This is a genomic window from Companilactobacillus farciminis KCTC 3681 = DSM 20184 (assembly GCF_002706745.1).
Taxonomy (GTDB): domain Bacteria; phylum Bacillota; class Bacilli; order Lactobacillales; family Lactobacillaceae; genus Companilactobacillus; species Companilactobacillus farciminis.
This window is the reverse complement of record NZ_CP017702.1, coordinates 115,343-173,013: the sequence shown is the minus strand read 5'-3', so window position 1 is coordinate 173,013 and position 57,671 is coordinate 115,343. Positions and strand designations below refer to the sequence as shown.

General features: G+C 35.1%; 59 protein-coding genes (2 of these 59 running past the window's edge). 24 read left to right on the top strand and 35 right to left on the bottom strand.

The window, feature by feature from the left end:
- From LF20184_RS00820 to LF20184_RS00785, 8 genes are all read right to left on the bottom strand, one after another.
- Positions 1–457 carry the 5' portion of an efflux RND transporter periplasmic adaptor subunit gene (locus LF20184_RS00820; protein ID WP_010018976.1) on the bottom strand. Its footprint begins 458 nt before the window's first position, so 457 of the gene's 915 nt are visible here — the first part of the coding sequence; it begins with the start codon at positions 455–457; the stop codon falls past the left edge of the window.
- Positions 458–649: 192 nt separating this feature from the next.
- Positions 650–2,065 carry a Na+/H+ antiporter NhaC gene (nhaC, locus tag LF20184_RS00815; RefSeq protein ID WP_010018977.1) on the bottom strand — a complete coding sequence of 472 codons (1,416 nt, stop codon included), beginning with the start codon at positions 2,063–2,065 and terminating at the stop codon, positions 650–652.
- Positions 2,066–2,450: 385 nt separating this feature from the next.
- The gene (locus LF20184_RS00810) at positions 2,451–3,104 is read right to left on the bottom strand and encodes an amino acid ABC transporter permease (RefSeq protein WP_010018978.1); all 654 of its coding nucleotides are present in this window, start codon (positions 3,102–3,104) and stop codon (positions 2,451–2,453) included.
- 12 nt (positions 3,105–3,116) lie between these two features.
- A complete protein-coding gene (locus LF20184_RS00805) occupies positions 3,117–3,755 on the bottom strand; it encodes an amino acid ABC transporter permease (protein WP_010018979.1) in 639 nt (212 codons plus the stop codon).
- Positions 3,752–4,579, bottom strand: coding sequence for a glutamate ABC transporter substrate-binding protein (locus tag LF20184_RS00800; RefSeq protein ID WP_010018981.1), 828 nt, complete (start codon positions 4,577–4,579; stop codon positions 3,752–3,754). Before LF20184_RS00800 ends, LF20184_RS00805 begins: the two co-directional genes overlap by 4 nt.
- Before the next feature lie 11 nt (positions 4,580–4,590).
- Positions 4,591–5,328 carry an amino acid ABC transporter ATP-binding protein gene (locus LF20184_RS00795; protein ID WP_029606465.1) on the bottom strand — a complete coding sequence of 246 codons (738 nt, stop codon included), beginning with the start codon at positions 5,326–5,328 and terminating at the stop codon, positions 4,591–4,593.
- Between the two features lie 378 nt (positions 5,329–5,706).
- Positions 5,707–7,497: an FtsX-like permease family protein gene (locus LF20184_RS00790; RefSeq protein ID WP_010018983.1), complete on the bottom strand. Its 1,791-nt coding sequence runs from the start codon at positions 7,495–7,497 to the stop codon at positions 5,707–5,709.
- An 11-nt stretch (positions 7,498–7,508) separates the two neighbouring features.
- Positions 7,509–8,261, bottom strand: coding sequence for an ABC transporter ATP-binding protein (locus LF20184_RS00785; RefSeq protein ID WP_010018984.1), 753 nt, complete (start codon positions 8,259–8,261; stop codon positions 7,509–7,511).
- A 606-nt stretch (positions 8,262–8,867) separates the two neighbouring features.
- Between LF20184_RS00785 and LF20184_RS00775 the strand changes: the two genes are divergently transcribed.
- From LF20184_RS00775 to LF20184_RS00765, 3 genes are all read left to right on the top strand, one after another.
- Positions 8,868–10,319: an APC family permease gene (locus LF20184_RS00775; RefSeq protein WP_010018985.1), complete on the top strand. Its 1,452-nt coding sequence runs from the start codon at positions 8,868–8,870 to the stop codon at positions 10,317–10,319.
- A gap of 80 nt (positions 10,320–10,399) precedes the next feature.
- Positions 10,400–11,332, top strand: a complete 933-nt coding sequence (locus LF20184_RS00770) for a DHH family phosphoesterase (RefSeq protein ID WP_010018988.1) — start codon at positions 10,400–10,402, stop codon at positions 11,330–11,332.
- A gap of 178 nt (positions 11,333–11,510) precedes the next feature.
- Entirely contained in the window at positions 11,511–12,257 is a 747-nt protein-coding gene (locus tag LF20184_RS00765; protein ID WP_010018989.1) for an HAD-IIB family hydrolase, read from the top strand.
- Positions 12,258–12,553: 296 nt separating this feature from the next.
- Here LF20184_RS00765 and LF20184_RS00755 read toward each other — a convergent pair whose 3' ends face one another.
- On the bottom strand, positions 12,554–13,423 hold the full coding sequence (locus LF20184_RS00755; RefSeq protein WP_010018990.1) for an aldo/keto reductase: 870 nt from the start codon (positions 13,421–13,423) through the stop codon (positions 12,554–12,556).
- A gap of 116 nt (positions 13,424–13,539) precedes the next feature.
- Entirely contained in the window at positions 13,540–14,196 is a 657-nt protein-coding gene (locus LF20184_RS00750; protein ID WP_010018991.1) for a histidine phosphatase family protein, read from the bottom strand.
- A 156-nt stretch (positions 14,197–14,352) separates the two neighbouring features.
- Between LF20184_RS00750 and LF20184_RS00745 the strand changes: the two genes are divergently transcribed.
- Positions 14,353–15,375 (top strand): lipoate--protein ligase, encoded by a 1,023-nt coding sequence (locus LF20184_RS00745; RefSeq protein WP_010018992.1) that lies wholly within the window; start codon positions 14,353–14,355, stop codon positions 15,373–15,375.
- Positions 15,376–15,414: 39 nt separating this feature from the next.
- Here the strand turns inward: LF20184_RS00745 and LF20184_RS00740 are convergent, their stop codons facing one another.
- From LF20184_RS00740 to LF20184_RS00705, 8 genes are all read right to left on the bottom strand, one after another.
- Positions 15,415–15,984: a hypothetical protein gene (locus tag LF20184_RS00740; protein WP_010018993.1), complete on the bottom strand. Its 570-nt coding sequence runs from the start codon at positions 15,982–15,984 to the stop codon at positions 15,415–15,417.
- Between the two features lie 56 nt (positions 15,985–16,040).
- Positions 16,041–16,226 (bottom strand): hypothetical protein, encoded by a 186-nt coding sequence (locus LF20184_RS00735; RefSeq protein WP_010018995.1) that lies wholly within the window; start codon positions 16,224–16,226, stop codon positions 16,041–16,043.
- 343 nt (positions 16,227–16,569) lie between these two features.
- Positions 16,570–17,313 carry a hypothetical protein gene (locus LF20184_RS00730; RefSeq protein WP_010018997.1) on the bottom strand — a complete coding sequence of 248 codons (744 nt, stop codon included), beginning with the start codon at positions 17,311–17,313 and terminating at the stop codon, positions 16,570–16,572.
- A 29-nt stretch (positions 17,314–17,342) separates the two neighbouring features.
- Positions 17,343–18,116: a hypothetical protein gene (locus LF20184_RS00725; RefSeq protein ID WP_010018999.1), complete on the bottom strand. Its 774-nt coding sequence runs from the start codon at positions 18,114–18,116 to the stop codon at positions 17,343–17,345.
- Positions 18,109–18,822 (bottom strand): ATP-binding cassette domain-containing protein, encoded by a 714-nt coding sequence (locus LF20184_RS00720; RefSeq protein WP_010019000.1) that lies wholly within the window; start codon positions 18,820–18,822, stop codon positions 18,109–18,111. Before LF20184_RS00720 ends, LF20184_RS00725 begins: the two co-directional genes overlap by 8 nt.
- Before the next feature lie 15 nt (positions 18,823–18,837).
- Positions 18,838–19,587, bottom strand: coding sequence for a hypothetical protein (locus LF20184_RS00715; protein ID WP_010019001.1), 750 nt, complete (start codon positions 19,585–19,587; stop codon positions 18,838–18,840).
- Entirely contained in the window at positions 19,574–20,320 is a 747-nt protein-coding gene (locus LF20184_RS00710; protein WP_010019003.1) for an ATP-binding cassette domain-containing protein, read from the bottom strand. The genes LF20184_RS00715 and LF20184_RS00710 overlap by 14 nt, the downstream gene beginning before the upstream one ends.
- Positions 20,313–20,687 carry a GntR family transcriptional regulator gene (locus LF20184_RS00705; protein ID WP_010019005.1) on the bottom strand — a complete coding sequence of 125 codons (375 nt, stop codon included), beginning with the start codon at positions 20,685–20,687 and terminating at the stop codon, positions 20,313–20,315. The genes LF20184_RS00710 and LF20184_RS00705 overlap by 8 nt, the downstream gene beginning before the upstream one ends.
- A 193-nt stretch (positions 20,688–20,880) precedes the next feature.
- Between LF20184_RS00705 and LF20184_RS00700 the strand changes: the two genes are divergently transcribed.
- The 3 genes from LF20184_RS00700 to LF20184_RS00690 all read left to right on the top strand — a co-directional run bounded on the left by LF20184_RS00700 (position 20,881) and on the right by LF20184_RS00690 (position 23,141).
- Positions 20,881–21,468, top strand: coding sequence for a hypothetical protein (locus LF20184_RS00700; protein ID WP_010019006.1), 588 nt, complete (start codon positions 20,881–20,883; stop codon positions 21,466–21,468).
- 108 nt (positions 21,469–21,576) lie between these two features.
- Positions 21,577–22,251, top strand: coding sequence for a helix-turn-helix domain-containing protein (locus tag LF20184_RS00695; RefSeq protein WP_082607452.1), 675 nt, complete (start codon positions 21,577–21,579; stop codon positions 22,249–22,251).
- The gene (locus LF20184_RS00690) at positions 22,248–23,141 is read left to right on the top strand and encodes an IS3 family transposase (protein ID WP_099240376.1); all 894 of its coding nucleotides are present in this window, start codon (positions 22,248–22,250) and stop codon (positions 23,139–23,141) included. Before LF20184_RS00695 ends, LF20184_RS00690 begins: the two co-directional genes overlap by 4 nt.
- A gap of 78 nt (positions 23,142–23,219) precedes the next feature.
- Here LF20184_RS00690 and LF20184_RS00685 read toward each other — a convergent pair whose 3' ends face one another.
- Positions 23,220–23,513 (bottom strand): bacteriocin immunity family protein, encoded by a 294-nt coding sequence (locus LF20184_RS00685; protein ID WP_010019007.1) that lies wholly within the window; start codon positions 23,511–23,513, stop codon positions 23,220–23,222.
- Between the two features lie 695 nt (positions 23,514–24,208).
- Between LF20184_RS00685 and LF20184_RS12810 the strand changes: the two genes are divergently transcribed.
- Genes LF20184_RS12810 through LF20184_RS00670 form a run of 3 tightly spaced genes read left to right on the top strand, consistent with a single transcriptional unit; the run spans position 24,209 to position 27,027 of the window.
- Positions 24,209–25,000, top strand: a complete 792-nt coding sequence (locus LF20184_RS12810) for a sensor histidine kinase (RefSeq protein ID WP_198403323.1) — start codon at positions 24,209–24,211, stop codon at positions 24,998–25,000.
- A gap of 10 nt (positions 25,001–25,010) precedes the next feature.
- A complete protein-coding gene (locus LF20184_RS00675) occupies positions 25,011–26,279 on the top strand; it encodes a GHKL domain-containing protein (protein ID WP_010019011.1) in 1,269 nt (422 codons plus the stop codon).
- A 1-nt stretch (position 26,280) separates the two neighbouring features.
- The gene (locus LF20184_RS00670; RefSeq protein ID WP_010019012.1) at positions 26,281–27,027 is read left to right on the top strand and encodes a LytR/AlgR family response regulator transcription factor; all 747 of its coding nucleotides are present in this window, start codon (positions 26,281–26,283) and stop codon (positions 27,025–27,027) included.
- Positions 27,028–27,047: 20 nt separating this feature from the next.
- On the opposite strand, the gene LF20184_RS00665 is transcribed toward LF20184_RS00670, so the two are convergent.
- Positions 27,048–27,398: a hypothetical protein gene (locus tag LF20184_RS00665; protein ID WP_010019013.1), complete on the bottom strand. Its 351-nt coding sequence runs from the start codon at positions 27,396–27,398 to the stop codon at positions 27,048–27,050.
- 116 nt (positions 27,399–27,514) lie between these two features.
- On the opposite strand from LF20184_RS00665, the gene LF20184_RS00660 reads away from it, so the two are divergent.
- The 11 genes from LF20184_RS00660 (at position 27,515) to LF20184_RS00610 (ending at position 39,733) form a co-directional block, all read left to right on the top strand.
- Positions 27,515–27,721 carry a hypothetical protein gene (locus tag LF20184_RS00660; protein WP_010019015.1) on the top strand — a complete coding sequence of 69 codons (207 nt, stop codon included), beginning with the start codon at positions 27,515–27,517 and terminating at the stop codon, positions 27,719–27,721.
- A 171-nt stretch (positions 27,722–27,892) separates the two neighbouring features.
- Positions 27,893–29,185: a GTPase HflX gene (gene hflX / locus LF20184_RS00655; protein ID WP_010019017.1), complete on the top strand. Its 1,293-nt coding sequence runs from the start codon at positions 27,893–27,895 to the stop codon at positions 29,183–29,185.
- 140 nt (positions 29,186–29,325) lie between these two features.
- A complete protein-coding gene (locus LF20184_RS00650) occupies positions 29,326–30,963 on the top strand; it encodes a peptide ABC transporter substrate-binding protein (protein WP_010019018.1) in 1,638 nt (545 codons plus the stop codon).
- 23 nt (positions 30,964–30,986) lie between these two features.
- Positions 30,987–31,919 (top strand): oligopeptide ABC transporter permease, encoded by a 933-nt coding sequence (gene opp3b, locus LF20184_RS00645; protein ID WP_010019019.1) that lies wholly within the window; start codon positions 30,987–30,989, stop codon positions 31,917–31,919.
- Positions 31,919–32,944 carry an ABC transporter permease gene (locus LF20184_RS00640; protein WP_010019020.1) on the top strand — a complete coding sequence of 342 codons (1,026 nt, stop codon included), beginning with the start codon at positions 31,919–31,921 and terminating at the stop codon, positions 32,942–32,944. The genes opp3b and LF20184_RS00640 overlap by 1 nt, the downstream gene beginning before the upstream one ends.
- Before the next feature lie 16 nt (positions 32,945–32,960).
- Positions 32,961–34,007, top strand: a complete 1,047-nt coding sequence (locus tag LF20184_RS00635) for an ABC transporter ATP-binding protein (RefSeq protein ID WP_010019021.1) — start codon at positions 32,961–32,963, stop codon at positions 34,005–34,007.
- Positions 34,007–34,933 carry an ABC transporter ATP-binding protein gene (locus LF20184_RS00630; RefSeq protein WP_010019023.1) on the top strand — a complete coding sequence of 309 codons (927 nt, stop codon included), beginning with the start codon at positions 34,007–34,009 and terminating at the stop codon, positions 34,931–34,933. The genes LF20184_RS00635 and LF20184_RS00630 overlap by 1 nt, the downstream gene beginning before the upstream one ends.
- Before the next feature lie 892 nt (positions 34,934–35,825).
- Positions 35,826–36,332, top strand: a complete 507-nt coding sequence (locus LF20184_RS00625) for a DUF1440 domain-containing protein (RefSeq protein WP_010019025.1) — start codon at positions 35,826–35,828, stop codon at positions 36,330–36,332.
- 7 nt (positions 36,333–36,339) lie between these two features.
- Positions 36,340–37,653, top strand: coding sequence for a glycoside-pentoside-hexuronide (GPH):cation symporter (locus tag LF20184_RS00620; protein WP_010019026.1), 1,314 nt, complete (start codon positions 36,340–36,342; stop codon positions 37,651–37,653).
- Between the two features lie 11 nt (positions 37,654–37,664).
- Entirely contained in the window at positions 37,665–38,993 is a 1,329-nt protein-coding gene (locus LF20184_RS00615) for a replication-associated recombination protein A (protein WP_010019027.1), read from the top strand.
- A 149-nt stretch (positions 38,994–39,142) separates the two neighbouring features.
- Positions 39,143–39,733, top strand: coding sequence for a hypothetical protein (locus LF20184_RS00610; RefSeq protein WP_010019028.1), 591 nt, complete (start codon positions 39,143–39,145; stop codon positions 39,731–39,733).
- 41 nt (positions 39,734–39,774) lie between these two features.
- Here LF20184_RS00610 and LF20184_RS00605 read toward each other — a convergent pair whose 3' ends face one another.
- The 15 genes from LF20184_RS00605 to LF20184_RS00535 all read right to left on the bottom strand — a co-directional run bounded on the left by LF20184_RS00605 (position 39,775) and on the right by LF20184_RS00535 (position 56,021).
- Complete coding sequence (locus LF20184_RS00605; protein ID WP_010019031.1) at positions 39,775–40,605, bottom strand: PTS system mannose/fructose/sorbose family transporter subunit IID; 831 nt, start codon at positions 40,603–40,605, stop codon at positions 39,775–39,777.
- Complete coding sequence (locus LF20184_RS00600; RefSeq protein ID WP_010019032.1) at positions 40,602–41,438, bottom strand: PTS mannose/fructose/sorbose/N-acetylgalactosamine transporter subunit IIC; 837 nt, start codon at positions 41,436–41,438, stop codon at positions 40,602–40,604. Before LF20184_RS00600 ends, LF20184_RS00605 begins: the two co-directional genes overlap by 4 nt.
- A gap of 24 nt (positions 41,439–41,462) precedes the next feature.
- Positions 41,463–41,957, bottom strand: a complete 495-nt coding sequence (locus tag LF20184_RS00595) for a PTS sugar transporter subunit IIB (RefSeq protein WP_010019033.1) — start codon at positions 41,955–41,957, stop codon at positions 41,463–41,465.
- 10 nt (positions 41,958–41,967) lie between these two features.
- Positions 41,968–42,381 carry a PTS sugar transporter subunit IIA gene (locus tag LF20184_RS00590; protein WP_010019034.1) on the bottom strand — a complete coding sequence of 138 codons (414 nt, stop codon included), beginning with the start codon at positions 42,379–42,381 and terminating at the stop codon, positions 41,968–41,970.
- A 109-nt stretch (positions 42,382–42,490) separates the two neighbouring features.
- Entirely contained in the window at positions 42,491–45,049 is a 2,559-nt protein-coding gene (locus LF20184_RS00585) for a sigma 54-interacting transcriptional regulator (RefSeq protein ID WP_056945217.1), read from the bottom strand.
- Positions 45,050–45,196: 147 nt separating this feature from the next.
- Positions 45,197–46,018 (bottom strand): sugar phosphate isomerase family, encoded by an 822-nt coding sequence (locus tag LF20184_RS00580; protein ID WP_010019037.1) that lies wholly within the window; start codon positions 46,016–46,018, stop codon positions 45,197–45,199.
- Positions 46,019–46,037: 19 nt separating this feature from the next.
- On the bottom strand, positions 46,038–46,751 hold the full coding sequence (locus LF20184_RS00575; RefSeq protein WP_268869548.1) for a sulfite exporter TauE/SafE family protein: 714 nt from the start codon (positions 46,749–46,751) through the stop codon (positions 46,038–46,040).
- Between the two features lie 37 nt (positions 46,752–46,788).
- Positions 46,789–47,961 carry a diphosphate--fructose-6-phosphate 1-phosphotransferase gene (locus tag LF20184_RS00570; protein WP_010019039.1) on the bottom strand — a complete coding sequence of 391 codons (1,173 nt, stop codon included), beginning with the start codon at positions 47,959–47,961 and terminating at the stop codon, positions 46,789–46,791.
- Between the two features lie 92 nt (positions 47,962–48,053).
- Positions 48,054–48,926 carry an aldose 1-epimerase family protein gene (locus tag LF20184_RS00565; RefSeq protein WP_029606467.1) on the bottom strand — a complete coding sequence of 291 codons (873 nt, stop codon included), beginning with the start codon at positions 48,924–48,926 and terminating at the stop codon, positions 48,054–48,056.
- Positions 48,927–48,968: 42 nt separating this feature from the next.
- Positions 48,969–50,405, bottom strand: a complete 1,437-nt coding sequence (locus LF20184_RS00560; RefSeq protein ID WP_010019041.1) for a glycoside-pentoside-hexuronide (GPH):cation symporter — start codon at positions 50,403–50,405, stop codon at positions 48,969–48,971.
- A 233-nt stretch (positions 50,406–50,638) separates the two neighbouring features.
- A complete protein-coding gene (locus tag LF20184_RS00555) occupies positions 50,639–51,433 on the bottom strand; it encodes a sulfite exporter TauE/SafE family protein (RefSeq protein ID WP_010019042.1) in 795 nt (264 codons plus the stop codon).
- Between the two features lie 100 nt (positions 51,434–51,533).
- The gene (locus tag LF20184_RS00550) at positions 51,534–52,994 is read right to left on the bottom strand and encodes a lactate racemase domain-containing protein (protein WP_010019043.1); all 1,461 of its coding nucleotides are present in this window, start codon (positions 52,992–52,994) and stop codon (positions 51,534–51,536) included.
- On the bottom strand, positions 52,994–53,863 hold the full coding sequence (locus LF20184_RS00545) for a triose-phosphate isomerase family protein (protein WP_010019044.1): 870 nt from the start codon (positions 53,861–53,863) through the stop codon (positions 52,994–52,996). The genes LF20184_RS00550 and LF20184_RS00545 overlap by 1 nt, the downstream gene beginning before the upstream one ends.
- Positions 53,863–54,978, bottom strand: a complete 1,116-nt coding sequence (locus LF20184_RS00540; RefSeq protein ID WP_010019045.1) for a class II fructose-bisphosphate aldolase — start codon at positions 54,976–54,978, stop codon at positions 53,863–53,865. Before LF20184_RS00540 ends, LF20184_RS00545 begins: the two co-directional genes overlap by 1 nt.
- A 17-nt stretch (positions 54,979–54,995) precedes the next feature.
- Positions 54,996–56,021, bottom strand: a complete 1,026-nt coding sequence (locus tag LF20184_RS00535; protein ID WP_010019046.1) for a LacI family DNA-binding transcriptional regulator — start codon at positions 56,019–56,021, stop codon at positions 54,996–54,998.
- A gap of 350 nt (positions 56,022–56,371) precedes the next feature.
- Between LF20184_RS00535 and LF20184_RS00530 the strand changes: the two genes are divergently transcribed.
- The 3 genes in view from LF20184_RS00530 to larC are tightly spaced (each overlapping or abutting the next) and all read left to right on the top strand, a layout consistent with a single transcriptional unit that may run on beyond the window.
- Positions 56,372–56,911 carry an ECF transporter S component gene (locus tag LF20184_RS00530; RefSeq protein WP_010019047.1) on the top strand — a complete coding sequence of 180 codons (540 nt, stop codon included), beginning with the start codon at positions 56,372–56,374 and terminating at the stop codon, positions 56,909–56,911.
- Positions 56,901–57,374, top strand: a complete 474-nt coding sequence (locus LF20184_RS00525) for a DUF1893 domain-containing protein (protein ID WP_056945216.1) — start codon at positions 56,901–56,903, stop codon at positions 57,372–57,374. Before LF20184_RS00530 ends, LF20184_RS00525 begins: the two co-directional genes overlap by 11 nt.
- On the top strand, positions 57,367–57,671 hold the beginning of the coding sequence (gene larC, locus LF20184_RS00520; RefSeq protein ID WP_133278246.1) for a nickel pincer cofactor biosynthesis protein LarC. The gene runs 472 nt beyond the window's last position; 305 of the gene's 777 nt are visible here — the first part of the coding sequence; it begins with the start codon at positions 57,367–57,369; its stop codon lies off the right edge, out of view. The genes LF20184_RS00525 and larC overlap by 8 nt, the downstream gene beginning before the upstream one ends.

Genomic DNA, 57,671 nt, shown 5'->3' with positions numbered 1-57,671 from the left:
GAGCCTTGCTGATTTTGTTCAACTTAGCTTGAGCTAATGCCAAAGCTTCTTGATTCTTGCTCAATTCAATTTTGTCAGCAGTAGCTTTATCTGATGAATTGTAATCTTGGATAGCTAATTGTGCTTGTTGAATTTCACTATTAGCACTAGCCAAGTCACTGCTCATATCACGATAAAATGTAAACAAGACTTGTCCCTTAGTAACTTTTTGACCGTTGATCACTCTTGTAGAAGCCAATGTTTCATCTTCTGACTTAGGTTGGTCGCTAACAGCTTGTTTATCAGTTTCTTGAACAATTCCGTTAAAATAATTGCTATTGTCAGTACGAACGGTATAAGTTTTTTCAGCCGTATCTGTACTATTACTATTATTCATTCCCTTTCCCATAACTAAAAAGAGGATAATAGCCACTAAAACAACATTAATACCCCAAATGGCGATTTTGATTTTCTTCATAATGATCTCCCTAATTTGCTTTTAAAAACAGCATAACAATCATTAAACTAGCCAAGTTTTACTATGATGTCAACGTCTGTCGCAAAAAAAATAGAGCATTTCTGCTCTATAATTTAATGAATTATTATTAGAATTTAACTGCGGCAACGTGGTTAGCGTTTACAGTTTCTTTCATTTTTTATAAAAATAATTTTATGCCAATTCGGCAACTTTTTTATCGGTAGCCTTACTCTTGTCTAACTTTTTTAAGCCAATACCAGTGAATCCACTAAGGATAGAAAGGATTGGTGACAAAAGACTGAAGAAACAGAATGGCAAGAATGACAATGTTGGTACGCCTAAAGTATTAGCAACGAAGGCTCCGGCAACACCCCAAGGAATCAAGTAGTTGATTACAGTACCACCATCTTCAAGCACACGACTCAAAGCTAAGTTATCAAGACCACGTTTGTTGAAAGTTTCTTTGAAAGCTTTACCAGGAAGAATAACTGATAAGTATTGTTCACCGACGAAGATATTAACTCCAATACCGGAAAGAATTGTAGCAGTAACGACAGCACCATTTGATTGAAGCTTTTCAGCTAGAGGCTTCATAGCAGTTTGAATAACGTCAAACTTCATTAATAAGCCACCTAAGGAAAGAGTTAAGAAAATCAATGAAACTGTACCCATCATGGAACTAATACCACCACGGGTCAATAAAGCATCAACACTAGCATTACCAGTTTTTGAAACGAATCCATTTTCGATAAATCCAGCAACGCTTTTAACTTGAGTATTAGGATTTTCAATAAAGATCATTCCGACTGTCACGGTAATGTTCAATAGCAATGTTGCAACAGCTGGAACCTTCATGATTGAACATACAAACAATAGTGCAATTGGTAGAATGGCCCACCAAGAAATGAAGAAATGGCTATTTAAAACATTCAATGTCGTATCGATTTTACCAAGATTATCAGTAGAACCGGCATTACCTAAAATAGTGTAAAGAACTAATGAGATCAAGAATGCGGGAATTGTGGTCCACATCAAGTTCTTAATGTGAGCGAACAAATCATCTTCGGCAATAGCTGATGCCAAGTTAGTTGAATCTGAAAGTGGTGAAGTCTTATCACCAAAGATAGCTCCAGAAATGATAGCCCCAGCAACTAAAGCAGGATTCATTCCCAATGTTTGACCCATTCCGAATAGTGCAATTCCGATAGTTGAAACGATGGTAAAAGCACTACCGATAGAAGTACCAATCAAAGCACAAACGACGAAAACTGATGGTACGAACCATTGAGCGGAAATCATATGGAAGCCGGCAACCATCATTGATGGAATAATTCCAGCAGCAATCCAAGTACCGATCAACGAACCAATTAAAATAAAAATGAAAATGGGAATAATACCGTTACGAACCCCATCAGAGATTCCGTCAAAAATTTCATCCCAACTGCTGCCACGAATTTTTGACCATAAGATCAATAATCCAATGACTACTAAAACTGGCGTTTGAGGTGACAAACCAAATTTGATAACACCCAAACCTAAAATAACTAACATAACTACTAAGATAGAGATTGCTTCTCTAAAACTGACTGTCTTTTTACTCTTATTCATCCTAATTCCTCCAATTATTTCTATCTAATCCGACAAAACTAATATCGAGGATTACCACCACAAGTATGCATCATTTTCTCACCCTTTGTATAAAAAAAGTCCCTGCTGCAATTATGCAACAGGGACGATTTACCGTGGTACCACCCAGCTTGAGAATAGTCTAAATAAACTATTGCTCCACTCTTGAGAATAACGGCTCTCTTATTCCGCTTGGAAAACCAAGTCATGTCTGGTATTTCATAACTACACCCTGACCGGTTCGCATCAACCACCGGCTTTCTTACACCCAGATGCATTACTAATTGATTCAGACACTTATATGTGTTTATTTGATTGACATAAACAATAACAGGCTTAAATTACTCTGTCAACCTTAATTATTTTTTTATGCCATTTTATGATCAATATACTTGGACAACAATGACAAAGCATAGCAGACGACAAAGTACATCAAAGCCATGGCCACAAAGACTGGAATGATGTAATTAGGGTCTTGTCCATAAACGACTTGCCCATGTTGCATCAATTCTGGCACAACGATGATAGTTGCCAAAGAAGTATCCTTGATCAGTGAGATAAATTGACTAACCAAAGCCGGAATCATCTTTTTGTAAGCTTGTGGTAAAACGACATGCCACATTGCTTGAGTAAAAGTCATTCCCATCGCTCTGGAAGCTTCCATTTGGCCGATATTGACCGCCATAATACCAGAACGAATGATTTCAGCAATCATCATTGATTCAAAGACTGTCATCGCTAAAATTGCGGCTGGAATCGTATCTGGTTTGAACCCAAAGGCCGGCAAGCCAAAGTAAACAAAGAAGATAATCAATAGCAGTGGCAAATTACGAATAACATCAATTATGAAACCAATAATCTTTGATAAATAAGGAACCTTACTGTAACGGACAATCCCCAAAACTGAACCGAAAATAAAACTTAAGACCACCGATATAACGGAGATCAAAATCGTTACCGACAAGCCTTGGAGAAGAAATCTAATATTTATCCATGAATAAGCATTTATCCAATTTTGCATAATCTACCCCTCCTAAGCTAATTTTCTTTCTAGATGTTGCATATAATAACTGATTGGCAAAGTAATAATTAAGTAGAACAAGCCAACGATTATATACGTATTAACAGTTTCAAAGGTTTGTGAAGCTATCGCATTACCTTGATACATCAAATCAAATCCAGCCACGAAAGCTAGAACTGATGAGTTTTTAACTAAGTTAACGAATTGGTTACCTAATGGTGGAATGACATACTTAAAAGCTTGAGGCAAAACGATATAACGCATAGCTTGCCAGAAAGTCATCCCTTGTGAACGAGCAGCTTCCATTTGGCCAATGTCAACTGAATTGATCCCGGCACGGACTGTTTCAGCAATAAAAGCTGACGTATAAATCGTCAAGCCAATCGTTCCTGCGGTGAAACCATTGATCTTAACAATATACAAAGGAATTACTAAATAGAAAAACATCGTTATAACCAATAAAGGAATGTTACGGAAAATTTCGACATAGACATTTCCAATAATTCGCAAGAACTTGTTGGGAACGACTTCCAAAATGGCAAACAACGAACCGATGATCAAACTAAAAAACAATGCTAAGACACTGGATAACAGAGTCCAACCAAACCCACTAATAAAGGCATGCCAGTTGCTAGATAATAAATTTATCATTTGCGTAACACCTCCTTATAGTTAAATCCAGGAACATCACCAAACCACTTAACAATCAATTTGTTGTAAGTTCCATCTTGTTGTACTTCTTTCAAAGCTTTATTGACGGCTTTTCTAAAGTCATCTTGGCCCTTATTGATACCAATACCATATGGTTCAGTCGTAAAGGCCTTACCTTGTAATTTATAGCCTGGATTGTTGACTGCCATACCAGCTAAAATTACGTTATCAGTCGTTAAAGCATCGCCTTGACCTGATTTCAAAGCTGTTAGTGCTTGAGCATAATCCGGCAATTGAAGCACTTGAGCTTTTGGAGCAAATTTTTTAACATTTTCAACAGAGTTTGAACCAACTACCCCAATGATAGTTTTATTGTTCAAATCTTCGACCTTCTTCACTGATGAATCATCTTTGACCAACAATGACTGTCCAGCGTCAAAATATGAATTAGAGAAGTTAATCGTCTTCTGACGTTCTGGCGTTATGGTCATTGTAGCGATGATAGCGTCGATATTACCGTTTTTCAATAGTGGAATACGTGACTGCGATGTAACGGTAACAAATTTAGCCTTAGCATCTTTTCCAATCATTTTCTTAGTTAGAGCCGTTGCTAAATCAATTTCAAATCCTTTTTCTTTACCATCCTTAACGTCGATCAAGCCTAACAATTTAGTATCAGCTTTGACACCCCACGTTATTGTCTTACTCTGCTTATCATTTTCGAGCACATTTTGAGAAGACAACGGTTTTGATCCACAGGCTGACAACGTGAGCAAGAGTAGCAAAGAAGTAATCATCAACATCAAATATTTCAGTCGTTTCATAATACTACCCCCTAATGTTTAATAATTTTACTCAAGAATTGTCTAGCACGTTCATTATCAGGATGATTGTAAAATTTATCCGTAGCTTCATCTTCTAGAATTTGACCTTGGTCCATGAAAATAACTCGATTAGCTACTTCTTGAGCAAATCCCATTTCGTGAGTAACGATTAGAGAAGTCATGTCGCCTTGATTAGTAACGTATTTGATAACGTTCAAAACATCATCGATCATTTCTGGATCAAGCGCACTAGTTGGTTCGTCGAAGAGCATGCAACGAGGTTTCATCGCCAAAGATCTAGCAATCGCCACACGTTGCTTTTGCCCACCAGAGATTTGTGAAGGCATGTTGTGAGCTTTGTCAGCCAAACCAACTTGGTCTAACAAATTCATCGCTTGTTTCTTATTCTCTTCTTCGTCTAATTTCAAAACGATTCTTGGAGCTAACATAATATTTTCTAAGACATCTTTATTGGCATACAAGTTAAAGTGTTGGAAAACCATACCGACATCTTTTCTGATCAAGTTGATATCAGTTGCTTTGTCGGCTATGTCATGACCATTGACGATCAGTTGACCTTCTTGTATCGTCTCTAGACCATTAACCGTTCTAGCTAAAGTACTTTTTCCAGAACCAGAGGGCCCGATTAAAACTACCGTTTCCCCCTTGTCAATTTTCAAGTTGATATCTTTTAGGGCATGGAAATCACCATAATATTTCTGTACGTCGCGGAATTCGATCATTGACATATTTAATTCTCCCTTCTTCATTAACAAAAATTTAATTTAATTTTTTTTATTAAGAAAATTCTAATATTTTTCCGGAGATTTAGCAACAAAAAGTTATTTTTATGAGATAAATGTTCGGTTTCAAGTCCAAATAAAAATTACTTATAAAATCTATAATACGGGCATTATGACAGTCTTGGTTAGTCCTTGAACCCCTCAAAAAAATTTTTTCGAACAATCAAAAAAATCCACATTTTTTTAATAAACGTGGATTTTTATTTACGAAACTTGTTGAGGATTTCGAATAATTATTAAGGGGGGAGTGCTTCTCTTCCGAGAAGCTGAGCACGAAAGGTAAATACCCGTCGTGCTCAGTTCCTCGGAAAGGAACTGTAAAACTTATTTTAGAACGATCTTCTTGTAAAGATATCTCGTTAAGAAGTAGTAGCCAAGATACAAGACAATGAAGATAGCGAAAGGAATTTCAATGTGCATGTATGGTTGATAAAGAATCTTGACGAATAATTGTAGACCAATTAAAACGTGGATGATTCCTAAGATTGCCGGTACTGAGAACAAGACAGCAATTTCTTTATTGATGCTTGCACGTAATGTCTTAGGTTTAGTACCAATCTTATAAAGCATGTTATAACGTTTAACATCACTGTTAGCACCAGACAAGATCTTGAACATCAAGCAACTTGCTAACATAGCTAGAAAGGCGATTCCTAAGAAGAAGCCCATGAATTCTAATCCTGAGAAGAAACCATTGATGATAGTGTAAGCAGCAAGTTTATCGCCGCCAGCCTTCTTCAAGATTGGATAACGTTTATTTTCGGCCTTAGAAATGGCTTTGATTTCAGGTAAATTATCTTTGAATGAATTAGTTTTAACTAGCACAGTCGTAGTTACGGGACTATTGATAGCATCGTATTCTTGATCACTGATGAATTTAGCTTCCATAGTTCTTGTTTGAGGCAATCTCGTATTCATCAATTCATACTTGGCATTAGTATTGTTGGCCAAATCAGATGATTTTTTGAGACTAGATTTCATAGTGTTGATATCGATTTTTGAGTAACCGATTGGTTGTTTCTTAAATTCACTAGCACGATAGTAAACGTTCTTACCATCAGTTTTGTAATTGTAAGTGACTTTTTCATCAATATCTAAATTCTTTACACGTTTATTTTGAGCTGTATCTGGATTAGTTAGTTGTACGTCATAGTAGTTTTGGCCATTTACAACGTTGTCGATTTGATTGTTGAAACCAAGTCCAACCGTAATAGCACCTAGAGCTAAAGCAAACATGATAGAAACCATTGAAAGAATCTTTGTGTAATCATTGATTCGGAAACTCAATTGTGAAAGTGTGAAGTTATTCAAACCTTTTTGAGAGAATTTCGTATTCTTCTTCAACATAACGATCAAAGTTGTGACAAAGGCATTGATTGTGAAATATGAACCACCAACGATTGTTACTAAAGCGACCGGAATACCTAGATAGATGGCTCCAGGATTATTACCTGAGAAGTACATTGTGAAATAACCAATAGCTAACAAAATTAAACCTAGAACAGCTTGAATAGCTTTTAAAACGCCGTTACGTTTAATTTTGACTGGTTGACTGTCACGGTTCAATAACGTTAAAACTTTAGTTCTACGTAAGGAAATTGAATTTCTCAAAGCTGAGAAAATAAAGATCACGATGAAGAAGACAAATGTCCAAATTAAAGCTGGTAGATAAAAACTGCTGAAATGCTTAACTTGCATATCTAACATACTGATCAACCAACGGCTGACAAAACTAGTTGCTACGATACCAATCAAAGTACCGATAATAGTTGAAATGGCACCGATAGCGAATGTTTCAACGAAAATCATTTTAGAAATTTTACTACTCTTCGCACCGAGCATCATAAACATCCCATACTCTTTTTGGCGCATGCTCAACAGAAAGGTGTTGGCGTAATTAATGTAGACGATAGTAATAATTGCTAGAAGAACAATCCCGAAAGCGAAGATGAAACTAGTTGCAGCAGCTGGGGAATTTGAACTCAAGAACGCTTTGTTTGTCGCTAATGACATAAACATATAAAAGATGGCTGAAGCAATCATCAAACCTGAAAACAGAACACTGTAATCACGTAGACGGTGCTTGATACCACTTAAAGCTAATTTGTTTAACATATTTTCCTCCCCTATTCTGCAAATGTTCCTAATGAATCTAAGATTTCTTGATAATATTCAGCTCTACTTGAGTCTTCTTTCTTCAATTCTTGACCGATTTCACCATCTTTGATGAAAAGAATTCGATCACAGAAACTAGCTGAAAATGGATCATGAGTTACTAGTAAAATTGAAACTTTATCTTCACGGTTGATTTTAGTTAAAGTATCCATCAAGGCACGAGCACTCTTGGAATCCAAAGCACCCGTTGGTTCATCCCCAAAGACGATTGATGGTTCATGAACCAAAGCACGAGCAGCCGCAACACGTTGTTTTTGACCACCAGACAATTCAGTTGGATAGTGGTTTAAAATCTCTGTTAAACCTAATTTTTCAGCAATACTTGAAACTGCTGGCTTGATTGTCTTAGCTGGTTTATTTTGTAACGCTAATGGCAAAGCAATATTTTCATAAGCTGTTAAATTTTCTAGTAAGTTAAAGTCTTGGAAGATAAATCCAATTTTATTAGCACGAAAGTCTGCCATTTGATTGTTATTTAATTTAGTAATATCTTGACCAGCAATTTGAACTTTTCCACTAGTAGGGGTATCTAATGTAGATAGAATATTCAATAAAGTAGTTTTACCTGAACCTGAAGCACCCATAATTCCAACGAATTCGCCGGGTTTTACTTCAAAATTAACGTCTGACAAGGCTTTAAATTGTTTCTCTCCAGCCTTTCCATAAATCTTTTCAATATTTTGTACTTCGACGATTTTTTGCATTTTTTACTTCCCTCCATTTGATATATCTATCATAATAGTTAATGTCATTTTGGTCGTGCGATTCTCCTTACATCTTCTTACACTTTTGTAAGTCTGGATTAAAGCGATATAATATTGACGATATATTAAAAATATCCTTTCTGAAATTAGTGTGTAGGATGCCGTCCTCCATAGCAAAGAAAATTTGGCTGGAGAATGTGTGCACGACTTGGAGCCTTTGCTAAGACCAAAACCGGGCAAAGTCTTCAAGCTCGACCTTTCACTAGGCAATAAATTGCCAAGAGAAATTTCACGGCTGAGCCAATTTTCTTTGCTATTCCGGACTAGATAGTGGTTCTATTATTTTTCTCTTAATTATTGAAATAAGGAATAGGAGACGTTATCTAGTCTGGAGCACAAGTTCTGTGATGGCTCAGCCGCCAAATTTTTTGTTAGTGCTTTAGCACTTACAAAAAGGCCTAGTTTTGAGATTTTGCGTCTTTGGGTCCATGCAAAAGCTCAAAATAGTGTCGACATTCTCCAGCCAATCACAGAACTTGTGTGGAAGACGACAATTTAACACTTAACTAAATTAAGAAAGAATCATAAAAAAGGGGTGTATTTCCAATGGGGAAAGAAATGCCAGAATTAGGCTCAAAGAAGTCTTACATTAGCTGGCCGGTCGTTGCTTTGATGGACTTCGTTACCGTTATTGGTTTCGATGATATTGTCTACAACTTCCACAACCAAGGTTTGGGAATTGTTTTTACTTGGATTTTAATGCTATTTTTATTCGTTGTTCCTTATGAGATGATGGTCGGTCATCTAGGTTCAACTTTTGATGATGAAGGTGGTGGGATCACTTCTTGGGTCCGTGCCACTGGTGGTAATCTTTGGGGTTACATTTGTGCCTGGACCGTTTGGGTTTCCAGTTTGCCTTATATCGTTGATGTTGCCAACTCAACTTTGATTTCATTTGGTTGGTTGATCAACGGTAATGGTTCTATGTCAGATAAGATGAGCAATTCAATGTTCGCCTTATTGACTGCCGTTATTTTTACAGTCTTTATTTTTATTCAACATCATTTAAGAAATTCACTACAGATTTTGAGTATCATCGGTGGTGGCGCTATGTTCATCGTGTCAATTCTTTACGTGGTCATGATGGTCGCTTATCTTGGACAAGGTAACATGCCACATACACAGCCATTTACTTTGAAATCATTTATTCCTAAGTTCGATATGCATTATCTATCTACTTTCGGACTAGTTATCTTTGCAATGAATGGTTCTGAATTCGCCGCTCCATACGTTACCGAAATGAAAAATGGTAAACGTGACTTCCCTAAAGCTATGTGGATGCTAGCTATTATGACTGGTTTCTTAACTGTTTTAGGTTCATTTGCTTTAGGTGTATTCTTCAATGCTCACCACTTGCCAAATGACTTGAAGATGAACGGTTCTTACTATGCTTTCCAATACATGGGTCAAGAATTCGGTATGGGACAATTCTTCCTATACTTATTTGCTTTAACGCAAGCACTTTATATGATGGCTCAACTAGCTGTCTTGTTAGATGCCGGAACGAGAATGTTCTTGTCTGACACGGCTAAGGAATACTTGCCAAAAGGTTTAACAAAATTAGACAAACGTGGCCTACCTATCAATGGTTACTGGCTAACAACTGGTATTTGTACACTTATCATGGTTTTGAGTGCTACTTTGCCAAATATGAACTCAATCTTCAACCAATTGCTAAATCTAAATGGTATCGTTTCGCCATATACGACTTGTTTCTTATTTAGTTCCTTTATTTTAGTTAGATTGCACGAAGATCGTTTCCAATCTGACTTTGTTTACATCAAGAACAAACATCTAGCTATTTTAGTTGGTGCTTGGTGCTTTGCCATTACTTTCGGAGCAGCTACTTTAGGAATCTTCCCAACTGATGAAACACCAGGAACAGCTGCTTGGTCACACGTTTTGACTTTAAATATCATCGAGCCCTTGATTATGATTGCTATTGGTATCATCTTGCCATTGATTGCTAGATATCAAAGAAATAAAGAGCTTAATTAGAGTTTCTAATTGACTTATTCGGTCGATAAAGGTTAATTTGGTAGTGTTATAAATAAATCTATATTCTGAGGAGAGTTATTATGATTGATGAAATTATGAACAATATCGAGCATTATGAAACGATTATTATTCTCAGACATCAAAATCCAGATCCAGATGCCGTTGGGTCACAAATTGCCCTAGCGAATATTCTGAGAGAAGCTTATCCTCAGAAAAATATTTACATTGCTGGAATAGATTTATCAGTCCTCGACTGGATTGGTAAAATGCAACAAGTCGACAGTGACACTTATCAAAATTCACTCGTCATTGCCGTCGATACAGCCAATGCTAGACGAATCGATAATAACGGCGACTACAAAAAGGCCGATAAAATAATCAAAATTGATCATCACCCTAACGTTGATCCTTTTGGTGATATCAATTGGGTCGATGACACAGCTTCAAGTTGTGCGGAAATGATCTATGAATTGGCTGACAAAGTTGATAACTTGAAAATTTCTAAAGCTGATGCTTACAGTCTTTATGCTGGTATGGTCGGCGATACGAATCGTTTCTTATATGCAGATACTACTTACAAAACTCTCGAGGTCGCTGCTAAATTAGCCAAAACTGGTATCGATATTTCTGAAATCAGTTTGCATGAGGATGAAATGTCAACTCGTGTGGCTCGTTTAGAAGCCTATATCTTAGACAACTTCCAAGTAACCGATTCTGGATTCGGCTATATTGTCATCAGAAAAGATACTTTAGAAAAATTCAATCTCGATGATGGCGAATTAGATCACGTTGTTCCATTGATTGGTCGCATTAAGGACGTCAATAATTGGATCGTCGTCAGTGAAAAAGATCTCAACCGCTTCAGAGTCAATCTCCGTTCAAAAAATGTCTCTATCAACGGTGTTGCCGAAAAATTTGGCGGTGGCGGTCATCCCCTAGCTAGTGGCGTTTATGTCGGTAGTATGGATGAGGTCAAAGCTTTGATTAAAGATATGGATAATTTGAATAAATAAAAAAGACACAATGACCAAATCAGGTTGTTGTGTCTTTTCTGTTATTAAATCGGTTTCTATTGCAACGCCAAAATTAAAGATAGTCTTTTAATACCATTACATGTATACTCAATCTTATCTATTACTGGAAAAAGTGAGACTACTGGACACTCGCTGAATTTCATCTAAGGAGTTTATCATGAATTTTGTTTTTGATATTGATGGTACGTTAAGCTTTGATGGTCGGACCATCGCCCCAGCCATTACACAGGTGTTAACCAACTTAATTCGAGATCATCACAAAGTTGCCTTTGCGTCTGCCCGACCAATTCGTGATTTACTGCCCATTATCCCAGGACTTGACCAGCAGCCCTTAATTGGTGGTAACGGTGTTATGACCCGGGTTTCTGGAAAGTTAAGTGTGCTCCAACCATTACCACCGGTTGCCGTTCAACAGTTGAAGCAGCTCATAGAAAGGCACCACTTGGATTATGTTATGGACGGCACGTGGAATTATGCTTGTCAGGTTTCCAATGATAACCCAATTTTACGTCAACTTGACCCCCAACGATTAGCCCAACGTCAGTCATTAGCTTCCTTAAATGATCCAGTTAAAGTTATTTTACTAAACCTAGCTCCAGCGTTGCGCGCAAAGATCAAACGATTACTCATAACACTAAATCTAGTCGTCATTGAGCATAGTGGTGAAGGCAGTTTAGATATCACCGCTCAAGGCATTAATAAGGCCCACGCTTTGGCCGACATTGGTTTCGAACACTATATTGCTTTTGGCAATGATGAAAACGACCGGAACATGTTAGCTTGTGCTCAGCAAGCAGTTTGGGTCACGAGTAAACCCGAATTGACCCCAGTTTCCCAAGCAATAACGTGTCCACCAGATGCCGCAGCCATTGCAAAACTAATCTTAAACTTAAGCCAACGCTAGGCTTGGGGTAAAGCCATCGTTAGTTTAGTGGTTGTTGATAGGGATTAGTTAGAACTTGGCCGCACGATGGAGCATCACGAATCTTGAAGCGACGACTGGTGAACCAGTGATTGACGACTTCGATGACGAGTTAAACATGACAAACAAGGTTAAGTTGGGCAAGTAATTCCCTAACTTGATATGAGCCGCTCTCTGTGTGGGGGCGGTTTTTTTGTGAAAAAAATGACACCAGTGGTCACTAATTGGCCATAAAAAACGCAAAAACCGATTTAATCTGGTTTTTGCGTTTTTGTTTACTATTCTAATGATGATAACTTTTCAAAATCAGCGTCACTCAATGAAACATCTGCTGATTCAAGATTGTCTTTTAAGTGATCCAATGAACTCGTTCCCGGAATTGGAATAATATTGTCAGAACGTTTTAACAACCAAGCTAGAGCAATTTGAGCAGGACTTGCATTGTATTTCTTAGCAATATCTGCCAAAGGTCCATCTTCTTTAGCTAATTGACCAGTAGCCAATGGGAACCAAGGTAAAAAGGCAATTCCGTTTTCTTTAGTATAATCAACGATTGCATCATCTCTTTGGTGATGACCGACATTGTACATGTTCTCGACCGCATCGATTTTTGCCACTTTTTGAGCAGCCTTTAATTCATCGAGAGTCACTTGGCTAATTCCGATATGCTTGATTTTCCCTTCATCTTGCATCTTCTTCAATTCACCAACTTGATCTTCAATTGGAACTTGTGAATCAATTCTGTGCAAGAACAACAAATCTTCGTGGTCTCGGCCAAATTTACGTAGAGATAATTCAACTTCTTGACGCAGAAATTCAGGTCTACCTAGTGGAATCCATTCATTAGGACCAGTTCTAACTTGCCCTACTTTGTCAGAAATAAAAATCTTGTCAGAGTCAGGATATTCTTTCAAAGCTTGTGCCAAATAAGTATCGGCCTCCCAAGGTCCGTAAGAGTCCGCTGTGTCGACAAAGTTAACTCCAAAATCAAAAGCTTTTTTGATTAAATCGACGGCTTGTTGTGGATCCTTATAAGCACCCCAGACACCTTTACCAGTCAACTGCATCGTGCCGTATCCTAAACGATTAACAACGAAATCTTTATCAAATTCAAATTTTCCTGCATTTTTAACGCTATTATTTATCATCAAATCAACCTTCCACAAAGAGATTAGTATCCCATTGCAATATCAACCGTAAACTTTTCTTACAGGTTAAACAAACATTTGAATTGCAAAAAAAAACAGCCATAAAAATGACTGCTTTACAAATTTTGTTCAACTTTTTCATTATAATAAACAATCTTTGGGGCAAATTTCTTTCCGTCAAAATGAACTTTGGTCAAAGACAAATTGTCCGATTCCACTTGATTCAACAAAAATGGTGCATTCATATTGACCATCGCTGTCAAAATTGCGCTGTGCGTAACCACGATGACTGGTTTTGTTTCGACTGACAAAATCTTTTCGATACCTTTGCCAAAACGATCCCAAAACTCTTTGCTATTTTCAGCTAAATGCTTAGGATCAATTTTTGCCAACTTGTCTTGCATTTGATTGGCATTCATTTCATCCAAAGTTTCCTCGACTGTTTTACCAGCAATTTTCTTATAAACTTCTTTTTTCGATTGACCTTCAAAACTTCCGTAAAACTGTGCTCGTAATTCTGGCATTGTAATCATATTCAAAACTTTGCCACCAGCAGCTTTCAAGCCACTGTTTAATTCTGTTACTGTTTGAACTGAACGATTCATATCACTACAATAAATATTCTCTGAAGTTTCGCCTAAATTAACTAAGGTCCGCCCCATTTGATAAGAGTCTTTGCGACCATCATCAGTTAAAGGAGTATCTGACCAACCTTGCATTTTGTCTAAATAATTGAAAAAAGTCTCACCACTACGTATAAAGTAAATATCCAATCGATCACTCCCTTAATTAAAACGTTTACTTTAGAGACTATTGTAATCTTGCAACTGATAAAACTCAATTTTCTAAAATTTATCTAATTAATCGACTTTCTTCTATTATAAGTAAAGGCTTACAATGAAGTTATAAATTTAGAAGGAGTGAAGAAAATGTTTTTTATCGATACCTCAAGGAATGGCAAACCTGTTTATAATGCCATCGTGAATCAATCATTAGATAACTATTTAGTCAACGACTTGCGACTACCTGGACACGGTCTGATTTTGTACGTAAATAACCCTTCTGTCATCATCGGTGTTCATCAAAATGCCTACGCCGAAGTCAACTTCCCTTATCTTAAAGAAAAGGGTATTCAATTAGTCAGAAGAACTTCCGGTGGAGGTGCCGTCTACCACGATTATGGCAACTTCATCTTCGAAAATATCGTTATTGGTAACGACGAACATTTTGGGGAATACGACTACTTTGCTAAACCAATCCTCGACGCTCTACACGCAATGGGTGCTACTGATGCCAAGATGCACGGACGTAACGATATCGTCATCGATGGTAAGAAATTCTCTGGTATGACGATGTTCAAAGTCGGCGATTCTTTTGCAGCTGGTGGAACTCTGATGTTTGATCTCGACATGGATACTGCTAGTAAAGTTCTGACTCCTGAAAAAGATAAACTTGAATCAAAAGGTGTCAAATCCGTCAACAAGCGTATTACGAATATCAAATCTTACTTAGACGAACCTTATCGCAGCATGGACCCAGTTCAATTCAAGGACGAATTGCTAAAACATATTTTCAAAGTCGACAAGTTATCTGACATCAAGACTTACAAATTAACTGACCATGATTGGGATATCATCGATTCTCGTTTGAAAGACAAGTACGATACTGACGCTTGGAATTACGGTAAGAATCCTGGTTTCACTAATTACGTTTCAAAACACTTCGATATTGGAACGATTGCCTTCAATTTCTCACTCAAAGATGAAAAAATTTCTGCCATTAAAATTTATGGCGACTTTATCACTGGCGGCGATGTTGGTTTGATTGAAAAAGCTCTACTTGGAGTTAAGTTTGAAAAATCAGCTTTAGTTGAAGCTCTATCGAAAGTTGATTTGAAGAATAATCTCGGTAACATCGAACCCGAACCACTAGTAGATTTATTATTATCGTAAGAAAAAAGCTATTCAGTTTTCTCAGCTGAATAGCTTTTCTTATACGGTTTGTTGAAGTAACTCCACATCTTGACCTGACTTAGAAGTAATTTGCTTTAAGGCCTGCTCGATTTTTTCATCCTCTGTGGCATCCATCGACAAGTCCAAAATGATTTCAAATCCATCAGTCGTCTTCAATTCAAGATAAAATGGCGTTGCTAAATTAACTAACAATCTTTCTGGTGCATAAACGCTAAAGAATACTCCACCAACAATATTATCCGGAACTTTGATTCCCTCACCACTAACTAATGAAATCTTGGCAATTTTAGAAAACTCCAAAAATTCCTGATTAGTTTTGGCCGGCACGATAATAGCTGATAACTTGCGATCCAGCGTACTGTAATCGTAAAAGTAGATTCCTTTATCAGTGACTTCCCAATAGCCGTAATTATTATTGAGATTGATAGAATACAAAAATGGCCCAATAACTAAGCACAAAACTGCGAACGCTCCAGCAATCATAATGCTGTCAGAAAAAATGTAAATAAAAGCCCCAATTATTAAACTGACCGCCACAATGACTAATAAAGGCTTGTAACTGACTTTTCGTCCAAATTCTAAATTCATAATATACCTCGAAAAATTTCATTCCTTTAAGAATACCATTTTTTAGTATATAGCGCTTACTTAATCAAAAATGCACCTACGACTAGAAAAATTATTCCCATGACCAAGGAGAAGTAGACGCCCATAAATACGTATGGTTGAGGATTTTTTACTTTTTCTTTGATATTGTAGTAAGTTTTCCGTCCAACATAAATTTGATAAATTCCCATTATAATTACGATTATTCCAATTAATTCAATCATTATAAGCGCACCACCTTTTAACTCAATGATATGCCACTATTGAGTAAAAGAAAAAGGTTTGATTCTCTAAGAAAAATACTTAGAAAAGTTAAATACTGAACTCACTACCGAAACCAGTCCAGTAACGACGATAATTAAGAATGCGATGCCTTTTATGCTGCAGACATCTTCCCACGGAAATTTCAGCAGAAAAGATAATCCCAAAATGCCGATCCAAAAATATTTTACTTTGTAAAAATCTCGATTGAAACTCACACAATCCCCTCTTTACTCCGTCTTTATTCTTAGTTTAGTTGAAAATTATTTTTTTATGCCAAGTTTATCCTGAACCGACGATTTTTGGTCATGAACGAGTTGTTTCTGATAAGTTCTCTAACAAATATAAGTCGATAAGCACAATCGCTATAACGATAAAACCTTCAACCAAACACAGATTAGTAAATAAATTAGTTGGTACTTTTATAAATCGATACATACTGACAGCTGACATTTCAATCAAGCTCAAATAGCTGATTCCAGCGGTAATTGCCACCATAAAGCAGTTAAACATTATTTTGAAAGCTTTTTGATTTTTAAAAGGAAAAATACTTTCCAAACATCCCATTGTTAGATGAATCAAGGTGCTGCCGACTAAAATCAAAACAGTTCCTAAGAAAAATATTGCTAAATCTTTCAACAATAATTCTGCTTGCGTATTACCATCGATGATCACTCGCAAGAAGGAAGTCTTTCCCATGTAATAATAAAGCGATACTAGAAGCATTCCACCCGAAACTAAGCAATAAGTGATATAAGCCACCAAAGATGTTAGAAAATCACTGAAGAATAGCTTCTTATCACTAAGTGGAATCAAGCGATATTTGTTGTTATTCAGAACTTGGCGGCTGAATTTAATTAAACTGACCACGCTCCATAAATAAAATCCTGCTGACAGTGCAATTAAAAGTATCGTTTTATACGACGGATTGAAAATTATTTTTAAATAATCAATCGTTATAACGGCTAAAACTGATAGAAAATTCCAGCCTAAAATCAAAGCAATGCGTTTGAATTTATTTCCAAGTAAATCTTTACTCACGTTGTACATAATAAAACCATCCCATAGTCATATTGTTATTAACGTATTGTTTCTACCCAGCGTTTCATTAAATAAATATTGATAAAACTAAAAATCAATAACCAAACGAGCATTATTCCTGAAGTAATCCAGACAGCATTAGTGATTTGTGAAAGTGTCTGTGCACCCATGTAGCCAGCTGTATATATCCATCGATAAATATATCCTGTTGCGATATCAAAGATAACTGATGCACCCCAGATTACTACTAGATAAAGAATAAAAGTTACGAACTTTTGTGATTTGAATGGTAAAAAGCCTTTGATCCAGCTAATTAGAAAATGGATTAAAGTAATTCCACTCCACATTACTAAAGATACTAAAATCATAAAGACCACTGCTCCAAACAATAGTCCCATTCCAGAAGAAGCGCCTGAAAAATCACCAGACTCGATATTTCCGAAATTACTAATTGCATATAAAATAGCTGCAATAATTGCTTCCAAAACTTGTAAATAGACAAAGGCTACAAAGGTAGTAAATAAATTACTGATATACAAAGTAGTATCAGTAACTGGCAATAAGCGATAGTTGTTACTTGTAAATACGTGTTCATTTTTGCGCGACAACATAATAAAACTAATGAAGTTGACAATCGTTACACTAACAACGAAAATTTGAAAAAAGTAGTTCGTTGAACCAGAAAAACCGTTTGAAATAAGATACATGATGAACAAGACTATTAAAGCTAAAATATCAATTCCAACGATCCAATTCATCAATCGCCATTTTTCACGAATCAAGTTTTTACTCAAACCAGCAAAATCATTCATTAGGTAGACCTCCTTCGTAAACTTTTTCGTAGTACTCTTCAACGCCTAAGTGATATTTTTCTTGGATCGATTCGACTGAACGCATCTCATAAACTGTTTTATCTTTGATAATCACGATGTCATCCAATAAACTAGCAATTTCTGTCACATAGTGATCACTGATAATAATCGTAGAGTCATCTGATTTCCAACGAATAATACTGCTAATAATTTTCTTACGAGACATACTGTCAATTCCACTCATCGGTTCATCTAACAAGTACAATTTCGTATCGCGCGCTAGGGCTAAAGCAATCACTAATTTGCCAAGAGTTCCTGTTGAAAGACTTGATAATCGCTTTGACTCATCTAATTCCAAATACTGAGCAATTTTTTGATACTTTTCCATTGAAAAATCAGGATAAACGTTTTGATAAAAGTTAACTATCTCATTGACTTTGGTATTGCGACCGAAACCACCTAATTCATCACTCAAACTGACATTTTTCTTGATATCGGCTTTCTTAGTTTTGCCATCTACCGTTATAACGCCTTCTTTGATGGAATTAACTCCTGCAATCAGTCTCATTAAAGTTGTTTTACCAGCTCCGTTTTCTCCCAGGAGTCCGATAATTTTGCCACTGACAATTGATAAGTTGATGTTGTCTAAAATAGTCTTGTAGTTTTTCTTGTACGTTAAATTGTTTATCTTAAGTAATTCTGCCATGTTATCTCCTCCTTTTTACTTAGTTGCTTCTGACCATCTATTCAGTAGGTACAAATTCAAAAATGTTAAAACAATATTCCAAATTAATAGTATGAACAAACTCATATTGAGCATTCTTACGACACTGTCAAAACTAGTAGTAACTTCTCTTACCCCTAAAAGGATCAAAGTGTTGGCGGTAATGAAATTGAATGGTACCATAACGGCCCAGATCACGATTAAAGTTAAAAATACTGTTACTATAGCTTGCTTTTTAATTGGTAAAAGATCTTCTATTAGAGAAACTAACAAACGAATTACGACACTACCAACTAAAATCAACATGATTCCTAAAATAATTGCTATGACTACTTCAAATTTGAACCAATACTGACCAGCACTGAAATCTTTAATCATAATTTGATCGTACGGATTTGGAGAAATCGCATAAGCACCAAAATAAACAATTGCCTCACCGACTAATAAATAAATTACGGCGAAAAAGGCTGACAAAAAATTGCTGAAATAAAGTCCCTTGTCACTGATGGGAATCAATCGATACTTGCTGCTGTCAAAAATATTAATGACCGACATTACCAAAAAGACTACACCGATGACAACAGCTATAAGGACACCGCCAGTCAAACTCGTGGGATCAGTAATATTGAAAACGTTCTTGTAAAGAATCATCAATAGTATGGCTAGTAAGTGAAAACCTAAAATCAATGAGATTATTTTTCCACGTTGATGGAATAAATCTTTATTAACTCGACTAATGCTGCTCATCTTCCGTACCCCCTTCGTAAACTTGTTCATAGTAGGCTTCAATACCCATATGATATTTAGCTTGGATTTCTTCAACTGAATCAACTTCATAAATAGTTTGATCTTTGATAATAATCACATCATCCAACAAAGCGGCAATTTCTTTAACATAATGCGAACTAATTATCATCGTGGCATCATCATTTTTCCATTGAATAATGCTCTTAATAATCTTTTTACGTGTCATAATATCAATTCCATTCAAAGGTTCATCCAATAAATAAAGTGGAACCTGACGCGCTAGAGTTAAAGCAATTGTTAATTTCTCAGTCTCACCAGTTGATAAATTTTTCAAGTTTTGACGACCATCAATATCTAAAAAATCAGCCATCTCTTGGTATTTCTCTAAAGAAAAATCAGGATAAACAGTTTGATAAAATTTAACGACATCTTTGATACGATTACGTTCAAACCAACTACCAGCAAAAACATCTTTAAAGGCACTCTTGAGTGAATAAGTTGTACTGACACAAGACTTGATGGCTTCTTTACTGTCGATTCCTACAACGTTAATCTGACCGGATGTCTTAGCATTCAAACCGACAATCAAACGCATCAAAGTCGTTTTACCAGCTCCATTAGCTCCGAGCAAGCCGACGATTTTCCCGTTGTCTAAACTTAAATTGACCTTGTCTAATATAACTTTGTGATTCTTCTTATATCGAAGATCTTTAATTTCTAGTACCTTACTCATCGCCCTCATCCCTTTGCTTGACATAGTTTTTAAAGCTATCAATGATTTCCTGGTCGTTCATATTTAGTGAATGCAATTTGTCATATGTTGCATCAAACATTTCATTAACAATGTGATTTCTTAATTTTTTCACGATCTGTTCATCTTCAGTTACAAAATTACCTTTACCACGCTGTGGAGTGATTACCTCTTCTTCCATCATTTCTTTAAGCGATTTTTGAACGGTATTAGTATTTGCAGAAAATTGAACTGCCAACTGTCTAACAGAAGGAAGCTGTGACCCTAGTTCATACTCATTACTGATGATCTTGCGATACAAAATATCCTTGATCTGTAAATAAATTGGTATGCTGTCGATATATTCCATCTTTTCACCTTCTTACTGTTCTAGTACACTAATACAGTATAACAGGACAAATAAAAAAGCAACCGATTGATGTTGATTACTTTTATTTATTTTCTAGTACAATTTGTCCACGGTATATTTATAACATTCAACAAAAATCATGCTATATTAACATTGAAATTGGGAATGGATACATAGAAAAGACTGATGTATCATGTTAAAATTCGGAAAAAAAGTCAATTACCGACCGTTAGGTTTGAGCTTATTAACGGGACTAACAGTTGGACTATTATTTGGCTCCAATATTTCATTAACACTTGGTGTCGAAGTTGGAATCATCATGTTTAGTGTCATGTTCCTTGGACATTATCTTCTCTTTTTGCCGACTATCTTCAATTATTGGGAATCAAGCCCAGAATTTATCCGTTATAGCGATATCGGTAAAACTACTAATCGCGTCATTGCCATGGTATCGCCAGCTAAATTGCCGATGAAAGTAATCGATAAAACTAAAATCAAAGAAATAACTATTACTGGCTTACCACCAACCTATACCGATCTAACCGCTCAATTCATTGCGGCTGAAGAAGGTAGTTTGATGTATGGATTATTTTTGATGATCAACAGTCCTGTCAAAATCCAAATCATTCTAGACGACAAGACTAAGATCAATCTGGACATTTCTAAAGACTACTTCACGCATCCACAAACTACCATCGCCAAATTAAGATTATTTTTAAACGAATTCAAAGCCTCAAAAATTAATTTGTCAGAAGAAAATCTCAAATTTATTAACGATTAAAACAAAAAGTTCCACTAGATATCTCAAAACTTCGAGATGCGATAATCCTTTTATGGTTGTCAGATGAAATAATATAAATTCATCTGATATTCATGAAAGGATTTTTCTATGCCTAGAAGTAAACACTCACTTCAAGAAAAGCTAGATTTAGTGCTAGGATTCAAAGAGTCAACTTATCCACTCAGAACATTTGCCAGAAAAAATAATATTGTTCATAAAACTTTTCGTAGATGGGTCCATCTCTTCGATCAATATGGAATCGACGGCCTGAAGGAAATAACAAAGCGTACAAAATATTCATATAAATTTAAATTACAAGTCGTGACAGACTATCTTGAAGGTAAAGGTTCTTTAGAAACCATTGCCTATAAATATGGTTTAAGAAATACTTTTCAAGTATCGGACTGGGTGTTCAAGTATAATAATGGAAAACTGTTGAAGGATGGCTCACCAAGAAAGAAGAATTCCATTATGAAAAAAAAGATAACCTTTGAAGAACGTATCGAAATCGTAGAGTATGTCGTTAAGGGCAAACATACTTATAAGGAAGCTGCAGAAAAGTATTCCATATCTTATCAACAAGTTCGTTCTTGGGTTTTAAAATCCAAGGACGGCGGTTATAAAGCTTTGATCGATGGCCGGGGCCATCACAAAGCAAAAGATGACTTAACAGAATTAGATAAAGCGCATTTAAAAATCAGAGAATTGGAATCCCAATTAAAAGACCAAAAATTAATTGAGGAATTCGCAAAAAAATTGCAAGAAATTCAGCACAGGGGGTGAAACAACAACATAGATTGGCTTACCAGGCAATAAAGGAAGTCAGTCAAAATAATCATGGAGCCATAACCGTTTTACTGCGCGTTGTCGGTGTTAGCCGACAAGCATATAGCAAATACTGGACTCGTACAGAAACGGAAAAGGAACTTCAAGATAAGCTATTAAAAGAACGTATTATGTACTGGTACGAATTAAATACTAAGACTATTGGTGCAGGCAAGATATTGATTAACCTATTAGCGGATAATCAAATCACATTTAAGGTTTCACTTAAACAAGTGAAACGTTTAATGAGAGAATTAGACATTAAATGTCAGTCTAGAATCAAGAAACACAATCGTTCTAAACAAAAAGAGATTTATATACAAGATAATGTACTGAATCAAAATTTCGAGGTAACGGGACCTAATCAAGTCTGGTTATGTGACTCAACAGAAATTCCTTACGGCTTAAACGGCGAATATAAAGTCCGTTTGAGTGGAGTTTTAGACCTCTACGGTCGTTATTTAATTTCAAGTAATATCAGCCTTACAGAAACTTCAGCAGCTGAAATAATTGTATTTCAACGTGCATTTACAAAAGCTGGTAATGTGTGTCCGATGGTCCATACGGACCGCGGATCAGCGTTTACGTCATTATCATTTGGAAATTTTTTAGATGAACATGGCGTTATTAGAAGTATGTCAAGACCAGGTACACCGTACGATAATTCACCAATGGAACGTTGGTGGAGTGAATTCAAATTACGTTGGATGAATCGCCATCCAATGCCTAAGACTTACAAAGAACTAGTCAAACTTGTCAACGAAGGAATTCACTATTTCAATCATATAAACAGATCACAAACAATAAATGGCCATACCCCAGCAGAACACTGGGATATGGCCATCTAAAAAAATATTCAATTTTTATATTATTTCAAATATCAACTTGACAGGTGCCAACGCAAGATTATTCTAGTGGAACTTTTTTTAGAACCAAACACTACTAAAAATAGATGCCATCGCAATACCGTCATACCTTGTCTCTTTGCCCTTTAATTGATAATACAATTTGAACATTGCTTCAGGGAAATCTTTCTTATTGATTAAATAATCGACAGGAATTTCCTTGCACAATTTTGAGGCGACCAAATCAGCTGTACCATCCTTTTCTAGTTCCTGAGCAGCTCTAAAAATTACTTCTTTCAAATCGGGGCGTTTATCCATTTCTGGGTCATTATAAGCCTGACTTAATTGTCTCATCATTTTTTCCACTTTATCCATCGTAAATCTTCCCTTCAAAACATGCGTTTCGCGTACATTCAATCTAACATTTTGTTTGAAAAGTCCTGTCAAAATATCATGAACGTAGTTTTTCTATTCCTGAAACTAGATTTCGAGAAGATATTTCCCCCTCTCAGGATATCCATAATTAATTTATGAGTAATTATGCGATAATTAATACATAAAGGGGGGATAAAATGATTTATATTGTGCCATTTGTCTATAATATTGGGCAAATTTTAACTTGGGGCATTTTTTATTGTGTCTTCAACCAGCTCTTTCGTCCCAAAGTTTATCCCCTAATAGTTCTATGGATTTTTTCGAGTTTTAGTCAAATTTTTCTAGGAAATTGGTCATATTTTATTACCGCAATTTTACTTTATTTAACTTTTGGACATCATCCTAAGATAAACTTTTTCTTGATCAATACCATCATCTTGAGTTCATTATTACGTTTAATTTCTGAATTTTTTGCGGACACGACTACTATTGTTTTTTATGATTATCACATCTCCACTAAAAGCCTATTTGGCAGTATCAGTTTCGTTTTAATCACAGTCATCATCGAGCTTGCCCTCAATTTATGCTTCATTCTGACTTATCGCTATTTTAATTTAGAAGAACATTGGAATATCAAGCATTCCTATTTATTCACCTTATTATTCGGTTATCTATTTATTGTTATTTATTTTTTCATGCAAATTATTCAAAACTACCAAGTTTATTCCGATTTAGTTTCTGGAGCAATGCTGTTCATCTTAATACAATGTGCATTTATCGTCATTCTATTTTTGAAAAGTGATCAAACCCAAAAAGAAGCTTATAGCCGCGAACTTACTAAAGAACAACTAAAAAACCTAAAAATGTATACCGATCAATTGGAACACGACCAAATCAACCTTCAAAAATTTGAACATAATTACAAAAAAACCATCTCTGGTTTAAGAAGAATTTCTCAAACGAGTGACTACTCAGAAATCCAAAAATCACTAACTAATCTTGAAAGCTATTCTGACAGTTACTTTGATAATATCTCAATGCAACTGTTCAAGGATTTAAATAACGTTCAGAATTCTTATTTAAAGAGCCTTCTTATCAGTAAATTAACTCTGATCAGTCAAAAGAAAATCAATTGTCATTTCGAATGCCAAGACGTCGTCGACAAATTAAACATTAATATCTTTGATTTGGTTCGATTACTCGGAATTTCTCTCGACAATGCTATTGAAGCGACAGCCAAGAACAAAGGCGAGATCCAAATCGCTCTAATCCAGGAATCAAAACAGCTATCTATCATTATCAACAACACTATTTTTTCGCATAACGACGTTACAAAGATGATGCAAGATGGCTTTACTACCAAGAAGAACCATTCTGGTTTCGGACTAGTCAATGTTGCTGACATTGAAAAAAAATATCCCAACTTATTCGTACAATATCGTCAAAACCACCACTGGTTCAATCTAACTATCGTAATTATCAAATAATGGAGGAGCTATGCTCATAAACTTATCAGATCCGCATATTCTAAGATTGATCTTATCTTGGAGTATTTTTTACTACGTTTTGAACTTGACCTATCATACTAGGTTTCCAGATAAAATACGTCTCCAAAAATACACTCTGTTAGTGTTTATTTCAGTTATTCTTCACTTATTTTTAGCTGGTTTTGCTTTACCAATAATTTTTGTGATTATTTATTGGCAACTGCATTCTAAGGAGAATAACTACTATTTAATTAATCTAATCATCCTAAACTTATTAGTTAAACTACTAGCAGTTCTCATCCCAACCCCACTCATTATGTTATTGTTCCCAACAGGTTTCGATAATTACGCTTGTTCACTAACAGTTGGTTTATTGGAGTTCATTCTTTCTGTTGCTTTCGTTTATTTTTACAATTATTTTAATTTAACGGCTTTCTTCATTAACCGTCATAACGCTATAATCGGTATCTTGATTGGTTATCTTTACGTAGCCCTATACATGGCACTCATACTCTTGCAGCATTTCCAAACCTATACCACTCTAATTACGGGAATTTTGATTTTTGTTCTCATTCAACTCAATTTCATCGTATTTATCTTCATTAAGGCTCACCGTAAACGACAAGAAATTTATCAAGATCAATTTTCCAAAGAGCAGGTCCACAATCTAAAGCTCTACACTGACCAATTAGAAAGTGATCAATTGAAATTGCGCCATTTCAAACACGATTATAAGAATTTACTTTTCAGTTTAAAAACTGTCGTCCAAGAAAAGAGCCCTCAAGCAATCAATCAGGCTTTGGACAATTTAGAAAATTATTCAGACGACTATTTGAATAATTTATCAATGGATTTGTATCAAGACTTAAATAATGTCAAAAATCCTTATTTAAAGAGTCTTTTTATCAGTAAATTACGTACTATCAACCAAGCTGACGTTACGGTTCACTTCACTTGTGCCCAAAAATTATCTGAAGTACCAATCAACATCCTCGATTTAATTAAATTGCTCAACCAAGCTATCGACAATGCTATCACTGATACGCAGACACAAACTCATGGCGAGATTCAGCTGTCGATTATTCAAGAGGATCAACAGTTAGCTTTTCTGATCAACAATACTTTATCTAATTTGCCAACTACCAAAATGGAAAAAGATTATTTGGAACTCTTACCCATTAAGGAATTAAAGAAACAGTATTCTAATTTATTCATTCAACATAGTAAAAATGCCAAGTGGTTTCGATTCCACATCACATTAATCAAAGGAGCAAGATAAAATGAGCTATCCTATCGTTCTTTGCGAAGATGAAACAATTCAACTACACCAACTAAATGATCTAATGGAAAATTACATTCTCTTTCATAATGAATTTCACGTTGCCCTACAAGCTAGTAACCCCGATGCCGTAGTGGATTTCTTAGAAAAGGAAGCTCCTCAAAACGGTATTTATTTTCTCGATATTGATTTAAAAGCACAGATCAACGGTATTCAATTGGCTCAAATCATTCGTCAGACTGACGTTCAAGCTGAAATAATCTTCGTTACAACGCATGATGAATTAGCCCCTTTGACTTTGAAACGTAAAGTTGCCGCATTAGACTTCATCGAAAAAGACCAGCCTCTGGATGATTATCGTCAAGAAATTTATGATACACTCGATTACGCCAAAGAGTTAATCGACAAGACTAGAAACGTTCAACACAAAGGTTTCTCATTTGAAGTTGGCTCTCAAGTTTATAACTTAGACCGTTCGGAAGTTATCTTTTTGGAAGCTTCTGATATCCCACACCGTCTCAATTTAATTTCTACCAATGGCCGCTTCGAATTTTATGGAAAATTAACTGAATTGGAAGAAAAATATGATTTTCTCTTCCGAATCAGTCGTTCATGTTTGATTAACCCTGAAAATATTCAGCACGTTGATTTCTCCATTCGAAAAATCCGATTTTTAGACGGCTCTACTCGGAAATTTTCCATCGGTAAATCAAAAAAGCTCAAGCAAGTCATCCAACAAGAATTATAACTATCAAAAAAATGCTTCTCCTACAATCGTAGGGAAGCATTTTTTGAATTAAGAATATCTATTAAAGAATAGGCTGTCTCGAAACTAGTCGTTCGTTGAGAAATCTGAGAAATTTGTTCCCACAGACGTCTCGAATAATCATTAAAAATTAAGTGTTCATCACTTTTAGCATGGTTAACAGATTTGATTAATTCGTTAACTCGCTTGTCAAAGAGTGAACCGCGATATTGTTTATTGGAAAGTTCTTGAACTGAGTCAGTTACCAACTGCTCAATTTCTTGATTAATTACTGATTCATTAATTTGCTTGCTAAAAGATTTCTCGAATTCAACTAATAACGACAGCAATAATTTTTGTTTTGAATTATCCATTTGTATTTTCACCCGTATATTAATATAACTGATTTTGGCTAGAATAGATACCATTTTTGTACGATTGTCTGGTGTATAATAAAACGTATACATTTTATTAATTATCAGGAGAAATTATGAACAAACAATTTTATAAGACAATCAATTTTTGGTATGGCGTTGCCATGCTAGTAGTCGGCATTATTTTTATCGACCACTCAACTGAATCAACCTGGCTCTTAATCGATGCTATCTTCATCATTGCTGCAGTAGTATTCTTCCTACTCAGCTTATTTCACAAGCCAAAGCCTAAAAAAGAAAATGACCGCAATCCTTTAATGTAAAAAGCTATTTCTACCTATTATATAGCTTCAAAGGGTCTTCCATGTTATTATTTAAACAGTTTATTGAAAGGATGGTATTTCATCATGCGCTTAAGAATTAATATCATTGCAAATAATTTATAATAAAATGGCATTGTTACCCTGGGGTAATTAGTGCCACCAGGAGGATTTATGAAAGAATCTAATTTAACTTTTGAAAAAACACGTGTCATCGTTGCCGGAGTCAGCCACTTACAAGCTGATTTCGAGTATACGATGCAAGAACTCGCTTCATTAGTCGAAGCCAACAATATGGAAGTCGCTGATACAATTATCCAAAACGCTGATACTGTCAGTGGAGCGACCTACTTTGGTTCTGGTAAAGTTCACGAGATCAAAGAAATCGCCAACGCAGACGATGTACAAATTGTCGTTTTAAATGACGAATTGACACCTTCACAAATTCGTAACCTCGAAAAAGAAACTAAACTAAGTTTCATGGATCGAACAGAATTGATCTTACAAGTGTTTTCAACCAGAGCTCAAACTAAACAAGCTAAGCTTCAAGTTGAAATCGCCAAGCTTCAATATCAGTTGCCACGAATTCATCCATCGGGTAATCCTTTGGATCAACAATCCGCTTCCGGTGGTTTGGCTAACCGTGGTGCTGGTGAATCAAAACTAGAACTTGATCGTCGAGTTATTAGAAAACGAATCACCGCCTTACGTAACGAACTCAAAACGGTCGATAAGACAATCAACGTTCAAAGTAGACGTCGAACTAATACTTCTCTACCATTAGTTTCTCTAGTTGGTTATACGAATGCTGGTAAATCAACGACGATGAATGGATTGTTGAATTTCAACAAAGAAAACTCTCAAGACCGTAAAGTTTTTGAAAAGAACATGCTCTTTGCCACTTTGGATACAAGCGTTAGACGAATCGACTTGGAAGACAATACGAGTTTTCTACTTTCCGATACCGTCGGCTTTGTTAGCAAGCTGCCCCACAACTTAGTTGAATCTTTCAAGACTACTTTGAAGGAAGCTCAAGCGGCTGACCTCTTGATTCAAGTAATTGATGTCAGCGATGAACATTGGAAGAACATGATCGACGTTACAGAGAAGACCTTAAAAGAAATCGGTGTGACTGATAAGCCAATGATTTATGCTTTCAACAAAGCTGATCTAAAAGAAGGTCAACAATTCCCTACTATCGAAGGCGATAATATTTATTATTCAGCCATTGATAAGGAATCGATCGAAAAATTAGTCGACTTGATTAAATTAAAAATCTTCAATAATTATCAAAAGGCTGATTTGCTAGTTCCTTACAGCGACCAGAAGGTTACTGAAGAAATTTTACGAAACTCCCAAGTACTCAAAAAAGAGTTCACGAATGATGGTTCTTTGATTACTGCTAATCTGAGTCCTACAGAATTAGAAAAGTTTAATAAATATATCAAAACAGAGATGTCTGAATAACAGATTTCTCTGTTTTTCTTTGCATTTTTGTCCATAATGTATTATTATTTTATAAACATTAGAATTTTTCTAATTAAGGGCATTGTATTTTAATATTCATTAGTTTATTCTAAGAATAATTACTTTAGGGAGGTTAAACAATGAAATTCAAGAAGAAGTATTTACTTGCATTGTTACCGATATTTCTATTCGCATTAGTTCTGAGTGGCTGTGGCTCTTCTACTGAAAAAGATAGCAAAGACACCCTCTCAATCAGTTCTAATGATGTTATTGCAACAATGGATTCATCTATGAACACTGATGTTATCGGGGCTCAAAATTTAACTAACACTATGGAAGGTCTTTACAGATACGATGGTAAAGAATTGAAGCCTGCTATAGCTAAGAAAGTCGTTAAACCTACTAATGGTGGTAAGGTCTACACTTTCAATTTAAGACATACTAAGTGGTCCAACGGCAAACCCGTAACTGCTAACGATTTCGTTTATGCATGGAGAAGAACCGTCGATCCAAAGACTGCTTCACAATATGCCTACATTTACACTGGTATTAAAAACGCTGATAAAATCAGTGCCGGTAAGAAACCAGTAAATTCTTTAGGTATTAAAGCTTTGGATAAATACACTCTTCAAGTTACTTTGGAAGATGCTATTCCATACTTCAACACTTTGATGGCTAGTTCAACATTCTACCCACAATACAAACCGGCAGTAGAAAAAGCTGGTAAGCAATATGGTTTGAAGAGTAAAGGAATGGTCTTCAACGGACCTTTCAAACTAGTTAACTGGTCTGTTTCAAGTAACAGTTGGACTGAAGTTAAGAACAACTCATATTGGAATGCTAAAGCCGTTAAATTAAAGAAATTAAAATATTATGTTGTTAAGGATGCCAATACTGGTTTGAATCTTTACGATACTAACCGTATCAACCGTCTAGAAAAACTTGGTGGTGACACTGCTCGTCAAGTTTCAAACTACAAGACATTCTCAATGGATAAACAAACAGGTAACTTCTATCTTGAATTTAACCAAAAGAAGTACAAATTCTTCAAGAATCCTAAGATCAGACAAGCTATCTCAATGGCTATCAATCGTGATCAATTAACTAACAACGTTCTTGGTAAAACTGGTGGTATTGAACACACTATCGTCCCTGTAGGTATGTCATACAACCCTACAACTAAGGTCGACTTTACTAAAGAAAAGATGCTTCAATCTTCAAATAAATATACTGAATACAATCCAACCGAAGCTAAGAAACTTTGGGAGGAAGGTATCAAAGAAACTGGTCAAAAAGATCTCAGCTTTACCCTTCTAGGTGATGATACTGATGGTGCTAAGAAGCAAAACGAATACCTTCAAGGTCAACTAGAAAAGAACTTACCTGGATTGAAGATCACACTTCAAAACGTTCCATTTAAGTCTCGTCTAGATAAATCAACTAATGGTCAATTCGATATCGTTGTTACTGGTTGGAATGCCGATTATCCTGATCCTGTTACATTCTTGGATATCTTTACAACAACCAACTCACAAAATAATGGTAAATATTCTAATAAAGAATACGACGAATTAATCAACAAATCTAAGACAACTGACGCTACTGATGAAGATGCTAGATGGCAAGACCTTCTTCAAGCAACTAAGATCTTAACTGATGACCAAGGGGTAGTTCCTTTGTATCAATCATATCAAGCTAACTTGACTAGAACTAACGTCAAGAATTACCGTATGACACCAAATGGTAGTTACAACCTTGTCACTGTCTACAAAAAATAACTAAAGGTGAGGGAGATTAAATAATGACTAAATATATTCTCAGAAGAATTTTTTATTTATTCTTGACCCTCTTCATTATTGCGACAATAACTTTCTTCTTGATGAAGATGCTTCCTGGTACACCGTTCTCTAACCAGAACCGTATGTCCGCGGAACAACTGAAGATCGTTAAAGCCCAATATGGATTGGATCAATCAGTATTTGTTCAATATGTTCGTTATCTCGGTGGGTTATTACAAGGAAATCTTGGTACTTCCTTCCAATTCAACAATGAACCCGTTACATTATTAATCGGTCAAAGACTTGCTCCATCAATGCAAATTGGTGCTCAAGCTATGATCGTTGGTACTATCTTCGGTATCTTACTTGGTGCCGTTGCTGCTATTCGTAAAAACACATGGGTTGATACACTTGCAACATTCGTTTCAATTCTTGGCCTATCAATTCCATCTTTCGTTTTAGCCGTTTTACTTCAGTTCTACCTAGCCTACAAATGGAAGATTTATCCAGTTGCTCTATGGGACAACTTCCAATCAAGTGTCCTTCCAACAATTGCTCTAGCCGCATTGCCATTAGGTACTGTCGCTCGTTTCATGAGAACCGAAATGGTGGACGTTTTGAGTAGTGACTATATCGAATTAGCCAAATCAAAAGGTAACTCTAACTGGAAAGTTGTTACAAAGCACGCCTTACGTAATTCATTGATTCCAGTTGTTACTATCATCGGTCCAATGGCAGTTTCTGTTATGACTGGTTCTATGGTTGTTGAGAACATCTTCTCAATCCCTGGTATTGGTGAACAATTCGTTAAATCAATTACTACAAATGACTACCCTACTATCATGGGTCTTACAATCTTCTATTCATTCTTATTAATCATAGTTTACTTGATCGTCGATATCCTTTATGGACTAATCGATCCAAGAATTAGACTAGGAAACGGAGGTAAAGAATAATGGAACAAATTCCTCAAATTCCTAAGGAAAAATTTAAATTAGTTCATGATGATAACAACAAAGAACAAGAAAAAATTGGTACTCCTTCACTAACTTACATGCAAGATGTTCGCCGTCGTTTGTTCAAAAACAAAGTCGCCGTTGTCTGCTTGACATTGTTATCAATTATCGTTTTAATCTCCGTCTTTGCCCCAATCATCGCTCCACACAATCCTAATGCTCAACAAGTTACTATGTCTAACTTGCCTCCTAAACTAGGGCAATTGAACATCCCCGGATTCAATGGTTATCAAAACATGGGTGGTCACATGGTCGATGCTTATAAGCAAGCCGGAGCCCCTAAAGATGCTTTCTATCTTCTAGGTACTGACTACCTTGGACGTGATCTTCTTTCAAGAATTATCTACGGTACTAGACTTTCATTAGTCGTTGCTGTTCTTGCTACATTAGTTGACCTTCTAATCGGGGTACCTTATGGTATCGTTTCTGGTTGGAAAGGTGGCAAAACTGATACATTCATGCAACGTATCGTTGAAATTGTTTCATCAATCCCTAACTTGATCGTTGTTATCTTGATGATGATCGTTCTAAAACCAGGTCTAACATCTATCGTTATTGCGATTGCGATTACTGGTTGGGTTACAATGGCGCGTCTGGTGCGTGCTCAGACCTTCCAGTTAAAGGAACAAGAATATATCTTAGCTGCTAGAACTCTTGGTGAGTCATCAACTAAGATTGCTACAAAGCACTTGATTCCTAACCTATCTTCAACAATCATTATTCAAACAATGTTTACAATTCCGAATGCCATTTTCTTCGAAGCCTTCCTAAGTTTCATTGGTATTGGTATTCCCGCACCAAACGCATCATTAGGTACACTTTTATCAGATGGTCAAAAAGCCTTCAGATTCTTACCTTATCAAATGTGGGCTCCGGCTATTATCTTGAGTATTATCATGATTGCCACTAACCTTCTTGGTGATGGTCTACGTGATGCCTTTGACCCACAATCATCTGATCATTAACTAAGGAGAAATCGAAATGGATAAAATTCTAGAAGTAAAAGATTTACATGTAGACTTTGATACCTATAACGGTACTGTCCATGCCATCCGTGGTGTTAACTTCCATTTAAACGCCGGTGAAACCTTAGCTATTGTTGGTGAATCTGGTTCTGGTAAGTCCGTTACAGTTCGTGCCGTTCTACAATTGTTGGCTTCTAACGCCAAAATCTCTAAAGGAGAAGTCCTCTATCATGGAGATGACCTCCTTCAAAGAAGCGATAAGGAAATGGATAAGATTCGTGGAAATAAAATTTCGATGATTTTCCAAGACCCTATGACTTCACTTGATCCTACTATGACAATCGGAAAACAAGTTGCTGAACCTCTTTTGATTCACAACAACGTTTCCAAAAAAGATGCCCTCCAACGTGCTGAGGAAGTTCTTCGCTTGGTTGGTATCCCTAATCCTAAAGCCAGAATGAATGATTATCCGCACCAATTCTCTGGTGGTCAACGTCAACGTATCGTTATTGCGATTGCTATTGTTGATTATCCTGAAATTCTTATCGCTGATGAACCTACAACAGCCCTTGATGTTACTGTTCAAGCTCAAATCATTGATCTATTAAAAGAATTGCAACAAAAAATTGGTACTTCAATCATTTTCATTACCCACGATTTAGGTGTTGTTGCTGGTATTGCTGATCGTGTTGCTGTTATGTATGCCGGACGCTTCGTTGAATACGGAAACGTTGACGAAGTATTCTACAATCCTCAACACCCTTACACATGGGGCTTGCTTGACTCTATGCCTACTCTAGACACTAGTGAGTCAGCTCGTTTGAACTCAATTCCTGGTACCCCACCAAACCTCTTGAATCCCCCAAAGGGCGACGCGTTTGCCCCACGTAACAAGTATGCTTTGGAAATCGACGAAGAAGAGCAACCACCATTCTTCAAAGTTTCTAAAACTCACTACGCAGCCACTTGGTTGCTACATCCAGATGCACCAAAGGTTACCCCACCCGAAGGCATCTTAAAACGTTTTGAAAAATTCCAAAAGTTAGGAGGCAATGCTAAATAATGGCAGATGAAAAACAAGTAATCGTATCCGTAAAACATCTAAAACAATATTTCAACATTGGCAAGCCTAACGAAGTTAAAGCTGTTGATGACGTTTCATTCGATATTTATAAAGGTGAAACTTTTGGCCTCGTTGGTGAATCTGGTTCTGGTAAAAGTACTACTGGACGTAGTATTATCAGACTTTACAACCCAACTGATGGACACATTTTCTTCAATGGCCAAGACATTAGTACTATCAAAGCTCATGGACCTAAGATGAAGGAATTCCGTCGTGAAATGCAGATGATTTTCCAAGATCCTTATGCTTCATTAAACCCAAGAATGAAAGTTAAGGATATCATCGCTGAAGGTCTTGATGTCCATGGTCTAGTTAAAAATGAAGAGGAACGTGACCAAAGAGTCCGTGAATTGCTCGACATGGTTAACTTAAACCCTGAACATATGACTCGTTACCCATACGAGTTCTCTGGTGGTCAACGTCAACGTATCGGTATCGCTCGTGCTTTGGCTGTTGATCCTCAATTCATCATCGCCGATGAACCTATCTCAGCCCTTGATGTTTCTATCCAAGCCCAAGTTGTTAACTTGATGCAAGATATCCAAAAGAAACAAGGACTAACTTATCTCTTCATCGCCCATGATCTTTCCATGGTTAAGTACATCAGTGACAGAATCGCTGTTATGTACCGTGGTAAAATCGTTGAATTAGCAGAATCCAACGAGATTTACAACAATCCATTACACGCCTACACACAAAGTCTTTTGTCAGCTATCCCCGTTCCTGATCCTGAAATTGAAAAGAAACGGACCAGAATCGACTTTGACCACAAGAGTCCATTCAAAGATGATCAAAGACTTCAAGAAGTATTACCTGGCCACTTCCTCTATTGCAGTGACGAAGAGGCTAAGAAGTATCAAAAATAGACCAGAAAATGAGTGCAGACATTTCCTAGTCTATTCGACAAAATCCAAATCCAATACCAAACAAATATTATTTTACATAAGGAAAGGAGCTAGCCATCTGGCTAGCTCCTTTTGTATTTGCGTTTGTCATAAGCAATTTCTTCTTTCTTTTTAAATTCTATATATTTAAGGGGGAGGATAAATATATTGAAAAAATCATGTTTTAATTTTTAATTATCTATTTTAAATGTTGCTTGTATAGTCATCGAGTCACCTCTTCGTTTCTTGACTATGCTTATATAATAACGGCTAAATATGAAGTAATAATTGGATTTTTGAGAAATAAATCGTAAGTAATTGTGAAGAAAAATCGACATTTAGTATTGTAGAAAGCAAAAAACTCGCCATTTCGACGAGTTTTCTTTTTGTGATATTTGCGGGGAACAAATATCAAACTGTTTTTTAGGAAATTAACTTTTTATATCTTTAGGGGGGAGATATTTGAAAAAGTTTTTATCTATGTGTTTATAAGGGGATTAAATTTTAAAAATAGAGTATTTATATAGGGGTTTATTTCTATTCATGTGTAAAGTGAGTTATCTAAGAAAATAATATCTTGCGGGGGTTTTCCAATTTCATCCGGTCACTTCTTTCAAGTAAATTCTTTATTAGGGGGGGAATTCATAATTTATATTTTTAATAATCTTATAACTAAGAACAAATTGCTTTGTTGCTTTGTTATTTGACTATGCTTATATAATAGCGGGAATTTATGAAGTAATAATTGCTAAACTACGAATTAATTTATAACAATTTATGAAGAATTTGTGACTTGCCTCAAGCCTTATTACCTGAATTAGCATTTAAGCTGTTTTATACTTAAATTAAAATAATAATAAAGTGAGGGATTTTTATGAAATTAACGAAAGATCAAAAGGTCGATTTGAAGGCAGCCGTTGTTGCGGGGACAGCTGCTGGTATCGTTTCTGGCTTTGTCAAACTAGGATGGGAAAATGTCTTGCCACCTCGTACTCCAGAACGTGACGCCGTAAACCCTCCTCAAACTTTAATGGAACAATTTGGCATTCCTAAGAAAATCACTCGAGGTACTTATACTTACTCTGATCAACAAATGCCTTGGGCTAGTTTTTTGATGCACTTTGGTTTCTCTACTTCATTTGCCATCATCTATGAAGTCTTGTCAGAATACAAACCATTCATTAGAAAAGGCTCTGGTGCAATTTTTGGTTTGGCTATCTGGGTTGCCTTCCATATCGGTATCATGCCTATGATGAAGACTGTTCCTAGTCCTAAAGATCAACCAACTGAAGAACATATCTCAGAAGCTCTCGGTCACATTGCTTGGATGTGGACCAACGATATCGTCGGCCGTGAACTATATCGTCGTCTAACTAAGTAGGTTCCTTTTGGATAAATGGAAAACTTCATTAACTGAACGAATCAGTTATGGTCTAAGCGATGCAGCGGATAACCTTGTCTTTCAAATGATGACTACCTACCTATTATTCTTTTATACTGACGTTTTTGGACTGACTGCTAACGAAGTAGCCATCCTATTTGTAGTGGCTAGAACCGCTGACGTCTTTGAAAGTTTAATTATCGGTGTCATGATCGACAATACTCACTCTAAATGGGGTAAAAGTCGACCTTTCTTCCTATGGTACTCATTTCCTTACGTAGTATTCGCCATTTTGACCTTTGTTACGCCTAACTTCCTTCCACACTCTGGGAAACTTATTTGGGCATACGTTACTTATCTAGGCTTAGGATTCTTCTACACAGCCGTTAATTTGCCAATTACTTCGATCTTGCCAACAATGACTAATAATGAACAGGAAACAACTCTCTTAGGCGTTATTAGACAGTTTTTCGGCAGTTCCGTCCAAATTATCGTGGCTGTCTTTACGATTCCCCTAGTCAACCTATTCGGTCACGGAGACCAAGAAAAAGGTTTCTTAGGGACCATTATTCTCTTTGGTATCATTTCATTATTCTTAATTTTGAATACATTCTTTCACGTGCGTGAACGTTACACTAACAAAGAAATCAGTCATCAACCAATCTCTGAAGTTTGGAAAATGCTCAAGCAAAATAAACCTTGGATCGTCATTTCCATTGTTATCTTCTTATATTGGCTGACAACTTCAATTAAAAATCAAACGACAATTTATTACTTTAAATACGTTATCCATGATGAAAATTTAGTTTCTATCGCCAATAGTTTTACTTTCACAGCACTAATCGGTGTTGTAGCAATTTACTTCGTCTCAGCCAAATTAGGTAAGAAAAACACAATGCTATTAGGTATCGTGACGGCTTTTGTTGGTCAATTGATCATCACCTTTGCTGCTTATACAACCAACTTGCCAATTTTATTCGCTGGTATTTTCATCAACTGTATCGGTGGTGGCTTCATCATTGGACTAGTTTCAATCATGATTGCCGATACGATTCGTTATGGAACCGCAATGGGTATTCAAGCTGAAGGTGTCTTGGCTTCTACTGACGACTTTGGTGTTAACTTAGGTTTGGGACTCGGTGGTTTAATTACTGCTGAATCGTTGCAGATCTCTGGTTATGTTTCAAACAAAGCTCAAACTGCTACTACGATTTCTGCTATTAATTTAAATTACGCTTTAATCCCCTTAATTTTATACGTCATCATGTTTTTAATTTTATTGGGATATAATGAAAAGAAAATTATTCAAGCAATTAAATAAAGAAGGCAAATATGCAACAAGAATCTCTTTTTGCCAATCAAAATAACGATGACGACAATACTCCTCTAGCAAACCGGGTCAGACCGACGACGTTAGAGGAGTTTGTTGGTCAAAAACATTTGATTGGTGACAAAAAAATCTTACGAGAAATTATCGATCAAGACAAAATCCCCTCACTAATTTTCTGGGGTCCCCCTGGGGTTGGCAAAACTACACTGGCCGAAATTATCGCCAAAAAAACTAAAGCCAATTTCATCACTTTTAGTGCCGTCACTAGTGGAATTAATGACATCAAAAAAGTCATGAAAGAAGCTGAGCTCAATCGAGAAATGGGTCAGAAAACCATCGTCTTCATTGATGAAATTCATCGTTTCAACAAAGCTCAACAAGATGCCTTTTTACCTTTCGTCGAAAAAGGCAGTATCACTCTGATTGGTGCTACAACGGAAAATCCTTCGTTTGAAATCAACTCTGCCCTATTATCTCGTTGCAAAGTTTTCGTCCTGAAGTCTCTAACACAAGACGATTTAGTCGAATTACTGAATAACACGTTGAATAATCCCAAAGCTTTCAAAAAAGAAGTCGATATTCAAGCTGATACCTTACAATTAATTGCCGCTTACGCTAATGGTGATGCCAGAGTGGCTTTGAATACTTTGGAAATGGCCGTTATCAATTCTCAAACTAAAGATGATAAAATTACCGTCAACATCGATGATATCCGCCAGTTACTCAATACTAAATCACTGCGCTACGACAAGAATGGTGAAGAACACTACAACATCATTTCGGCTTTGCACAAATCAATGCGTAATAGCGATACTGATTCAGCTATTTATTGGACTACTCGGATGCTCGAAGGTGGCGAAGATCCACTGTACATCGCCAGACGACTAGTTCGATTTGCCTCAGAAGACATTGGTTTAGCCGATACGAATGCTTTAAACGTTGCCATCAATACTTTTCAAGCTTGTCAATTTTTAGGAATGCCTGAGTGTAACGTCCACTTGATTGAGTGTGTAATTTATTTGTCAGTTGCTCCAAAGTCAAATGCTGCTTACAAAGCACTCTTAAAAGCTCAAAAAGATGTTAAAAAGTATGGCAATTTACCAGTTCCTCTACAAATCAGAAATGCCCCAACTAAATTAATGAAAAATCTCGGTTACGGCAAAGACTATAAATTTGCCCACGACTATCAAGATAAATTAACTACGATGCAAACTGTTCCTGATGAAGTTTTAGGACATCAATACTACTCCCCAACTGAACAAGGACGAGAAAAACTTTTCAAACAGCGAATCGATTACATTAAAAAATGGCACGAAGAACACAACAAATAAACCGAAAAAACTCTTATTGGAGTCTTTTCGGTTTATTTTTATGCCATCTTAATTTCTTGTTATTATTCTATGAATAAGTTAGCATAAAGTCTGTAATAAAACACGTTTACATTTTTCTATTTTCATAAATGTTCCTTAGGAGATTCAATATGGATACAAAACAGTTATTAAAATCACTTTTAGAATCACTATATAAATACCCCACATTACAACAGACTTTATCAAGTAACTCTGAAAACAATAAAAAATCTCTTGCTTTACTTAAACCATTAAGTTACGTGTTCAATAAAATTAAAGCCCTATCATCCAAAACTCTAATCTTTGCTCTTGCTGTTTATGCTTGGAGTCTTTTAGTTTTAATCAGTATTGGCTTGTTTAGCTTAAGAATCAGTCCCTACTTTAGCTTTTACTTAATTATTTTTTCATCCCTTCTATTCCTATTAGTTTGGATAGTTCAAGCGTTATTGTATGGCGTAATGTCTGTTCTAGAACGAAGAATCTTAAGGGATTTCAAAATATACAAAACTGAAGAATACATAAGCAATTACATTTCCGATGGAGAAAAGCACTTCAATATTCTTAACAAAAGAGAATATAAAGACATTCCTGAAAATCTACTCAATTTGATCAAAATGGATGGTAAGACTTTGAGTTCTGATTTTCAATCAAAAGGTCTAATTACTGAAATAGTTAATGTAAGTTCAAATAATATTATTTATCTTCAATTCGAACCAAAATAAGAAAAGAGCCTTAATCAAGTCGATTAAAGCTCTTTTCTTATTTATACGATACCTATCAAAGCTAATACAATAGCCAAAACCATTACTCCGAAAAGTACCAAGTTTGGATTTACTCGTTTATTCAATGCATATAAGCATAATAATGTTAAACATAGAGGAACTAAACCAATAAAAATGGAATCAAGATATTGTTGTAATTCAATCGCTTTTCCATTCTTAATTGGAATTGAAAGAGTTGACTTAAATGTAACCATTGATGATGTCATACCACCAATCATCAATAGTCCTAATGTACTTGCACCCTTAGTAAGCAACTTCATTACGCCACTATTATCCATCTTTTCTAGGAACGTTGAACCTAATGAATATCCTAAAATCGTCATCTTATATCGACAATAAAGTGCTGGAATGTTAAATACCAAAAGAAATACTATTGGTCCTAAAATTGACCCATTCGCAGCCAAACTCAATCCCAATCCGGCAGCAATAACACGTAAAACTCCCCAGAAAATAGAATCTCCAATCCCAGATAAAGGTCCCATCAACGCCGTCTTTAAAGCAACGATTGAATTTCCGTCCATATCGGGATCTTTACTCTTTTTCTTTTCCATTGAAGCTACTAATCCCATAGCAAAAGTACCAACATATGGTGTTATATTATAAAAAGTTGTGGCTCTTTGTAATGCTTCTGTATGTCCTTTTTTATCATCCTTATAAAAAGAGTTCAATGCTGGTAACATTGTCCAAACAAATCCGGGAGCTTGTTGACGTGTTTGACCACCGGCACGACCGGCAAAACAGCTAATAGATCTCCAAAAAATGCTATTAACTATACGTTTATCTTCTTTAGTTAAATTACTAGTTGTTTTCATTCGAAAAAGTCCTCCTCGTCATCGTTTGAATTATTAACAGTTTCGGTACTTGTTGATTCAACATCAGGCGCTGTTTTATTCTTTTGTAGTTGTAAGAACTTCCAATCATTAGTAGAAGAAATAACAACTAAAATAGCTCCAATAGCAGCAACCGCAACAAGTGGAAGCTTCAAGTATGCTACTAAGATGAATCCTAAGAAATAATAAACCGCTAATTCTTTACTCCATAACATCTTCAAAAGAATTGCAAACCCTACTGCTGGTAAAAATCCACTCATTGTTGTAAGTCCAGTCATAATAACTGGTGGAATACTATTTACAAATGTTTGTACTGAACTTCTTCCAACTAATATTCCAAAGAATACGACTAATGCAAACAAGAAAAATCTGAAGAACCATGCACCAAAATGAATTCGAACAATTCCTTTACCATTATCTTTAGCCGCATATTTATCCATAAAAGGAACTAGGAAACTTAACACCACATTATTAACAAACATTGTCATAATTCCGGCTAAAACTCCAATCGGAACAGCGATTGCCAATGCGGCTTTAGGACTAACTCCCCCTGTTGTAAGACTAAATACTACCGCGAAAACTGTAGCTGCGGCCGGTTCAGCTGAAACAGCACCACCGATATTTACAGCACCCATGAAAATTGCTTCCAATGAAGCACCAATGATAACACCCTGCGTAACATCGCCTAATAGCAATCCTGTTACAGTACCAACAATTAACGGGCGTTCGATCATACTTACCCCAAGAATCCAATTACCACCAAAACATAAGAAATATGACAAAGCACCCAACATAGCGATTGTTAATGTACTCATTTTTCCTCACCTCATTTTTTTGAATTAAATATCTTTTATCAATGACTCCAAACTAGTCTTGTGATTACTTGGAAGAATTTGATGATAAGCTGGAATATCTTCTTTGATTAATTCCTTTATTGCTTGCAATTCTTCCTCATCAGCAAACAGCGATGAATTCAATCTAACTCGTTCTTCGCCTTCCTTAGGATTAGTAATTCTGCCTATATTGGCAACGTTAACTGATCCCACTTCACAATTCTTAACAATCTCCAAAGCATCTTTTACATTTGAAGTTAATACGAACAACCTCATGTCTTTAGCACGTGGATCGTTAAAAATTCTCTTTGAATCTTCTACTGATTTAATCAACAACTTAACTCCAGTAGGTGTAGCCATTTTTAAAGTCATTTGTTGCAAATTATTAGTAGCTGCTTCATTATTAGCAACTACGATATGAGTGGTATTAAATTCCTTTGTCCATACCAAGGCTACTTGTCCGTGTATTAATCTCTCGTCTACTCTAATTGAAATAATCATAATAATCCTCCTAGGCTAAAAAATCCTCTTCTGTTTCTTTCACAACATTGTCTTTCAAATTAACCACTTCCACTTGGCTAGACTGAACAATATCATCTAATACATCTTCATTAATCGGTCTAGTTTCTAGTAATACTGAAAGTACCACTGGTAAATTCACTCCGGAAATCAAGTAAATATTTTTCTTATTATTCAGTTCTAAAATAACTTTTTGATTAACACTGCCACCGATTAAATCTGTAAAGATAATCCCTTTTTCGCCATTTAAATCATCAATAAACTTTTGAATGTCAAAAATATAATTATGATCATCAACATACGCATCAATAACGGTTATTTTGGAACCCAATCCTGTTAAAATATCCAATGAACTTTGAAGGCCGCTAGCTAAGTGACCATGAGTTGCTATTAAAATTTTATTCATATTTCTTTCATCTCCTAATTCTTCTCATCTTTATATAAGCAAATTGCGTGCCAATCTTTGTATCCTTTATTACAGCAACAAAAAAGAAGCTAGTGTCCAAATCTGAACACTAGCTTCTTATCGTTCTAAACACTTCATATATTAGCGACAACTCATAGTCATTTACATCAACGTTGTACTTACGCTCTAATGGTCTGAATATATCTCTAGATATATCGATAAACTTCTTTTCATCCGGCGTAGGTACTACCTTAGGAACATCATTATTTCTATCCAACATTAATCTTTCAAACATTAACGCAATATGCATGTAAAAATTAAGCTTTACCTTGCTACTAAGCTTAAAACAATAATAATTTTCATACTTAGTAATAACTTCCTCTACTTCTTTAAGAATAACCCTAGGATTCAAAAAGCTTAATCGTTCACTGATTCCTTCGAGAGAGAAAAATCTGACAAAATCCTCATTTAATAATTCAATAGACTTGGCATTCAAATGTCTCTTTAAAATATTAGTTAATTGTTGCTCTCCTTCTTCATCCAACAAGTCATAAATATTGATATTAGGAATCTTAAAAGTATTTGGCAAAGTTGTTGTCGTTAAAATCAAAAAAGTGGTTTGGAAATACTTTTCATCATGAGACTTAATCTTATGTTTCAATTCATGATAATCGATTGTATTTATTTGAATATCCTTAGAAAAATATGGAGCCATGGTTTCCTTCAATTTTTCTGAAATACCCATTCCTGAAATACATGAAATAATAATATTCTTTCGATTTGAGAATCCTGAATAATATTTAGAATGAATCTTGTATTCCGTTTCTGCAGCACTTGCTATTGTTTTGAATCGAATTCCATTTTGGATTTTTAGAGCAACATCTAAAGCAACAGCGGTTGTTAAATTATCAATTACTAGCAATTTCCCTGAAATATTATTTTTCACTTCTGAATAAATTTGATTCAAAGAACCCATGTCAACAATCATTACCGTGCCATCAGAGGTATCATACAAATCCAACAACTTTTTAGTTTTTTCTACTATTTCATCAATATTAGTATCTATTGGCATATCAATAGCATCTAAAACATATTCTCCACACAATTGATTTACCACGGATTGTATACTGGTTGCCGTATTATTTCCATGCGCTAATAATAAACCATGTACCTTTAAACGATCATCCACATAGTTAGTCAACAAAATTGTCATCATTAACTCTACTAATTTAGTCACATATTTATTATTAAATCCCTTTAGGAAACTTCTAGTAACATGCAATGACCTTGGATATACCTTAGTCATTTTTTTCAAGATATTATCCACCTTATCACTATCATAATTTAAATCTATTTGGCAGAATAAATAAACGATTTTAACGACATCATCAACACATGGGATTCCATACTGATTTAATACCATTTCATCAAAACGTTCTTTAAACTTCAAATATCTGTACATATATAGCTCTGGTTTGAACGGAATGGTCATATTCAATAATTGATCATTCACTTTTGTGGATATAAGTTCAAATTCTTTTCTATCAGATACGTCAGATAGCCTTTTTAATATTCTATCGACCATTTGTTGCATCTCATCATCAATTTTCAAATCAGAAAAATTATATTTTAAATCCGGATTTAGCGTAATATAATCCTCATCAAAATCGCTATCCATGAACGTAGACTCATCAATATAAACAATGTCCGTATCCATTTGCGTCTTATAGGCATTGGCACACTTCACTTTAATCAAGTTCTTTATCTTACCAATATTCCCAGTTGACTGTTCTTTAACTATTTTGTTCAAAACATTTTGACTGACCTTGATTGTCTTTCCCATTCTTTTTGCTTCTTGATAAAATATCTCGTAAGCAATGTTTAATCTTTCAATCTCTGGTCTATTTTTAAAATCGGGTAAATTTATAGTTATCGAAATTCGTCTCTTAAAAGTGGTTAACAAAACATCGTTGACCGGCTCTGTTGTGGCAAACAACAACCTAACTTTGGATTTCCTAGTGTTTTTATTTTCACCAACTCTTCTAAATTCACCACTATCAATGAAGTTGAATAGTTTTTCCTGATTAGCATTCGACAGTCTATGAACCTCGTCCAAAAATAAATAACCGCCATTAGCCTGTTCAAGTAATCCAGATTTGTCCATCTCAGCCCCGGTAAAAGCTCCTTTAACATATCCAAATAAAATACTAGATAGAAGCTCAGGATTATTAGCATAATCAGCACAATTCAAAGTTAGAAAGGGGGCATTAGACTTAATTATTTCATGTGAAATCGAATATTTATAAATTTCTTTGGCCAAAAAACTTTTACCAACACCACTATTTCCAGTAATAATCATACTCAAGCCGTTGGGTGGATAGTTTATCGCCGATTCGCATTGTTCAATGGTTTTCTTTAGACTTCCCTTCGAGCCGATGAAATCATCGAAGGAATATGGTTTTTCTGAACTTTTTAGTGATTCTGTCAAAGCCCATAAAACCGGTCTACCATCTATTTTTTTTATTTCTTTATCTTGTTGAAGTAAATTTAAATAATGACTAGTTACCGATCGACTTAAATCAAACTGATCAGCTACCTTTTGTGTTGTTATTGGCAACTGTTCTTTATTTTTTTGTAAAAAAAGCAATATTTCGTCTTGCGTACGCATCCCTTTACCTCCTCCTCATATACTAAAAAAGAGAGAGATTATCGCGACTAATAATCTCCCCCCAAATGCTATTCATATAATCTATTTACCGGTAGATTATATACAATTTTTTATTTTGTATCAATTGTTATTTATTCTTTTTACAACCTAATCTAATGTGTAATCAGCAACACTTTCAGAAATGTACAAAGACATATTCTTATGCAATTGTAATAATGATACTGGGAATGAAGCACTTGGTTCACCACATGCAGCATGACGAACAACACCTCTGTGCCAGTCACGGAAACATCCTAGTACAATTCGTTTTGCAGTGAACATTTCTTTCATACCAATTGTGATAGCACGATATGGCATTTCTTCCATAGCACCGTGTAAATCATTACATGAATTTGTAGCACGTGTTTCTTTAGTAATATTCAAAGTACGTGTTGGCAAGTTTAGGAATTCTTCATTCGACATATCTGGTTGAGGTTCATTGAAGGCTACGTGACCAGTAATACCAATACCACCTACTACTAGATCCAACTTGCCTAACTTCTTCAATAGATTTCCAATTTCATCTAGTTTATGTGGATTTGGAAATACACGTTGATTTTCGGGAACATTTAGTTCGGGTTCAATTTGACTATAAAGTTTCTTTTCCATTACTCCATGGAAACTTAAATAAGAATCGCTTGGAATCCATTCATTATTGTCATCCAAATATTCATCCATATTAATAAACCAGCACTTTTTCAAGCTAAGTTTATTTTCATTAACCATTTCAACGAAATATGGATATTGTCCAACAGGTCCAACAGGATTTACAATGACTGAAATATCATCCTTTTCATTGTTTTCTTTGATCGTATCAAACATGATTTGAGCCAATTCTTTAAAAATTGTTTGATTATCTTCTCTCACAATTACTGGAAAATGTGCTTTCTTTACAAATTCATCTGCGGAATAACCATAATACTCTTTCATCAATATATCCTCCTATTTATTAACCAAATACTTGTACTAAAATTGTTGCGCCAGAAACTATTAATAAACCATTTACTAATCGATTGAACTTTAAGTTATCTAAAAATTTATTTACATAGTTTCCAACGATGATTGATATTACTAATGGAATAATGCATAGCCCTGTTAAATACAACGACTTTTGGCTAATCATGTGATCTAATTGGAAAAATAATAGTAAAACAATATCAATTATTAGCCAAATAACTGCTAACGTTGCACGATAATAACGTCGGTCTTTAAAATGTGAATTAGCCAACACCACTACCAAAGGTCCCCCCATTAAAACCATACCTTGCATAATTCCAGCCCCAATTCCAAAGAACAAATTCTTGGGGATACTGCTTTTTTTATTTACGTCTTTCTTAACTAAATTCCAGATGGCATTCAGGATAATTACTATTCCCATGAAAGTTAATAATAAATTCGTAGGAACCTTATTTGCTATAACCATTCCTATAGAAATTCCTATGGTCATGAGAAATACCACTATCCATAAAAAATGCCAATCAATGAATTCATGATCTGTATATAAAATCCAAATGCTCCAAAGTAGTCCAATTAAAGTAATTAAAACTTTTGCATCCGACAAACTGATAATTAAGGTCAAGAACGGCAATGCCAACATAGATCCAGCAAAACCTGTCATTGTCTGTACAACGTGAGAAAAAAAGATAATAAATAACACACACATCAAGAATTCTATAGACATCAAATTATATTCAAAATGCCTAATTAAAATTTACAATTGGAAAATAATCCGTTTTTAATAACATTGGATTAAGCCATTTAGCAAAATCTGAAGTAATTCCATTTTTATCTTCATTAATAAATTTTGAAGGTAATTTACGTTCCGTCATCATAACATCGTCAAGGTTCACTAAATCATATTTTGCACTATACTCTCCATTATTCACTTCCCGGAAAATACCAACCATTTTATCAGTTTGCTCATTAATCACTGCCATAACAGCTCTTTTGCCTACTTCAACAGCTTCTTTCCTATCAACATCTGATTGTAAATATATAGAGCTTCTTCCAGCCAAGCCTGGCTTTTCATTCCGTGCTTTAATCCCTAATTTTTTAATAACCTCATTTGCTAAATAATTCCCAACTTCTCCATAGTAAACTGATCTACCTTGGCGGAATATTTCAGGAACTATTGGATCACCATTTTTATTCTTTAATCCTTCACTAACAACTACAGTTGCATAACCTTTTTTATCATAAATAGCTTTAACATCCTTCAAAAATTTCTCTTCATCAAAGGCACACTCAGGAACATAAATTAAATCTGGTTGTAAACTATCTCCGTTAGAAGAACAATAACTTGATGCTGCTAACCATCCAGCATTTCTTCCCATAACCTCAATAATGCATACATGAATTGGCAATGAATGAATATCTGCTGCTATCTCACGTGTAGTCTGAATGATATACTTTGCGGCACTCAAGTAACCTGGGGCATGATCAATAATATTAATATCATTATCCATTGTTTTAGGAATACCAATAACCTTAATATCCACGTTTCTTTTTTGACATAATTTTGACAGATTCCCACAAGTTCCCATTGTTCCATTACCGCCAGACATAAGAACATATTTGATATTATTCTTTATAAGATGATCTACCATTTTTTCATAATCATCGTCATTCAATGGATATCTTGAAGAACCTATTGCAGTACCCGGTGATGTTAATAAAGAATCAATTTCTTTACTTGTCTTATTCCCTAAATCTATAAAATCATCTTTTAATAGCCCTTCGACTCCATTTTTAGATCCATAGATTTTATCAATAATATCTTTGTGTTTCTGTGATTCTATAACTACACCATATAAAGAACTATTTAAAACAACTGTGGGTCCACCACCATGAATTACAAGCAAATTATTTTTCATTTTCTTTCACTCCTTCCTAACTTATTCTTTAATTATGTTTTCAGCTTAATTGAATATTATTAATATTTGTAAGAAATGAATGCAAGCGTTTTCTAAATGATTTTCACTGAAAAATGAGCTTTAAAACTTTCTTCTGGAACTAATTTATTTATACCTGCTTTATGTTCATATTGATTATCACTATTTAAGGTATCATCAATACCCCACCATGGCTCAATACAAACAAAATTCCCCTCTTTAGGATATGTTGACCACAAACCAACATACTTAGCATTTCCAGTATTGAAAATTACTTCTTTTTTTACATGTTCACTTTTTATAGTTATATCTGTTGAATCATCCAATTCATAGACTAATGCATCATCCTTAAATTTTTCTCTGCTTAATCGGAAATCTTGGTTTGGAACATCATATTTATTATTGAGGTCAGCATAATGGTCTACCATAGGAACCATCTTTCGACTCTTTTGCGGACTAAATGTTATTTCAAAATCATCATATTTTAATTTCTTTTGGAATGGCACAACAAATCCTGGATGTGCACCGATAGAAAAATAAAGATCTTTTTTGTTATCTATATTTTTCACAATATAAGAAACACTTAATTCTTTTTCCTTTAACCTATAAATTACTTCTAATTCAAACTTATACGGATAGATCTTATGGCTAAACTCATTATCAGTTAATTTCAATGCCAACTCAGATTCTTCACTTGAAATCAAAGTGAATTCCTCATCTCTCGCAAATCCATGTAGTGTCATCTTATACTCTTTACCATCAACATAATAATGATCATCTTTCAAGCGTCCAACAATTGGAAAAAGGATGGGTGCTTGTCTTGGCCAAATATTTTCATCAGATTGCCAAATACGTTCTAAATCACTTGAATCTCTTATACTCTGTAACTCTGCCCCCACTGAGGAGACTTTAACCGTTAGAAAATCATTTTTTAATTCATACTGCATGTCTTTACAACGCATCCCTTCAATACTCACTTATAAATGTGATTAGTCTTCAATATGTCTTCTCTCTAAATCATTCATAATTTGTGTATATTTATCCTCTGTTAATGGATAAAAGAACATTAAAATAGTTGTTAAAATTGCCATTACAACGGGATAAATGAATACCAATCCTCTAATACCAGCAATTGCTTGTGCAGTTTGTACATGATTAGGAACATATCCAACAGCACTTAATACAATACCAGGAACCAATCCAGCTGCAGCTTGAGACAATTTTCTAAAATAAGTATATGAAGAATAAACTATACCCTCTGATCTAACGTGTGTTTTCCATTCACCAAATTCCACAACATCAGATATTAAAGCCCAGTTCAAACCAGAAGTAAGTCCATAACCAAAATAAGAAATTGTTGTAATTATCGTATAAACTACGGCATCTCCAGTTACGAAATAACCTATACCATCAGAAATCGCCCAAATTACACAACCAATAATAAATGTACTTTTTTTACCTATTGTCTTTGTAAGCCATGGAATACATACAGCTGCCAATGTGGCTGAACCCATTGTAAAGAATGCCATATAAGAAATAATAGTAATATTATGCAATGCATATTGTGCAAAATAAAATTGTACCGCTTGCTTAACATTGAACGCTGAAAATGAGAAGAGATTTGCTAGACAAAGAATTAATAATGGACCATTTTTAAAAACAGAGCCGTATGACTTGATAATCTCTTTAAATTCAGAAGTACTTTCTTTAGATTGTTCTGCAAAATCTTTTTGTCGCTGTTTTTCATCTTCATATCTTTCTTTAATACTTGAATAGCAAAATAATTGACACGTAATTCCTCCAATTGCAAAAATTATTGCAGCCGTAGAATATCCCATATGTGGACTAGGCATTAATAAAACTATTGGCATAAATGCAACTGTAGAAACCAAAGTACCAATATTAGATCCAACAGTTCTCCAACTTGCTAATTGAGATCTCTCAATGTTATTTTTTGTCATTGTTGGTTGCATAGAACCATATGCAATATTAGAAACACTATATACAGTTCCAAATAAAATATATGTGATATAACACCATACTTCTTGCATCTTTAACGTAAAGTCAGGTACCGTAAAGTTAGCAATTAAGAGTAAACCCAAAGGTAAAGCTGCCCATAACATAAAAGGACGGAACCTTCCTCTTGGACCAATTTTCTTTCTATGATCTATTATTGTACCTACACCTATATCTGCAAATGCATCCCAAATCTTTGCTACTAAAAATACTCCACCTGCACTAACGGCTGGTAAACCCAACACATCAGTCATATATTTCAATAAATATAATTGACCCATTTCAAAAAGAAAACCATTTCCTAAATCACCAGCTGCATATCCCAGCTTCTCTCTAAATGTTAAAACCTTAGGAAATGATGTCATCTCTACAGTTTTATCTTTATCCTCTAAAGAGGGATTCATTACCATTCCTTTCACCTTCCTATCAATTAATGACTTAATAATATCTTCAAAATGTTTTTGAAAACAAAATATTAATGAAAACGTTTTCTTTAATTTGACGCATAACCTTTAACCTCATTATTTATTTAGCAAAAGACTACCGTGCCTCGTCCTCCTCTCAATTCAGGAATATTATATATTGAAAAAAAATGTTATCTCCAAGAACCTATGAAAACGTTTTCTTCAATATTTCGCATTATTTACATCTGAATTATTAGCTTAGTTATATTGAATACATTAAGCACTAAAACGCCCACAATCGTAATTTTATAAATGTATAGAACTAATTTTGAACTGATCTTATTACTAATGACCGCACCAAAATAACCACCTAAAATAGCTGCGAAGAAGATAAAAATCATATTCATCATTGAGATATTCATTGATGGAATCATATCTATACTACTTGCCAATTTAGTTATTTGAGAGAAGAAGATAGTAATAATTGAATAGGTCGTGGCCATTTTGGGAGCGAAAGAAAACAGTGAAACTAACAACGCAACGTTAATCGGTCCCCCACCAATCCCTAATAAGGTTGCTACAGTTCCTAGGAGAATACCGCTGAGGAACAAAAATAAATTCATATGCTTTTCTATAAATGATAAATGCAATGGTCGAGTATAAATCAACGCTACGATCAGAGTAATTATCAACAACACGATTTGAATGATATTGACGATGCTCTCATTGCCAAAGATTTTAACCAAAAACACTAATAAAGTATCGCCTAAATATCCACCAATCATAGAGCCTACAGCCAATCTTAGAGCTTGTCCCCATTGGATATTTATCCCGTTCTTATACTGCTTATATGTGGACACAATCGACATTATGAATACTGCAAAACTGGAATAGAAATTAATTGCTAATAAGCCGCTTCGACCCAAAGAATCCATTATTGGCTTTATAATGACTCCTCCACCCATCCCAGACATGGAACCAATGATATTGGCACATAAAACTACGAAGAAATAAATAATACTCGTCACTAACATATTTGCTCACTTCTTTCTGATAAATAAATCCCTACTAATGAAAATGTCGTTAATTCAATTACGAATTAACGACATCTTCTTTTGAAACTTTTTAAAAATTTTATTGAATTTCTGGATCTTCATCCTTCATCATCAAATGTACAGCCATTGTAGAGAATGTCTTAGGTAAAGCCAAAATGTTAGGATTCTTGCCAACATATTTCTCTTCAGCATCTTTAAGTGCTTCTTCGAAAGTAGCTCTAGTCTTCAAGCCCATTTCACGTGCATAACCAGGTTTTTCCGCACCAACAATATAAATTGCAGAAGTGTCTTTTTCAGCCAAGCCAGCACAAGACATCATTGAGAATCCATGGAATGGGTGGAATGAGTTTGTATATCTGTATCTTCTGATATATTCCTTGTTTGTTGCGTAGTATTCACCCAAACGATTCATATCTGATAATTTATTCATGTTCAACTTATCGTTTGACCAATCATCATACAATTCATGCATGTATGGCCAACGATTTTCATTAAAGAAACCATTACATAGAGAAGCACAGATAATGACACAGTGGTCACTCATAATACGCTTATGTCTAATAACTTGGGCAGATAAGGCCTGCATTAGCATAATTGGATCTGTTCCCATACCATCTCCATAATGGAATTTTTGAGGCATACCAAATACTAAGACGTCATATTTCTTTTCAGCAAATGGAATATAAGTTTTAATATTGGCAGTCTTCCATGCTACTGGTTGCATTTCTTTTGCCCAACCACTGTTAATTTCAATTTGACGTGATTGAGTATCTAGAACAGCATCACAACAGAAGAACTTCTTACCCATACTCTTTTCTTGCCATTGACCAATTTCGTCAAACTTGTGGCGCATTGTTGAGTGTGTACTTACAGGCACAAAGTCATTCTTGTGCATAACGCTAGGTACGTGATGGGCAGCGATTGATCTCCAAGTATTCAATCCTGTAGCACAGTGCTTATATCCACCGGAATATCCACCATAAGGGTTACCTTGAGTATGACCAACCATGATGGCAACATCACTGTCATAAACATATTTATTTAAGAAAACACGATCTCCTTGAGGGTCTGTTCCACAATCTACTAGATGTTCAGGATCTTCACTATCATGGTTCTTAATTTGATTTGGCCAGAATGAATAGAAGATGTCGTCTCCCAAAATAGTATGAATTTCTTGTTCTGTATTCTTTGGATGTAGTCCGTTAGAACAAATCAAAAGGATATTTTCGTGTTTAACACCAATCTTCTTCAATTCATTAAGGATAACTTTGATAGCTACCTTACGGTGAGATGTAGGTTGATTTCCACCTTTAACGATATCTGGGAAGATAATAGTAACTTTAGAATCTTTATTAGCTAATTTATCTAAAGGATCCATGCCAATTGGATGATGGATTGATTCCAAATATGCTTCTTCCAATTTATCTTCTGGTATATGTGGAGGATCTGGAACTGTCACTCCTGGAACAAAAACATCTGTATTATCTGGTAATTCGGCAGACATTGTGCCTGCACCGTATTCAAATTCAAATTTTTTCATTATTTTTTACCTTCATCATATTTTTTTACAATCTTTATAAAATCTTCTGGATAAAAGCCGATATTGTCTGAGAAATTAGTTAAAGCAATTAATCCACCATCAACATCTGGTAATCCCGCAATATCTAAGGCATTTGTTTCTTTTAAGCCACCTCCATAAAGAATTGGAATATCCTTTATGATTGAATGAATGTATTCAGCAACTTCTTGAATTTTGTCTGCTGATGGAACTGGTCTATTAGGACCTATAGCCCAAATAGGTTCATAAGCGATTTTTAATTTGTCGATATCTACTTTGGAGAAGTCTAATGATAATTGTTTTTTTAATACCGCTTTCCAATTATCAGAATCTCTTTCTTCAGCACTCTCACCAACACAATAAAGTACGTTCATACCTACTTTTTGCGCATTAATAATTTTTTCTTCCAAGTCTTCTTGGATGGCTTTTTTGTTTAATTCTTCATCTGAAGAAACCGAGTTTAGAAATTCTAATTCATAAGCACGTTCTTCACTATGACCAATAATTGTATCCTTGATACCAATAGAAGCCATTGAACTAGCAGGTCTATAAGTAGTAAAAGCTCCAATGTTATTGTTGCCAACCACATCTTTACTGAATACTGACTGGCAGCCAATTTGTAATTGTGATTTTGAATCTAATCGATTTAATGTAGAGATCAAGTAGCCTTCAGGAATGTAAAAAACGAATTCGTAATCTAGTGGGGAGAATTGATTAACCTTATTAGTTAATTGATTGGCAATCACATTAAACCAGTCTGAACTATTGGAATAATCTAAATCATTTACACCACCTAAAGACTTTAAAATATCAAATCTTTTTAAATTTACATGAATATATGATTTTCCCATTATTTAAACTCCATTACTTTAGGAGCCATTCCCAGCATTCCGAAGTTAACAATCAATTGACCCATAATTTCTTGCGTACCCAAGTTAACTGCACGGTTAATTTCTTTTAGCGCTGGAGTATCGGCTTTATTTTCTGTAACTAAGTTCATTACTGGTGCCAAGAATGTTCTAGGATCAATATCAGCTTCATTTTCTGCTAGTAACTTATAAATTCCTGCAGTTGAAGGATCAGTAACGACTTCTGGATTCTTCTTGCCTAATTCTCTAAAGTTTCTAGTTGTTGCTAAACGAATATCACTATCGATATTGATTTTGTTAATTCCACAGCCAATAGCTACCTTCAATTGTTCGATAGGAATACCACCGGTACCGTTAACGTTTCCACCAAGATTATTAATTTCTTCAACGATATATTGTGGAATTGTAGAAGAACCGTGTGAAACTAAGTTCACGTCAATACCTTCAGAAAGCAAGATTTCTTTGATAGCTGTAACGATTTGCATTCTAAGTTTAATATCGCTTCCCTTGTTAGCACCATGCTTAGTACCATAAGAAATTGCTAGTGAATCAACGCCAGTCTTATTGATAAAATCTAATGCTTGCAATGGACTTGTATAACTGGAATTCTTAGCAAAAACATGATCTTCAACACCGGCAATTGTTCCTAATTCACCTTCTACAGTTACACCGTATTTATGCGCATAGTCGACAACTTTCTTTGTAAGTTCAACGTTATCTTCATATTCATGAGCAGAACCATCAATCATAACTGATGTATATCCGCTATCGATACAAGCCTTAGCAACATCAAAAGTTAGTCCATGATCCAAATGTAAAGCGATAGGAATACTTGCTACTTCAGCTTTTTTGGCAACATAATCAGCTAATAAATCGGCACCTTTTTTAATGTCATCAAGATTACCATTTTTAAAATCAGCTTTTCCGCCGATAAAGGCATTTCCCAATTGTGCACCTTGTAAGAATAATGGTGCTCTTAATGCTTCGTGAATTTGAATAGCTGCATCCACTTGTTCCTCTGTATTTACGTTAAAGGCTCCTTGTGCGTAGTGATATTTATCAGCCGTTTTTAAAAAGGCATTTCCATTTATTAACATATTTTTCTCCTAACTATTTATTTAATAGATTTAACGGTTTGACGCTCTAATAATTGATATGGCAATTGAACCGTTACCGGGATGTCTCTTACTCTTTCAATTCTTTCTAACAACATTCTTAAGCTCATACTTCCTAATTCAGTAATTGGTATATGAACAGTTGTCAGTAAAGGTGTGAAATCTTGAATTAAATCAATATCGTCGATACTAATGACTGATACATCATCAGGAACCTTATAATTTAATTCCGATAAAGCTTGAATAGCGCCGATTCCTGAAATATCATTTCCACAAAAGATTGCGGTATATTTGGGATCATAATGCTTTAATATTGCAGAATATGCGCTTTTGATCGTAAATCTACACTCAACAATCGCATCTCTAGGGGTCTCTAGTCCAAGGAATTTCATCGTGTTCATGTATCCTTTGTATCTTCCTTCTCCTCTTACCTCCCCTAGATACATAATGTTTTTATGACCTTGATCACCTAGATAATTGACCGCAGTTACAGCAGCTGAATATCCATCGCAAACAACTTGATCTAAATTGCTATAAAGTAGTTTGTTCAAGCCAACATATATGTAAGACGAAATATTCATTTTGACTTTGTCCAATAACCATTGATCAAATTTTCCCAAAATTACTACTCCGTCTACGGGATGATTCTTGAAAAATTCCTTAGCACTACTATTACGAAGTGCAGCTGATAAAATTACGAAATCAACTATATGGCCTGCTTTAACTGCTTCCTTAGTAATAGTTCTAGAAATTTTCATAAAGAATGGATTGTAATCATCCTTATCCAATCTGGCAAAAATCACTCCGATCTTGTATTGCTTAGTTTTTGAAGAAACATTTCCCTTTTGCAAACTTTGCGCTGTTTTGTTAGGAATGTACTTATAATTTCTAGCAATTTCCAAAATCTTGTCTTTTACTTCATCTCTGGCTACTTTCTCCGATGTTCCATTCAACACTCTTGAAACGGTTGAAACAGAAACACCTGCCATATCTGCAATATCTTTTAAAGTCACTCTACTACTCATACTTCATCACCTTTTTTAATTAAAAGATAATAAGAAAAACGCTTGCCTCCCTTACAAACAAAAAGTTTATCAGCAAAAAAAACAAAATTAAGAAAAATGAATGCAAACGTTTTACTAAACCTTTTTTTATAATTTATATCGTAAATTTCTGTTTATTGAACTAATGAAAATATTCAACGCTTGAATAAAAATCAAAGTTCTCGATTACTTCATCTATGATTGTATATGGCATATGCCAATAATTAAATATTTTTATCGCAAACGTTTGCTTAACAAAAAAGTTTGCTTTATTTCGAATTTGCTATAGTAAAAACCATAAAGAAACAAATTATTTGTTGGAGATGATTTTTATGAAAAGAACAGAAGCACAAAAAATTTCAATCGCAGCACTTATGATTGCATTAGGACTAATAATCCCATTCTTCACTTCGCATATGTTTGGGGTTCCAGGAACCATCATTCTACCAATGCATTTACCTATTATTATCGGTGGTCTAGTTTGTGGTCCTTTATACGGAGGAATTATTGGTTTCATCGTTCCAGTATTATCTAGTTTATTAACTGGAATGCCTGTCGTTTATCCAATGTTACCTTTGATGGCTGTTCAATTGATTTTCATGGGAATGTTTGCTGGACTATTTGCTAAACATTTCAATACTTTAATCTCTTCCATTGGTGGAATTGTTGGCGGTTGGGTTGCCTATTCTGCTATGCTTTGGATTTTGATTCAAATTTCTGGTCACGCTATGAATATGACTGTTTCCAGTGCTTTAGTAATGGGAATCCCAGGTATCGTGATCCAATTAATCGCTTGTCCTTTAGTAGCCAAATTTATCAACCATCTAATGAAAACAACTATTAGTAATAAAGAGAGTAATTATGCTAAATAAAGAAATTAGTGAACCCGTCATTTTAGAAGCACTTGATTTAATCAAACAAAATAAAGCATCTTGCGTTTTAGTAAAAGATGGAAAAATTGTTCATATTGAAATAGGTATGGGAATCTCACCGATACTTTATTCATATATGACTTATCCAGATCTTTTCGAAGGAGCAACCATTGTCGACAAAATCGTCGGTAAAGCCGCTGCAGTTATTTCCATACTAGGTAAAGCTAATGAAATAGTTGGACTTACTATGAGTGATTCTGCAATTGAGTACCTTTTGAATAAAAATAGTTCTTTTAGATTTGTTAATTACGTTCAAAAGATTCAAAATCGTACTAGAACAGGCATTTGTCCTATTGAGCAATCTGTTATGGATATCGATGATCCAGCAGAAGCATTTTTGGCTCTGCTCAACAGACTACAAGATCTTAAAAAAAAAGTAGTAATTAAAAAAATCTGTGAATAAATTATATATAGATTGCTCGACCGGTATTGCTGGCGACATGCTGACAAGTGCCCTGTTAGATCTATTGGATAACGAACAACAACAAAATTTTCTAAAAATCACTAATAATTTATTGGCTAATACTAAAACTACTTACCGTCGTATACATAAATTTGATATGGACGGTTCTACAATCGATGTTATCGTTGATAAAAATCAAGAAGAATTCAGTGAAGACGTCCATGAAAAAAAATTGTCTTCATTAAAAATCCCACAAAATTCATTAGATGAGAAACAACCCAATCAGGTTATTAAAAA

Bases quoted from the DNA above. Each gene is read 5' to 3' on its own strand.
- LF20184_RS00770 (WP_010018988.1), top strand. From the start codon at position 10,400: ATGATTGATGAAATTATGAACAATATCGAGCATTATGAAACGATTATT.
- LF20184_RS00705 (WP_010019005.1), bottom strand. From the start codon at position 20,687: ATGGAATATATCGACAGCATACCAATTTATTTACAGATCAAGGATATT.
- LF20184_RS00790 (WP_010018983.1), bottom strand. From the start codon at position 7,497: ATGTTAAACAAATTAGCTTTAAGTGGTATCAAGCACCGTCTACGTGAT.
- LF20184_RS00700 (WP_010019006.1), top strand. From the start codon at position 20,881: ATGTTAAAATTCGGAAAAAAAGTCAATTACCGACCGTTAGGTTTGAGC.
- hflX (WP_010019017.1), top strand. From the start codon at position 27,893: ATGAAAGAATCTAATTTAACTTTTGAAAAAACACGTGTCATCGTTGCC.
- LF20184_RS00605 (WP_010019031.1), bottom strand. From the start codon at position 40,605: ATGAAAACAACTAGTAATTTAACTAAAGAAGATAAACGTATAGTTAAT.
- LF20184_RS00555 (WP_010019042.1), bottom strand. From the start codon at position 51,433: ATGTTAGTGACGAGTATTATTTATTTCTTCGTAGTTTTATGTGCCAAT.
- LF20184_RS00765 (WP_010018989.1), top strand. From the start codon at position 11,511: ATGAATTTTGTTTTTGATATTGATGGTACGTTAAGCTTTGATGGTCGG.
- LF20184_RS00660 (WP_010019015.1), top strand. From the start codon at position 27,515: ATGAACAAACAATTTTATAAGACAATCAATTTTTGGTATGGCGTTGCC.
- LF20184_RS00725 (WP_010018999.1), bottom strand. From the start codon at position 18,116: ATGAATGATTTTGCTGGTTTGAGTAAAAACTTGATTCGTGAAAAATGG.
- LF20184_RS00795 (WP_029606465.1), bottom strand. From the start codon at position 5,328: ATGTCAATGATCGAATTCCGCGACGTACAGAAATATTATGGTGATTTC.
- LF20184_RS00670 (WP_010019012.1), top strand. From the start codon at position 26,281: ATGAGCTATCCTATCGTTCTTTGCGAAGATGAAACAATTCAACTACAC.
- opp3b (WP_010019019.1), top strand. From the start codon at position 30,987: ATGACTAAATATATTCTCAGAAGAATTTTTTATTTATTCTTGACCCTC.
- LF20184_RS00535 (WP_010019046.1), bottom strand. From the start codon at position 56,021: ATGAGTAGTAGAGTGACTTTAAAAGATATTGCAGATATGGCAGGTGTT.
- LF20184_RS12810 (WP_198403323.1), top strand. From the start codon at position 24,209: ATGCAAATTATTCAAAACTACCAAGTTTATTCCGATTTAGTTTCTGGA.
- LF20184_RS00745 (WP_010018992.1), top strand. From the start codon at position 14,353: ATGTTTTTTATCGATACCTCAAGGAATGGCAAACCTGTTTATAATGCC.
- LF20184_RS00710 (WP_010019003.1), bottom strand. From the start codon at position 20,320: ATGAGTAAGGTACTAGAAATTAAAGATCTTCGATATAAGAAGAATCAC.
- LF20184_RS00785 (WP_010018984.1), bottom strand. From the start codon at position 8,261: ATGCAAAAAATCGTCGAAGTACAAAATATTGAAAAGATTTATGGAAAG.
- LF20184_RS00610 (WP_010019028.1), top strand. From the start codon at position 39,143: ATGGATACAAAACAGTTATTAAAATCACTTTTAGAATCACTATATAAA.
- LF20184_RS00685 (WP_010019007.1), bottom strand. From the start codon at position 23,513: ATGGATAAAGTGGAAAAAATGATGAGACAATTAAGTCAGGCTTATAAT.
- LF20184_RS00625 (WP_010019025.1), top strand. From the start codon at position 35,826: ATGAAATTAACGAAAGATCAAAAGGTCGATTTGAAGGCAGCCGTTGTT.
- LF20184_RS00570 (WP_010019039.1), bottom strand. From the start codon at position 47,961: ATGAAAAATAATTTGCTTGTAATTCATGGTGGTGGACCCACAGTTGTT.
- LF20184_RS00600 (WP_010019032.1), bottom strand. From the start codon at position 41,438: ATGAGTACATTAACAATCGCTATGTTGGGTGCTTTGTCATATTTCTTA.
- nhaC (WP_010018977.1), bottom strand. From the start codon at position 2,065: ATGAATAAGAGTAAAAAGACAGTCAGTTTTAGAGAAGCAATCTCTATC.
- LF20184_RS00540 (WP_010019045.1), bottom strand. From the start codon at position 54,978: ATGTTAATAAATGGAAATGCCTTTTTAAAAACGGCTGATAAATATCAC.
- LF20184_RS00525 (WP_056945216.1), top strand. From the start codon at position 56,901: ATGCTAAATAAAGAAATTAGTGAACCCGTCATTTTAGAAGCACTTGAT.
- LF20184_RS00585 (WP_056945217.1), bottom strand. From the start codon at position 45,049: ATGCGTACGCAAGACGAAATATTGCTTTTTTTACAAAAAAATAAAGAA.
- LF20184_RS00640 (WP_010019020.1), top strand. From the start codon at position 31,919: ATGGAACAAATTCCTCAAATTCCTAAGGAAAAATTTAAATTAGTTCAT.
- LF20184_RS00545 (WP_010019044.1), bottom strand. From the start codon at position 53,863: ATGGGAAAATCATATATTCATGTAAATTTAAAAAGATTTGATATTTTA.
- LF20184_RS00740 (WP_010018993.1), bottom strand. From the start codon at position 15,984: ATGAATTTAGAATTTGGACGAAAAGTCAGTTACAAGCCTTTATTAGTC.
- LF20184_RS00715 (WP_010019001.1), bottom strand. From the start codon at position 19,587: ATGAGCAGCATTAGTCGAGTTAATAAAGATTTATTCCATCAACGTGGA.
- LF20184_RS00630 (WP_010019023.1), top strand. From the start codon at position 34,007: ATGGCAGATGAAAAACAAGTAATCGTATCCGTAAAACATCTAAAACAA.
- LF20184_RS00805 (WP_010018979.1), bottom strand. From the start codon at position 3,755: ATGATAAATTTATTATCTAGCAACTGGCATGCCTTTATTAGTGGGTTT.
- LF20184_RS00755 (WP_010018990.1), bottom strand. From the start codon at position 13,423: ATGATAAATAATAGCGTTAAAAATGCAGGAAAATTTGAATTTGATAAA.
- LF20184_RS00615 (WP_010019027.1), top strand. From the start codon at position 37,665: ATGCAACAAGAATCTCTTTTTGCCAATCAAAATAACGATGACGACAAT.
- LF20184_RS00735 (WP_010018995.1), bottom strand. From the start codon at position 16,226: ATGATTGAATTAATTGGAATAATCGTAATTATAATGGGAATTTATCAA.
- LF20184_RS00800 (WP_010018981.1), bottom strand. From the start codon at position 4,579: ATGAAACGACTGAAATATTTGATGTTGATGATTACTTCTTTGCTACTC.
- LF20184_RS00595 (WP_010019033.1), bottom strand. From the start codon at position 41,957: ATGATTATTTCAATTAGAGTAGACGAGAGATTAATACACGGACAAGTA.
- LF20184_RS00550 (WP_010019043.1), bottom strand. From the start codon at position 52,994: ATGAAAAAATTTGAATTTGAATACGGTGCAGGCACAATGTCTGCCGAA.
- LF20184_RS00575 (WP_268869548.1), bottom strand. From the start codon at position 46,751: ATGTGTGTGTTATTTATTATCTTTTTTTCTCACGTTGTACAGACAATG.
- LF20184_RS00810 (WP_010018978.1), bottom strand. From the start codon at position 3,104: ATGCAAAATTGGATAAATGCTTATTCATGGATAAATATTAGATTTCTT.
- LF20184_RS00580 (WP_010019037.1), bottom strand. From the start codon at position 46,018: ATGAAAGAGTATTATGGTTATTCCGCAGATGAATTTGTAAAGAAAGCA.
- LF20184_RS00565 (WP_029606467.1), bottom strand. From the start codon at position 48,926: ATGCAGTATGAATTAAAAAATGATTTTCTAACGGTTAAAGTCTCCTCA.
- LF20184_RS00590 (WP_010019034.1), bottom strand. From the start codon at position 42,381: ATGAATAAAATTTTAATAGCAACTCATGGTCACTTAGCTAGCGGCCTT.
- LF20184_RS00650 (WP_010019018.1), top strand. From the start codon at position 29,326: ATGAAATTCAAGAAGAAGTATTTACTTGCATTGTTACCGATATTTCTA.
- LF20184_RS00775 (WP_010018985.1), top strand. From the start codon at position 8,868: ATGGGGAAAGAAATGCCAGAATTAGGCTCAAAGAAGTCTTACATTAGC.
- LF20184_RS00675 (WP_010019011.1), top strand. From the start codon at position 25,011: ATGCTCATAAACTTATCAGATCCGCATATTCTAAGATTGATCTTATCT.
- LF20184_RS00730 (WP_010018997.1), bottom strand. From the start codon at position 17,313: ATGTACAACGTGAGTAAAGATTTACTTGGAAATAAATTCAAACGCATT.
- LF20184_RS00635 (WP_010019021.1), top strand. From the start codon at position 32,961: ATGGATAAAATTCTAGAAGTAAAAGATTTACATGTAGACTTTGATACC.
- LF20184_RS00720 (WP_010019000.1), bottom strand. From the start codon at position 18,822: ATGGCAGAATTACTTAAGATAAACAATTTAACGTACAAGAAAAACTAC.
- LF20184_RS00530 (WP_010019047.1), top strand. From the start codon at position 56,372: ATGAAAAGAACAGAAGCACAAAAAATTTCAATCGCAGCACTTATGATT.
- LF20184_RS00695 (WP_082607452.1), top strand. From the start codon at position 21,577: ATGCCTAGAAGTAAACACTCACTTCAAGAAAAGCTAGATTTAGTGCTA.
- LF20184_RS00665 (WP_010019013.1), bottom strand. From the start codon at position 27,398: ATGGATAATTCAAAACAAAAATTATTGCTGTCGTTATTAGTTGAATTC.
- LF20184_RS00560 (WP_010019041.1), bottom strand. From the start codon at position 50,405: ATGGTAATGAATCCCTCTTTAGAGGATAAAGATAAAACTGTAGAGATG.